Here is a 55074-nt window from a genome sequence, read left to right as displayed (position 1 = left end):
CACCCCCGAACACACCGCGCGGGCCCGCGAGCTGATCGGCCCGTCGGCGTTCCTGGCGCCCGAACACAAGGCCGTGCTGACCACCGACGTAGAGAAGGCCCGTACGGTGGGCCGCAGGGCGCTCGACATCTACTTCCAGCTCGCCAATTATCGCAACAACTGGAAGCGGCTCGGATTCACCGACGAGGAAGTCACCAAGCCGGGCAGCGACCGCCTGATCGACTCGTTGGTCGCTTACGGCACGCCGGAGGCGATCGCGGCCCGGTTGAAGGAGCACCTCGACGCGGGCGCCGACCACGTGCCCGTGCAGGTCCTGACCAAGGATGAAAACCTGGTGCCGGCATTGGCGGAGTTGGCGGGGCCGCTCGGACTGAACTAGCAGACCCGGGAGGGGACGTACATGACCGAGGCAGTAGCACTTAAACCCGACCTGGGCCGGTTCGGCGTCTGGCTGCCGAACCGATCCATCACGCCAGAACTGGCGGCTCGAATCGAGTCGCTCGGCTACGGCGCGGCCTGGATCGGCGGTTCGCCGGACGCCGAGCTGTCGTGGGTGGAGCCGGCCCTGGCGCAGACCACCTCGCTGCAACTGGCAACGGGGATCATCAACATCTGGACCGCGCCGGCCCCGGCCGTCGCGCAGTCCTTCCAGCGCATCGAAAAGGCTTATCCCGGAAGGTTTTTGCTGGGGGTCGGCGTCGGACATCCCGAGCACACCCAGGAGTACGTCAAGCCGTACGACGCGCTGGCCTCCTACCTCGACGAGCTCGACGCCGCGATGGTGCCCACCAGCCGCCGCGTGCTCGCCGCGCTCGGACCCCGCGTGTTGCGGCTGGCCGCCGAACGCAGCGCCGGCGCGCACCCGTATCTGACCACGCCGGAACACACGGCCAAGGCGCGCGAGCAGCTGGGCGGTTCGGTGTTCCTGGCGCCAGAACACAAGGTGGTGCTCACCACGGACGCGGACCAGGCCCGCACCATCGGGCGCAGGTACGCCGACTTCTACCTGGACCTGAGCAACTACGTGAACAACTGGCTGCGGCTCGGGTTCACCGAAGCCGACGTCCGCAAGCCGGGCAGCGACCGGCTCATCGACGCGGTCGTCGCGTACGGCACCCCGGAGGCCATCGCGCAGCGACTCCGCGAGCACTGCGACGCGGGGGCCGACCACGTGGCCATCCAGGTGCTGGACAGCCAGAACGACGACGCGCTGGTCGCGGCGCTGGGTGAATTGGCCGGGCCGCTGGGGCTGACTCCCGCAAGCTGACCGACTCCCTCGGTTAGGGTTTGACCATGCGGTTACTGGTCACCGGCGGCGCGGGTTTCATCGGCGCGAACTTCGTGCACAGCACCGTCCGCGAACACCCCGAGGACTCAGTGACGGTGCTCGACGCCCTCACCTACGCCGGGCGGCGCGAGTCGCTGGCCGACGTCGAGGACGCCATCCGGCTGGTGGTCGGCGACATCTGCGACACCGAGCTGGTCTCCCGGCTGGTCGCCGAGTCCGACGCGGTCGTGCACTTCGCCGCGGAGAGCCACGTGGACAACGCGCTGGACGACCCGGGCCCGTTCCTGCACACCAACGTGGTCGGCACGTTCACCATCCTGGAAGCCGTCCGGCGCCACGGCGTGCGCCTGCACCACATTTCAACCGACGAGGTCTACGGCGACCTCGAGCTCGACGACCCCAACCGGTTCACCGAGTCGACGCCCTACAACCCGTCCAGCCCGTATTCGGCCACCAAGGCCGGCGCCGACATGCTGGTCCGGGCCTGGGTGCGCTCCTACGGCGTGCGCGCGACGATCTCGAATTGCTCCAACAACTACGGCCCGTATCAGCACGTAGAGAAGTTCATCCCGCGCCAGATCACCAACGTGCTCACCGGCCGGCGGCCCAAGCTGTACGGCAGCGGCGCCAACGTCCGCGACTGGATCCACGTCGACGACCACAACAGCGCGGTGCGGCGAATCCTGGAGAAAGGTGAAATCGGCCGCACTTACCTGATCAGCTCCGAGGGCGAACGCGACAACCTCAGTGTGCTGCGCACGCTGCTGAAGATGATGGGTCGCGAGCCGGACGACTTCGACCACGTGACCGACCGAGTCGGCCACGACCTGCGTTACGCCATCGACCCGTCGATGCTGTATGACGAACTGTGTTGGGCGCCAAAGCATACCGATTTCGAGGAGGGCTTGAGCGCCACCATCGACTGGTATCGTGCCAACGAATCGTGGTGGCGCCCTCTGAAGGACGCCGCGGAAGCCCGTTACGAAGAGCGTGGTCAATAAGATGAAGGTGCGCGAACTCGCCGTCCCCGGCGCGTGGGAGATCACGCCCGCCATTCACGGCGATTCCCGGGGATTGTTCTTCGAATGGCTCACCGACCGCGACTTCACCGAGTTCGTCGGTCACCGCCTGGATGTCCGGCAGGCGAACTGCTCGGTTTCGGCCGCCGGTGTGTTGCGCGGCCTGCACTTCGCCGAGCTGCCGCCCAGCCAGGCCAAATACGTGACTTGCGTGCGCGGCGCGGTCTTCGACGTCGTGGTGGATATCCGGGAGGGTTCGCCGACGTTCGGGCAGTGGGATTCGGTGCTGCTCGACGATAAGGACCGCAGGACCATATACCTTTCCGAAGGTCTGGGCCACGGATTCCTTGCCCTGCAGGACGATTCGACCGTGATGTATCTGTGTTCCGCCGAATACAACCCCAAACGCGAGCACACCATTTGCGCGACCGATCAGACGATCGGCGTCGACTGGCCGCTGGTGAACGGGGTCGCGCCCAGCCTGTCCGAGCGTGATGCCGCCGCACCCAGCTTCGAAGAAGTTCGCGCCGCTGGACTTTTGCCCCGGTGGGAAGAAACGCAGCACTTCATTGACGGACTGCGCAACAAATAAGCGCACCGTCCCGCAATTCAGCCGAGCGCGACGGTCGTTATCCCCCAACGCAGTTGACGACTCATCGTGCGGAAAAATTGTATTCATCACGTGATCAGCTCCATTGAGCTATATCGGCCTGGGCCTTATTTGCCATCTACCGATACCTCAGGTACCGTGAACCAGCTCTTTCTGGTGTTTGGTGGGGATACGATGACGCCGATAGACCCTGTGCGGACTACCGGGGGAGGCGGATGAAACTCGAGCAGGCATTTGATCCGCGAAACAATGCGCTGAACGCTTGGCGGCTAGCACTGGCCGGCGAGGTGATTTTTTGGCACACCTTCCCCATCAGGGGCCATGTGCCCTCGGCCCGCGCCGTTCTCCAGCTCCTTCTTTGCATCGGGGTCGACGGATTCTTCGCTATCTCCGGATTCCTCATCACCGCGAGTTGGCTCAGCAATCCACGTCTGCGTGAGTATCTCGCAGCCCGCGCTCTGCGCATCCTTCCCGGCTTTTATGTCTGTCTCCTGGTGACCGCGTTCGTCATCGCCCCGCTCAGCGTGGCGATACAGGGCGGCTCGCCCGGCAAGCTGATCACCTCGGGCGCGCCGCTCGACTTCGTCTTGAAGAACAGCGCGGTGGCGCTGATGAAATTCGACATCGGCGGCACACCGCACGGGATTCCGAATGCGGGCATCTGGAACGCTTCGCTCTGGTCGCTCATCTGGGAAGTGATGTGCTACATCATCGTCGCCATCATCGGCGTCGTCGGGCTCGCCACCCGCCGGTGGGTTTCCCTGGTGTTCCTCGTGGTCGCGACCGCCGGGGCGATGATGTTGCCACCGCTGAAATTCCCGGACGTGTTCACGCAACACGAGGGCGACGTGCGCACCGCCCTGTTCTTTCTAGCGTGCCGCACCGCCATCATGTTCGCTGCCGGAGCGTTCCTGTACCAATGGCGAGACGTGATTCCAGCCCGCTGGTCGCTGGTCGCGGTGTGCGCCGTCATCGTCCTCGCGGCCGGCTCGCTGCCCGACTACCGGGTGGTCGCCGCCCTTCCCTTGGCCTACGCCGTAGTCGTGTCGGGAGCCCTGATCCGCAACAAGCGCCTGCAACTGCGCACCGACCTGTCCTACGGGATGTACATCTACGCCTACCCGACCCAGCAGCTGTTGCTGGTCTGCGGCCTGGTCACCCTCAACCCGTTGCTGTTCACGGGCGTCACCGCGTTGGCCACGCTGCCGCTGGCCGCGGCGAGCTGGTTCCTGGTCGAGAAACCCGCGCGGTCCCTCAAACGACGCTTCAAGAAAAAGCAAGACGCTCCCCAAGACCAGCCGGTGATGACTCTGCCCGCCAAAGAGGTCCCGGGACCGGCATTGCCGCCAGAACTTCCCGGCACCGCCTAGTCGCCAACCGGCCACGCCGGTCGCTTTCGGCCGATACGATGGCGCGGACGGTGCGGGCGGGGATGACGGTCGGAGTTGCATGAAGCTAGGTCAAGTATTCGATCCGCGCAGTAATGCACTGAACGCGTTGCGATTAGCGCTCGCGGCCGAGGTGATGCTCTTTCACTCGTGGCCCATCACCGGCCGCACGCCGCCCACGGCGATCCTGCAACTGTTCTTCTCGGTGGGCGTCGACGGCTTCTTCGCGATCTCGGGATTCCTCATCACCAGGAGTTGGCTCACCGATCCGCGAGTGCGTGATTACCTCGCCGCCAGGGCCCTGCGCATCCTGCCGGGGTTTTACGTCTGCTTGTTGGTAACGGCGTTCGTCTTGGCGCCCATCAGCCTTCTGATCCAGGGCGGGTCCGCCCTCAAATTGCTGGGTTCCACCGCGCCGATCGAGTACGTGCTGAAGAACAGCGCGGTGGCCTACCTCGAACCGCAAATTGATGGCACTCTACGGCAGGTGCCCGGCGGACCCACCTGGAACGCGTCGCTGTGGTCCCTAGTCTGGGAATTGATGTGCTACCTCGCGGTGGCCCTCATCGGCGTCGTCGGACTGGCCAACCGCAGGTGGGTTTCTCCAGTGCTGCTGGTGGTGGCCGTCTGCGCCGCGTTGGCCTTCCCACCGCTGACCTTCCCCGGTGTGTGGACCATCCCCCAGCTCGCGGCACGTTCGGCCATCATGTTCGCCGCCGGGGCGGTCATGTACCAATGGCGCGACGTGATACCCGCCCGCTGGTCGCTCGTCGCGGTGTGCGCCGTCGTCGTTTTTGCGGCGGGGTGCCTGCCCGACTATCGGGTCGTCGCGGCCCTTCCCCTGGCATACGTCGTGATCGTGTCGGGCGCGCTGCTGAAAAACAAGCGGCTGCGGTTGCGCACCGATGTGTCCTACGGCGTGTACATCTACGCGTACCCCACCCAGCAGGTGCTCGCCGTCTGTGGGCTCGCGACGTTGCATCCCGTGGTGTTTTTCCTGGTGAGTGCGGCGGCCACCCTGCCGATGGCCGCCTTGAGCTGGTTGGTCATCGAGAAACCCTCGATGTCCCTCAAGCGCCGGCTCAAGCAGAAGTGGGACGCACCCGTACCGGACGCAGCCGACGGCGACCGTTCCGGCGACCTAGTCGCCGACCATCCCTCTCCCAAGACCACGGGTAGCGCCTAGTCCTGGTTCCAGGGCCCAAAGAATAGCCAAAAAGCCCAACACGCCCGACGACGTGACGTAATCTACCGCGGACGACTCGGGGGCGATGCGGGCGGAGGCCGATGACCCTCGGGCAAGTGTTCGATCCGCGAAAGAACGCGCTCAACGCGCTGCGTTTGGCCCTGGCGGCCGAGGTGATGCTCTGGCATTGCTGGCCCGCCACCGGCCGCATACCACCCGCTCCAATCCTCCAAGTCTTCTTCTCCGCAGGGGTGGACGGTTTCTTCGCGATCTCGGGATTCCTGATAACCAGGAGTTGGCTTAACGACCCACGACTTCGTGATTACCTTGCCGCCCGGGCCTTGCGGATCCTGCCCGGCTACTACGTCTGCCTCGTGGTGACGGCGTTCGTCTTCGCGCCGGTCAGTGTGCTCATTCAAGGCGGGTCGGCACTCCGACTGCTGGGGTCAACCGGGCCAATCGAGTACGTCCTGAAGAACATCGGCGTGGCCTACGTACATTTCGATGTCGGCGGAACGCCGCGCGGCATCCCGCATCCCGGTGTCTGGAACGCGTCCATGTGGTCCCTCTTCTGGGAAGTGATGTGCTACCTCGCCGTCGCAGGGATCGGCGTGGCGGGGCTCGCCAACCGCCGGTGGGTTCCCGCGGCGATATTGGTGGCGGGGGTGCTGGCAACCACCCAGGTGCCGCCGCTCACCTTCCCCGGCGTGTGGACCGTCCCCCAACTCGCAGTCCGCTCCGCCATCATGTTCGCGGCGGGGGCGCTGATCTATCAGTGGCGAGATGTGATTCCGGCTCGCTGGTCGCTCGTAGCGGTGAGCGTGCTCATCGTCTTCGCGAGCGGCCTGCTGCCCGACTATCGCGTCGTCGCCGCCCTCCCCCTGGCGTATGCCGTCATCGCGTCGGGCGCACTGCTGAAAAACAAGCGGCTGCGGTTGGCAACGGACCTGTCCTACGGCGTGTACATCTACGCGTTCCCCACGCAACAGATGCTGGCCGTCTGCGGGCTTGCGGGCCTGAATCCATTCGTGTTCTTTGTGTTCACCGCCGCAGCCACGCTGCCGTTGGCCGCGGCGAGCTGGTTTACGATCGAGAAGCCGTCGATGGCCCTCAAACGCCGGCTCAAACGAAAATGGGCTTCCCCCTCCGATGACATCAATCGTGCTGCCACCGCCCCGGCCCGGTGAGACATGAATCTCGGGCAAGTTTTCGACACGCGGAAGAACGCGTTGAACGCATGGCGATTGGCGCTGGCGACGTCGGTGATCGCGGGGCACTCCTTCGTCCTAACAGGCCATGACTGCACGGCCGCGCGGTATATCGCCGCGGGCGGGGTCGACGGCTTTTTCGCAGTGTCCGGATTTCTGATCACGGCCAGCTGGCTCCGCCACCCGCACCTCCGGCAGTACTCAACCGCGCGAGCCCTTCGCATTCTCCCCGGTTACTACGTGTGCCTAGTCGTAACCGCGTTCGTCATCGCCCCGCTCGGTGTGGCGATCCAGGGTGGCGCGGCGCTGAAGCTCCTGCTCTCCTCGGCGCCCATCCAATACATCGTCATGAACGGCGCGGTGGTCTCGCTCAAGGCGGACGTCGGCGGGACTCCGCAAGGGGTCCCGTACCCAGGGTCCTGGAATAGCTCGCTGTGGACGCTCATATTCGAGCTGGGCTGCTATGTCGTGGTCGCTGCCCTCGGCATGGCCGGGCTTGCCACCCGCCGGTGGGTCTCTCCCGCGATATTGGCCGTGGCCGTGGTCGGCGAGGCCTTGTCGCCGCCGATGGGGCTAGGTCAGCCGCTGGCCGGCCAGTTCGCGGCCGCGACCTCGCGCTTCGCGGTGATGTTCGCGGCCGGAGCGCTGCTTTACCAGTGGCGCGACAAGATTCCCGCGCGCTGGTGGCTGGTCGGCGTGAGCGCGATCGTCGTCGCTTTGGGCGGGACTGTGCTGCCGCATTACCGGCTACTTGCCGGGATTCCGCTGGCGTACGCCATCATCGCGTCCGGCGCGCTGCTGCAGAGCAAACGGCTGAGACTGCGGACGGATCTGTCCTACGGCGTGTACATCTATGCCTTCCCGATTCAGCAGTTGCTGGTGATTTCGTGGGACGGACTGCCGAATCCGATCGTGCATGCGATCGCGGCGACAATAGTGACGCTGCCGCTAGCCGCGCTGAGCTGGTTCCTGGTCGAAAAACCCGCGATGTCCCTCAAGTCTCGACTCTTGGCCAAGTGGGCGGCCGAAGAGCGAGCCGCTGACCTCATGGGTGATAAGCCGGTTGACGAACTTCCCGACCCCGCCTAGTCGCCAGCTCACCGGCCCACAGCAGCACCGTCAACACCTCCGCGGCCACAGTGATACCCGCGTGCGGCGCGGGCTCCCAACCGCGCTCCGAAAAGCCCAGAACGCCAACGGTCCTCGATAGGGCGAACGCGACCAGCGAGCCGCCCGCCACGGCGGCCGCCGCCCAGCGCAGCCATTCGGGACCCCCGAGCAGGATCAGTAGGGCGATCGCGAACGACACGCTGGCCTGGACCAGAAAGGCGGCGCCGATGTCCGGGATGTGGCGATAGCCATGGACATACAGGTAGGCGTGGCTGGCGGCGCTGACGGCAAGTGACACGGCCAGGCCGACGCGAATCAGAAGTGTCATTGCAGGGCCTGCTCTTTCAACGCCAGGACGGTCTCGCCCTTGGTGTAGCTCACCTCGCGGATGCCGAGCGCGTCGCGGAGCTTGCCGGCCGGCAGGGTGACCGGTTTGGGCGCGGGGCCGTCGCCGGGCTTCGGCAGCGGGTATGCGGTGGTCGTGCCGCTGTAGAACGTCACCTTGCCCTCCGTCTTGGAAAACAATTGGTGCACATGCCCGTTCAGACACGTGATGGACGAGAACCGGCGCAGGTAGGACAGCGCCTGGGTCGCGTCGTCGGTGCCCCAGCCCCAGTTCGGGTACATCGCGAACAACGGGATGTGGCTGAACACGATGATCGGGGTGTCGCTCGACAGTGGCGCGACGTCCTTCTCGACGAACTCCAGCTGGTCGGCGCCCAGGTGCCCGAGTTTGTGCAGGTTCAACGTGTTGACCAGGGCGATCACGTGAACGCCCGCGGTGTCGAAGCTGTACCAGCCGTCGCCCCGGGATCCGGCGCCGAATGCGCTGCGGTACTTCTGGCCTGCGTCGTCGACCGAGTCGTGTTCCCCGGGCACGGTGAATACGTGCGGTGTCTTCAAGCCGGTCATCATCTGCTTAACCTGGTCGAACTGGTCGGGGCTGGACAGGTGCGTCAGGTCGCCGGTGTGCACCACGAAATCCGGTGTGTAGCCGAGGTTGTTGACGTGGTCGATCGCGCGACCGAACGTGGCGGTGACATCCGGGTTGGGCGCGCCGGTGAAGCCGATGTGGCTATCGCTGATCTGCGCGAACCGCAGCGCGGGCCGGGCGTGGCTGTGCTCGGCCGACGCGCCGGCGACGTGCGAGATGACCTCGCCGCCAACCACGGAGAAACCGACCGCCGCGCCGAACCACGCCGTGTGCCGCATCAGCTGGCGGCGACTCATGTTCGGGTTCATCGCGTCACCACCACAGACCCGTGCATCATCGGGTGGATCGAGCACACGTAGTCGAAAGTGCCGGCGTCGGTGAAGGTGTGGGTGAAGGTGGCGCCGGTCCCCATCCCGGGCGAGTGGAACGAACCGTCGCTCGCGGCGACGGTGTGCGGCTCTTCGTCGCGGTTGGTCCACGTGACCGTCGTGCCCGCCGTGACGGTCAACGTGGCGGGTGCGAACGCGAAGCCGTCGATGTTGACCTGGTTGCCGCTCACCGGCGCCGCCGGCGCGCTGGCGGATGCCGAGCCCATGGGCATGCTGGTGCCGGATCCGGCGGCAGGCCGCGAAGCCGAGCAGCCCGCCAGTAGCACAGCGGCGGCCAGCGCGACCGCCGAGAGTTTTGTAAGCATCATGCCCAGGAATAGGGGGGCGCGTTACACCACTCAGGCGGGCTGGTCGGGACGCGGCGGCGCGAACACCTCGATGACGCCGTCGACCTCGCGAACCAGCAACGGCGGCAACGGCTTCGGGGCGATCGGCAACTGGTGGGTGAGCACCTGCCCGGTCGGCGAGAAGGACGTCGAGTGGCAGGGGCAGCGCAACGCGTCGTCGGGCGCGTCGAACCACAACCGGCACCCCTGGTGGGTACACACCCCGGAGATGGCCTGCGGCTTGCCGTCGACACGGCGCACGAATCCACTGACCGAGCCGAGGTCGAACGGGTGCATGACGCCGTCGGGCACCTGTGAGCTGGCCGCCACCCGCTGCCAGGTCCCGGCATTCGGCGTGAGGGGCGCGTTGTCGGCGGCCGGCACGCTCCCGGTTTGGCCGGCGATCACGGCCCGGTCGATGGACACCGCGGTGACCGCAGCGGCCGCGGCGGCGGACGTGCCGACGATGACCTGGCGGCGGGTGCTGCTCTGCCTGGGCGCGGATTCCGCGCGGGAGTCGGACATCTGCTCGGCGATGCGGCGACGCAGATCGTCGAGGAACTCCGGGCGCGGCGCTTCGCCCCTGCGCCCGGCCGCGCGCAATTCGATCGCCGTGCGCAACTGCGCCGCCTCGAAGTCGTCGGGGGCGAACGGTCTGGGTCGCCGGCCCCGCAACAGGTCGTCGACGTATCGGCGCAATCCTCGCGCGTTCACGGTGCGCCCCCCTCGTTCACCTGCGCCGCCAGCCGCAGCGCGCGATGCTGCAGCACCTTGGCGTTGGCGACGCTGACCCCGAGTTCCGCCGCGGAGTCCTTGATCGAATGACCCTGCAGGAAGCGCAGTTCCAGGATGTGCCGGTACCGGTCCGGCAGGTTGTCCAGGACTCGGGCGACACGCTGCGGCGCCGTGCTGATCGCCTCCTCGCTTTCCGGTGGCTGTTCGATGTCGTCGATCGAGGTTATCTCCCGGCCCAGCGTCTCCCGCCAATGCGCGGCCAGCACCGTTCGCGCCGTGACCCGCAGGTACGCGCGAACCTCGCCGACGCTCGCGGTCAGCCGCAGCGGTCGCAGCGCCGCGAGGAACACCTCGGCGGTGAGGTCCTCGGCGTCCGCCCGGTTGCCGACCCGCGCGAACAGCGTGCGGTATACCCAGGACGCGTTGTCCTGGTACACCGCTTCCCAATCGGGATAGCCATCGTCAAGGCCGCTGTCGGGCACCGCCCGCAGCGGCCGTTTGACGGGTTCGCTTCCTGCCGCCACGTGCCTCCTCCACCCGATGAATATCGAGCCGGGTTACGCCGGGTATGACGGTGCGGCGAGCGAGGTTTGTTCACTGAGCAACTCGTCCAGTTTGGCGGCCGTGGCCGAGAACACCGACCTGGCGATGCGCAGTATGCGTTCGCGGACCCGGGGCTTCGCCGATGCCGGCGGCAGCAGGTGGCCGATCAGGTGTCCGAACAGATCCAGGCGGGCCGCGGACATCCAGGCGGTCAGGTCGGGATCGTCGAGCCAGCGCAACTGGTTGGCGTAATCGGCCCGCGCCAGCCGCAGCCAGTCCGTGTCGGAGTCGGGGTGCGGCAACGGGACACACAGCTCATTTTTCACCGGGTCGCCCTGGTACGCGGCTTCGACGTGGGCGATCAGCGCGGCGCTGAAGATCTGCTGGCAGCCGCGCACGGCTTGCAGCGTGATCTGCCCGGCAGCGAAAATCGGTGTCGCGGGGCGTTTTTCGGCGCCGTCGGCGGTGCAGTCGATGTAGAGGGCGTTGCCGTCGCGTGTCACCGTGCCGCCGTCGAGGACCATCCGGTCGGCGTCGACGCGCTGCAGGTGGCCCATCCGGACCACGTCGCCGATGCGCCGGAGCTGCTCGAGCTCCAGCCGCGTGACGGTCGCGCAGCGGTACATGGTCGGGCGCACCGCCGGGTCGACGCGCAGCAGCAGGCCGGCGTCCTCTTGCCGCGCGAACAGGTCCTCGATCGACGTGGCGTCCCGGATGGCCCGCAGCTGCGCGGTGAAGCTGTTCTTGATGACGTCGGCGAACAACGACCCCGGCTGCATGGTCGCCCGATCCAGTAACCATGAGTCGCGGGGCATGATCCAGGTCAACCGGTCCGGCGCGATGCCCTGGCCGAGCAGCCACAGGCACGTGTCGATGCCGGTCTTGCCCGCGCCGACGATCACGTAACGTTCGTGCGCGCCGCGTCTCGGCAGCTCGCCGGGGGGCACGCAGCTGACGCCGGGCGCGACCGCATAGGGCGGCGGGCGCATGGCCGGCACCGTCACGCGCATGTAGGTGGCGTCGACGACGCGGCGCGCCACGCGGACGGTGTAATCGTCGCCGGCGAGCGTGGTGAAGCGGGCTTGACCGTCTTGGTGGCCGCGGTACTCGCTCATCGGAAAGTAGGTGACCCGCCCGCTCCCCAACAGCTGCCGGCGCATCACGTGGTCGTAGTAGGCGCACACCTCCCCGGCGGTGGCCAACTCGTAAAGGCCTTGATTCCAACCGATTCGGTCAATCGAGTCGCTGCCCAGCGGCAGCGAGTTGACACCGTAGAAGGCCGAGGGCTGATGGAGGCGGACGAACGGGTACGCCATGGTCCAGTGCCCACCCGGCTGATGGTTGCGATCGACCAGCACCACGCGGGCGTCCGTCTCGGATACCAGCGTGTCGAGGAACGCCATGCCCATGGCGCCCGCGCCGACCACCAGGTAGTCGGCCTCGATGGTGTGCATACGCCTGAAGGCTAGCGCGCTCAGCCGATGTCGGCGGCCGCGGCGCGGAGGTCATCGAGGGCCTTGACGGCCAATTCACCGAGGTCCTGGTCGTCGTCCCCGGCGAGCCATTCGGCGTAGGCCTCCTTGAACGCGAGCACGCCCAGCTCGGCGGCCAGCGCCGCGGCCCTGTTCGGCACGCCCCGCGCGCGCAACGCGTCGGCCGTGGCCGCGGCCAGGCCGACCTGTTTGAGCGCGTCGCGCTCCTGCAGCTCGGTGCTGCTGGCGATGACGGCCTGCAGCCGGGGACCCAGCTGGCGATTGAACGGCGCCAACGGCCCGGTCGCCCGCCGCAGTCCGGCGGCGACCGCGGCGAGCGGGCTTGCGTCCGGGGGCGCCGAGGCGATGCCCTCGGTCAGCAGTCGCGCGAGGGTCTCCTGGCCGGCCGCCAGGACCTCCCGCTTGTCGGGGAAGTACCGGAAGAAGGTGCTCTTCGTCAGGCCGGCCCGATCGGCGATCTCGGCGACGGTGGTCCGGTCGTAACCCTGGTCAGAGAACAGCTGCAGGGCGGCGGCGACCAACCGCGCGCGCGCATCCGGTTCCCAACGGGGCATCCGGTCATCGTAGCGATGCGACATTTGTCCCATCACTCTGCTAGCGTGATGAGACATAAGTCCCATCACTCGAGGAGATGCTCATGCGCGTGTTCGTCACCGGCGCCACCGGCGGGATCGGTTCGGCCGTCGTGCCCGAGCTCATCGGCGCGGGCCACGAGGTCCTGGCGTTGGCGCGCTCCGACGCGTCGGCGCGGGCCGCCCGAGCCCTGGGGGCCGACGTGCTACCCGGCGACCTCGACGACCCGGAGAGCCTGCGCACGGGCGCCAAGGAGTCCGACGGGGTCGTTCACCTCGCCTTCCTGCACTTCGACGACTTCGACAAGGCGGTCGCCCAGGAAGCCGGCGCGGTCGAGGCGTTCGGCGCCGCGCTCGACGGGACCGGCAAGCCGTTCGTGATGGCGTCGGGCACGCCTCCCATCCCCGGTCGCGCCTCCACCGAGCGGGATGCGCCGCCGACGGAGGGCCCGATCGGCGGGCGCGCCCGAAACGCGCACGCCGCCTTGGAACTGGCGGCCCGAGGAGTCCGTTCGGCGGTGGTCCGCCTCCCCCGCTCCGTCCATCGGGCCGGCGGCCCCTGCGGTTTCGCCTCCCTGCTCGTCGAGGCCGCCCGACGAACCGGGGTGTCCGGATACGTCGGCGACGGCACCCAGCGCTGGCCCGCCGTGCACGTCCTCGACGCCGCCCGCCTGTTCCGCCTGGTCCTCGAGGACGCCACGCCGGGGACGGTGGCGCACGCCGTCGGCGACGAGGGCGACCCGATGCGCGCTCTCGCCGAGGCGATCGGTCGCCAGCTCGATCTCCCCACGGCGTCGGTCCCCGCGGAGCATTTCGGGTTCCTGGGCGCGATCTTCGCCCAGGACCAGCCGGCCTCGAGCGAGCTGACGCGCGACAGATTCGACTGGCACCCCGTGCATCCGAGCCTGCTGGCCGACCTGGAGGCCGGGAACTACCCCACGTGAGGCTACGGTCGCGCCATGATCAGCTGGAGAGAGTTCACGCATGTCGCCCCGCGAATCGCGGCCGTTTTCGCTCGCCGCCACGCGGCGACTGGCAACCTGTGCATGCTGGCCACGCTTCGCTCGGACGGATTTCCCCGGATCAGCCCGATCGAGCCGAGGATCTTCGAGGATCAGCTGTGGATCGTCGGCATGCCGGGTACGACCAAATTCCATGACCTGTCTCGCGATCCGCGCTTCTGCCTGCACACCGCCACGGTCGACACCGAGGTCAAAGACGGCGACGCGAAGTTGTTTGGCGTCGTCGAAAACGTCGCCGACGGGGCCTTGCGTCAACGGTTCGCCGGAGCACTCTACGAAGAGACCGGCTTGGACATTCGAGGGCAGGAGTTCGACCACTTCTACCGGGCCGACGTGACCGGTGGGTCTGCGGTCGAGGTGACCGATGGCCACCTGGACATCACCATCTGGAAGCGCGGCGAAGCCGAGCGCGTCGTACGCAAACACTGAACGCCTTGCCACGCCCGAGCCAAGTTACTAGGATATGCAAGTATTCGCTGGGTAACGACGACTCGAGGGCACCATGAGCACACAAATCCCCCACTTCATCGACGGGCAGCGCACCGCCGGCCAGTCCAGCCGCACCGCCGACGTCTTCAACCCGAGCACCGGCGAGGTGCAGGCGCAGGTGCCGATGGCCGGCAAGGCCGACGTCGACGCCGCGGTGGCGTCGGCCGTCGAGGCTCAAAAGGGTTGGACGGCATGGAATCCGCAGCGCCGCGCACGTGTGATGATGCGTTTCATCGAGCTGGTCAACGAGCACAACGACGAACTGGCCGAGCTGCTGTCCCTCGAGCACGGCAAGACGCTGGCCGACGCCCGCGGTGACATCCAGCGCGGCATCGAGGTCATCGAGTTCGCCATCGGCATCCCCCATCTGCTCAAGGGCGAGTACAGCGAGGGCGCCGGCCCCGGCATCGACGTGTACTCGCTGCGCCAGCCGCTGGGCGTGGTCGCGGGCATCACCCCGTTCAACTTCCCGGCCATGATCCCGCTGTGGAAGGCCGGACCGGCCCTGGCATGCGGCAACGCGTTCATCCTCAAGCCCAGCGAGCGCGATCCCTCGGTCCCGGTGCGGCTGGCCGAGCTGTTCCTCGAGGCGGGCCTGCCGCCCGGCGTCTTCCAGGTGGTGCACGGCGACAAGGAGGCCGTGGACGCGATCCTGCACCACCCCGACATCCAGGCGGTGGGCTTCGTCGGCAGCTCCGACATCGCGCAGTACATCTACGCGACGGCCGCGGCCACCGGCAAGCGGGCGCAGTGCTTCGGCGGTGCCAAGAACCACATGATCGTGATGCCCGACGCGGACCTCGACCAGGCCGTCGACGCGCTGATCGGCGCCGGATACGGCAGCGCGGGCGAACGGTGCATGGCGATCAGCGTCGCCGTGCCGGTCGGCGAGCAGACCGCGAACCGGCTGCGCGCCAGGCTCATTGACCGGATCAACAACCTGCGCGTGGGCCACAGCCTGGACCCCAAGGCCGACTACGGCCCGCTCGTCACCGAGGCCGCGCTGGCCCGCGTGCGCGATTACATCGAGCAGGGTGTGGCCGCGGGCGCGGAGATCGTGATCGACGGGCGCGAACGCGGCAGCGACGACCTGACCTTCGACGACGCGAGCCTCGAGGGCGGATTCTTCATCGGCCCAACGCTGTTCGACCACGTCACCCCGGACATGTCGATCTACACCGACGAGATCTTCGGACCCGTGCTGTGCATCGTAAGGGCCACGACCTACGAAGAAGCGCTGGCGCTTCCTTCTCAGCACGAGTACGGCAACGGCGTCGCGGTCTTCACCCGTGACGGCGACGCCGCGCGTGACTTCGTGTCCCGGGTGCAGGTGGGCATGGTCGGCGTCAACGTGCCGATCCCGGTTCCGGTGGCCTACCACACCTTCGGCGGTTGGAAGCGCTCCGGATTCGGCGACCTCAACCAGCACGGCCCGGCCTCGATCCAGTTCTACACCAAGGTCAAGACCGTCACGTCGCGGTGGCCGTCCGGCATCAAGGACGGTGCCGAATTCGTGATTCCCACAATGGATTAAGGCATCATGTTCACCCTGAACGACGACGAGCGGGTCATCACCGATACGGCGGCCGCGTTCGCCGCCAAACGCATGGCCCCGCACACCCTGGAATGGGATGCCGCCAAACACTTTCCGACCGACGTGTTGCGGGAGTCCGCCGAGCTCGGCATGGCGGCGATCTACTGCCGCGAGGACGTCGGCGGCAGCGGCCTGCGCCGGCTCGACGGGGTCCGCATCTTCGAGCAGTTGGCCATCGCGTGCCCGACCATCGCGGCGTTCCTGTCCATCCACAACATGTGCGCGTGGATGATCGACAAGTTCGGCACCCCCGAGCAGCGCAAGGAATGGGTGCCGCGGCTGGCCGCGATGGACGTCATCGCCAGCTACTGCCTCACCGAGCCGGGCGCGGGCTCGGACGCCAGCGCCCTGAGCACCCGAGCCGTCCGGCAGGGTGGCGACTACGTGCTCGACGGTGTCAAGCAGTTCATCTCCGGCGCGGGCGCCTCGGACGTGTATGTGGTGATGGCCAGGACCGGCGGTGACGGGCCGCGCGGCATCTCGGCCTTCGTCGTCGAAAAGGGTTCCCCGGGCCTCAGTTTCGGGGCGCCGGAAGAGAAGATGGGCTGGCACGCGCAGCCGACCGCGCAGGTGATCCTCGAGGGTGTTCGGGTGCCCGCCGAGGCCATGCTGGGCGGCGCCGACGGCGAGGGCGCCGGTTTCGGCATCGCGATGAACGGCCTGAACGGCGGCCGGCTCAACATCGCGGCGTGCTCGCTGGGTGGTGCCCAGTCCGCCTTCGACAAGGCGGGCGCCTACGTTCGGGAACGGGCGGCGTTCGGCAAGGCCCTGCTCGACGAGCCCACCATCCGGTTCACCCTGGCCGACATGGCCACCGGGCTGGAAACATCGCGAATGATGTTGTGGCGGGCGGCGGATGCGTTGGACAACGACGACCCCGACAAGGTCGAGCTGTGCGCGATGGCCAAGCGCTACGTCACCGACACCTGCTTCGAGGTGGCCGACAAGGCGCTGCAGCTGCACGGTGGCTACGGCTACCTGCGGGAGTACGGGCTGGAAAAGATCGTTCGCGACCTGCGCGTGCACCGCATCCTGGAGGGCACCAACGAGATCATGCGGGTGGTCGTCGGCCGGGCCGAGGCCGCGCGAGTGCGGGCGAGCGCGTAGAAAGGCGACCATGACGAGCATCGCTTTCCTCGGCCTGGGCAACATGGGCGGGCCGATGTCGGCGAACCTGGTGGCCGCGGGCCACACGGTGCGCGGCTTCGACCCGGTGCCCGCGGCCGTCGCCGCCGCGGCCGGCAACGGTGTCACGACGTTCGACAGCGCCGCCGACGCCGTGGCCGGCGCCGACGTGGTGATCACCATGCTGCCCAACGGCGACCTGGTGAAGCGCTGCTACGCCGACATTCTGCCGGCCGCCACAGCGGGCGCGTTGTTCATCGACAGCTCGACCATTTCAGTGGACGACGCCCGCGAGGTGCACGCGCTCGCGGAGTCGCACGGGGTGTCGCAGCTGGACGCGCCGGTCTCCGGCGGCGTGAAGGGCGCCGTCGCCGGGACGCTGGCGTTCATGGTGGGCGGCGACGACGACGCCTTGGAACGCGCTCGTCCGGTGCTGGAACCCATGGCGGGCAAGGTGATTCACTGCGGCACCGCGGGCGCCGGGCAGGCCGCCAAGGTGTGCAACAACATGGTGCTGGCGGTCCAGCAGATCGCCATCGGCGAGGCGTTCGTCCTCGCCGAGAAGCTCGGGTTGTCGGCGCAGTCCCTCTTCGACGTCATCACCGGCGCGACCGGCAACTGCTGGGCCGTGCACACCAACTGCCCGGTGCCGGGGCCGGTGCCGACATCGCCCGCCAACAACGACTTCAAGCCGGGTTTCGCGACCGCGCTGATGAACAAGGACCTGGGCCTGGCCATGGACGCGGTGAAGTCGACCGGGTCGGCGGCGCCGCTGGGCAGACACGCCGCCGAGATCTACGCCGAGTTCGCGGCCGATCACGCCGACAAGGACTTCAGCGCCGTCATCCAGATGCTGCGTAACGGCTAACGGCCCGAGCGGCGTTCGGCGAGGGCTCCGCGGACGAACGTGGCGAGGGCGCGGGCCGGCAGGTTGGCTTTCAGGGATCCGTTCGCAGCCCGCTGCAGGGCCAGCCCGTGCGAGAGCGCGATCTGCGCGACACCGAATTCGTATGGCGTGAGTGCTGATTCGATGCCGAGACGGTCGAAGTGGATGGCGATGAGCTCGCCGAGCCGGCGTCGGTAGGACTCGTAGATCGTCGCGAACTCGTCGGCCTTGGCGCCCCCGCGCATGGCGTAAAGCTGGAACTCGGTGGTCAGCAAGCACCACCCGCTGTCTTCGCCGAGGACCTGGTAGCGGCGCTCGATCGCCGGGGCGAGGTCGGAAGCGGACTTGACGCGATCGAGCGAGCGGCCAAGGGTCTCGATCTCCGCGTCGAGGTGATGGCGGATGAGCTCGAGGAACAACTCGTCCTTGGACGCGAAGTTCGAGTAGAAGGCGCCGCGCGAGAAGCCGGCTTCCTCGGCGATGACGTCGATGGGCGCCGCTTCGAATCCGACCCGGCTGAACACTTTTCCGGCCGACTCGACGAGCCGTTGCCGCGTTTGTTCCCGTTGCTCACTGCGGGTCAAGCGAGCCACCGCGGCCTCCTCATCCGTGCGCTTGACATGAGCCTGACATATCTGCATTCTAATACACAACTGTATTTGGATGTCGTAGTGCATTCAGAAACCCTGCCGAACACCGAGGTGGCATTGTGATCGACCGACCTGAAGCGCCCCGGGCGGCCGCGTGGATTCAGGAAAACGAAACGCTGATAAGCCGGCGGGGTCATCACATCGCGTTCCGGCGGCGTGGCGCGGGCCCGCCGGTGTTACTGCTGCACGGCTTCCCCACCTGGTCCTATGACTACGCAGCGGTGGCGGCCGACCTGGCTTCCGACCACCACGTCATCACGCTGGACTTCCTCGGCTACGGGGCCTCGGACAAGCCCAACCCTTACGACTACTCCGTGGCCGAATCAGCCGACACCGTAGAGGATCTCGTGACACACCTGGGCGTCGGTTCGCTGCGCTTGGTGGTTCACGACTACGGCGGGATCGTCGGCCAGGAACTCGTCGACCGGGCCAACCGGGGGCGACTCGGCTTCGGCATCGACGGGCTGGTCCTGATGAACTCCGGCATCGTTTACAGCGCCTACCGCCCGACACGTCTGCAGAGACTGCTGGTGTTGCCGGTCGTCGGCAAGCTGTTGGCCGCGCGTATCGGCGCCGCGAGGGTCCGCTCCGGGCTGGATGCGGTGCGCGGATCGCGGCTCACGGACGCTGAATTCGACGACCTATGGCTCGGGATGTCGCGAGAAAACGGTCACAGGCTCGCGCACCGGCTGATCAAGTACAACGCCGAGCGCGCGGTCCATCACCGTCGTTGGGAGACGGCTCTGGCCAATTGGAACGGCCCACTGCATCTGGTTTGGGGGCTCGATGACCCGGTATCGGGTCGTCACGTCCTCGAACAGGCCAGCAAGGCGCTGCCGCAGGCCAGGATCACCGAGCTTCCCGGTGTCGGCCACTACCCGCAATCCGAAGCCCCACAAAGCGTCGCCGCGGCGGTCCGGAGCGGCTGAACTCAGAAATCGCCCGCGTCGCGGCGCAGGGACTCGATCGACGAAACCAGCGCTCGCGCTTCGCTTTCCGACATCCCGACGTCGGCGAACACCTGCTCGTTGAGCGTGACCGTGGCGTCCTCCACCGTCGAGCGACCCAGGTCGGTGATCTGCACCAGCGTGGTGCGCCCGTCGGTCGGGTGCGGCACCCGCTGCACGAGTCCGTCGGCCTCCAGCCGGCGGATGGCGTGGGTCACGCTGGTGACGTGGACCTGCAGCCGGTCGGATGCCTTGGTGATCGGCAGCGCGCCGGTGCGACTGAACGCCAACAGCCGCAGCAACTCATAACGGGAGAAGCTCAGGTCGTAGGGACGCAACGCCGTCTCGACGCGGGCCAGCAAGATCTGGTGCGCCCGCATCACCGACGTCACCGCCACCATCCCCTGCGCGACGTCGGCCCACCCGGAGCGCTCCCAGTTGTCGCGCGCCGCGGCGATCGGGTCACGCTTCGGCGGTCGTGAGGCAGCCACGCCCATTCATACCGCACTTGGCGCGCGAACGCGGCCTTTCCCCAGCGCGGACAGCACCGCCAGCGTCGACGCGCGGTTGCCCACGGTGATCCGCGCGCCACCGTCCGGGTAACAACGCACTCGCGGCCCGCCGCCGGCGAAAACCTCATGCCACGGCCCACCGCCGGGGGGCAGGTACATGAAGTTCGCGTGCGCGTCGGTGGTATAGATCCCCAACGCGCTCAACCGCATCCGGAGGTAAGCGCGTTCGGAGTTGATCATCCGGACCCGTTCCAGCAGTTGCTCTTCCGCGCCGTACGACGCGGCGACCGCGAGCAAGCTGGTGATCGCCGCGCCGAACGGCAGCTGGTGGGACCACAGGGTACGGGCCAGCTCCCGCGACGCCACCCCGTAGCCGATCCGCAGCCCGGCCAGGCCGTACGCCTTGGAGAAGGTCCGCACCACCACCACGTTGGGGAAGCGGGCGACCAACGCCGCCAGGTCGAAGCGGTGCCCGGGCGCGGTGAACTCGATGTACGCCTCGTCGAGCAGGACGACCGTGTCACGCGGCACGTGGCGCAGGAACGCCGACACCGCCGCGACGGGCTCCAGCGTTCCGGTGGGGTTGTGCGGCCGGCACAGCACCACGACCCGGGCATCGGCGGCCGCGCGGGCCAGGCCGGCGAGGTCGTTGTGACCGCGCCCGTCCAGGGGAACCGTCCGCGCCGTGAGCCGCGCCATGCGCGCGAGAATCGGGTAACCGTCGAAGGTGGGAGCCGACATCGCGATCGCGTCGCCCGGTGCGGTCAGCGCCTGCAGGGCCTGCAGCACGACGCCCGTCGCCCCGGCGCCGGGCACCACCCGCTCGGCGGGCACCCCGATGTGATCGGCGATCACGGCGCGCAGCTTTTCGGGCAGGAACTCCGGATAGCGGTTCGTGGCCTGCACGGAGCGGATCAACGCCGAGCGCACCGCCGGCAGCGGCGGGAACGGATTCTCGTTGAGCGACAACGCAAGCGGGTCGAGCGCGTTGGGCAACGCGTCGCCGGCGTCGCCGGCGAGGGGGCTCGGAGCGGCCCGCATCAGCCCCGCCCGCCCCAGCGCACCGCCGCCGCACCGGCGAAGTCGCCGGCGTGGGCGAAGGCGGCCATCATGACGACGTCGCCGGCCCCGACCTGACCGTCGGAGATCGCGCGATCCAGGTTGATCGGGATCCCGGCGCCGAACAGGTTGCCGCACTCGTCAAAGGTGTCGCGATGCCGCTCGGGCGGCAACTCGAGCGCCTCGCGCCAGTTGCGCAGGAACACCCGGTTCGGCTGGTTGGTGACCAGCAGGTCGATCTCCTTGGCGGCCAGGCCTATTCGGTCGCACACCGCCAGTGCCACCTCGGGAACCTGGCGGTTGCCGCGGGCCAGCACTTTGGTGATCTTGCTCTCGGTGAAGCCGATGCTGCCCTCGCCCGAGCCGGCCTGCCACCACTTGCGGGGCGGGTCGTAGGACAGGGTCATCTCACCGGCGTACTCGCCGTAGGTCCGGCACTCGACGTCGAGGATGGGTGATCGGTCGCCGAGCGTGACCAGGCCCACCGCCGCGCCGTCGCCGGGCACCGCCGACTGCGCCTTGCGGCGGATGGTCGGCTGATCGAAGAACTGCCCCGCCGCGCTCTGCGCGATGGCGATCAGCGCGGCCTGCCCCGCGCCGGACGTCAGGAGTTTGCGAGCCACGTTGAGCGCCAGGACGAACGCCGCGCAGCCGCCGTTGTTCAAGTCGAGCACCCAGGACGGCCGCATGCCCAGCCGGTGCGCGATGCCGCCGCCCTGGCCGTAGAAGGCCATGTCCGGCACCTGGGTGTGGGTGATGAGCACGTCGGCACCCTCGACCACGTCGTGGCCGTGCCGCTCGATCAGGCCCTGCGCCGCTCGTTCGATCATGTCGATGGAACTCTCGTCCGGCCCGACGTGATGACGAAACTTGGGAGCGCGGAACATGACGTTCTCACGCAGGTCGTCGGATTCGGCGAATTGCGCGTAGTAGTCGGCGCCGATCGGCTCGCCGGGCAGATAGGTGGACACATCGATCAGGCTGACGCTCATGGTGTTACCTCATCCATTTCGGCGTCACCGGCAGGCCGTTGCGGTGGCGGTATTCGGCGATCGCCTTGAGGTTCTGCAGCTCCAGCGCATGCCCGGCGCCGAACATGTCCCAGAAGTCGCCCACCCACACCGGGCGCTGCGCCGGTGCGGTTTCCGGATATGGGTTGTGGTCGTAGAAGGGGTGGTGGCAATTGGTCCACAGCACAACCGATCCCGGCTTGTCCAGGACCACCTGCGCATCGACCACGCGCATCAGATACACCATCCACAGGTGCTTGCCCTGATCCCACGCGCAGTGGTAGTCGACGGTCCGCGCCTCCGCGTTGGCGACGGTCCGCGTGTAGATCTCTGTCTCCGAACCCAGCCGGTCGTAGGCCAGCCACAGGCCGGGCTCGTCCGTGGTCGTGAAGCCGCGCAGGCTGTAGGTCCACTCCTCGAGGCTGCGGGTGTCCGACATGTACTCGTAGAGCTCGTCGGGCGGGCACGCGACGTAATCGTTGACCGTGCAGTACTGTCCGAAGACCTGGTCGTGCGGGTACACCGACCGCATCATCTCCATGATGATCGGGGTCGCCTGCTCCCGTGGGCTGGTCTCGATGCGGACCACCCCGTCGATGGGGGTGGGGATATCCTCAAGCGCTGGCAGCGACATCGGCCCGGTTCTCCTTTGCGGTCGAAACCCGTTCTGCGACAGCCGCGTTGCTTGACAACGCGGTGAGAAATGGTGCGAAGGGCGGGATTTCGTCGGCGGCGCACTCAACGCTGACCACCGCCGGACCCGCGACATCCAGCGCCGCCCGAAGCGCCGCGGCGAATTGGGCGGGTTCGCTGACATCGACCGATGTCAGCCCCGGGAACATGGCCGCCAGGCCGGTTCCCAGCGTGCTGGGCCGGAAACGGTTGTAGCTGTAGCGGTCGTCGTAGAACAGCTGCTCGCGGGTCACGCACATGGCGTGGGCGTTGTTGTTGAACAGGACGAACGTGACGGGAAGCTGGTATTGCACCGCCGTGTGCACCTCCAGGCCGTGCATGAAAAATGCGCCGTCACCCGCGATCACGACGGTGCGGCCGCCGGCCCGACCGCCGTTCGCACGCCCGAACGCCATCCCGATCCCGGCCCCGAAGCTGTAGCCCATGCCGCCCATGCCGAGCGCGGCCACGAACCTGCCGCCGCGCCGCGCCGGCAGGTAGTGGATGGCGGCGGCGCCGGTGTTGCCGGCGTCGACCACGATGTCGGCCGCGTCGGGCAGGGTCCGGTCCAGCACCGCCATGGCGTCGCGGTAACGCACGCCCGGGCCGGGGCAGGGCGGCGGCGGCGTCAGCTCCGTGCGCCGCACCACGTCCGGCACGCGCAGGCCGTTCGGCCGGCCGTCACCGTGCAGCGCCTGGGTCAGCAGGCGTAGCGAGCCACGCAGGTCGTCGGTGTGCACGTGGGTGCAGCGCAGATAGGGCCGCGCCGACCCGATCGACAGGGTTCGCACCCCGGCCAGGGCGTCGTCCAGGCCGCCGCGCGCGGTGACGGTCAGCCGGGTGCCGACGATCAGGCACACGGAACTGGCGGCCACCGCTTCGGCCACGCTCGGGTGGCCCATCACCCCGGTCACCCCGAGCGCCGACGACGACCCGAACCCGGGTGTGCCCGCCGCGTCCTTGGCGTCGGGCACCGTGGCCACCCGGGCCCGCAGCAGCGCGCGCAGGTGCTCGAGCTCGGCCCTCGCGTCGTCGCGGGCCACCTGCTCGCCGGCGATGATCGTGACCTGACCGGTGGCCCGGCGCAGTTCGGCCGCGATGACCTGCGGGTTGCCGATCGGCGCGACGAGGTCAGCCGGACGCTCGGCGGCGTTTTCGACGGCGACGTGGGCCTGCTGAATGTCCTTGGGCAGCAACAACACCGCTGGACCGCCGGTGCGCGCCGCGGAAACCGCCCGGGGCAGCGCCGACACGATGTCGGCCGGCGCGAGCACCCGCTCGCACGACACCGACACCGCCGAGAACAGCGCCTCGGCATTCAGCGAGCCGTTGCGCCCGCTGGTGTCCTGGAAGCTGCCCCGCCCGTCCATCGTCATCGCGGGCTGGCCGACCAGGGCCAGCACCGGAACCCGGCTGGCGAACGACTCGCCCAGCCCGGCGACGAGGTTCAGCGCTCCCCCACCCGACGTCGACGCCACCACGCCCAGCCCGGCGCCGCTGCGGCTGTACCCGTCGGCCATGGTGGCCGCCGAGAACTCGTGCTTGGCCAGCACGGCGGTCAACTCGGGCCGGAAGTGCGCCGCGTCGTAGAGGTCCTCGATGTTGGCGCCGTCGACACCGAAAATGTGGTCCACCCCGAGCGCCGCCAGTTGGCCGACGACGTGATCGACCACCCGGTAGTTGCCGAACATGTCTTCAGACACGAGGCGGGCTCTTGATCGGTTCACCCCGGCGGGTGAACCGTTTGCGGGCAGCGATCGTGGTGTCTAGATGACCATCGAACTGCGCGACGTGGTGCGCGAGTACCGGGTCGGCGGTCAACCGGTGCGGGCGCTCGACGGGATCAGCCTGCGCCTCGCGGACGGGCAGTTCGTGTCGGTGGTCGGGCCCTCCGGCGCGGGCAAGAGCACGTTGCTGCACCTGCTCGGCGCCTTGGATTCCCCGGATTCCGGCTCGATCACCTTCGACGGCGAGGAGATCGGCCGCCTGGGCGACGAACAGCAGTCACGGTTCCGCCATCACCGCGTGGGCTTCATCTTTCAGTTCTTCAACCTGCTGCCGACGCTGTCGGCCTGGGAGAACGTCGCGGTGCCCATGTTGCTCGACGGTGTCCGGCTCGGCAGGGCCAAACCGCAAGCGATCCGGTTGCTGGACCGCGTCGGGCTGGGCAACCGGACCGAACATCGGCCGGCGGAACTGTCCGGCGGCCAGATGCAGCGCGTGGCGGTGGCGCGGGCGTTGATGATGGACCCGCCGCTCATCCTCGCCGACGAGCCCACCGGCAATCTCGACTCCGCGACGGGCGCCGCGATCCTGGAGCTGCTCGCGGCGGTGGCGCACGAGGACGGCCGCGGCCGGCTGGTGGTGATGGTGACCCACAATGCCGACGCCGCCGCGGCGACCGACCGGGTGATCACGCTGCAGGACGGGCGGGTCGGTTCCGACCTTCCGGCGGTTCCCGCGTGAGGATCACGGCGGCCGCGAGCCGGTTGCGCGTGTTCAGCCTCCGTGAACTCGCCGTGCACCGCCGCCGGACGTTCGCGTCGATCGCCGTAATGGCCGTATCCGCAATGTATTTGGTCGCGATATTCGGCATCTTCGGATCGATCACCGGCTCGGTCAACCGGTTGGCCGACGGGATCGCCGGCGTGGCCGCGCTCGAGGTGTCGGGCAGCACCGACGCCGGGTTTCCCGACGCGATACTGGCCGACGTCGCCGCGGTGCCCGGGGTCGCCACCGCGGCGCCGATGATCCGGACCTCCACCTCCACGCCGAACGGCCCCGTGCTGCTGCTCGGCGCGGACGCGCGCACCGCCGCGCTGGGCGGCGCCCTGAAGGACGCGGTCGCCCGACCGGTGCAGTCGCTGACCTCGACGCCCGACGGGGTTCAGGTCGGCCCGCGGGTCGGCTACGCGAAAGGCCAGACGCTGCAACTGGGTTCGGGTTCGGTGACGGTCAGCGAGGTGCTCGCGGGCAAGCAGTTCGCCGACCTCAACGGCGGGCACTACGTCCTGGCGCCGCTCGCGCTGGCGCAAAGCGTCACCGGCCGGCCCGGTCAGCTCGACTCGATACTGATCACCACCAAACCGGGCGCCGACCTGGCCGCCGTCCGCGCCGCGGTCACCGCCGCGGTGAACGGCCGCGCCCTGGTCGCCGCCCCGAGCGTCCGGGCCGCCCGCGCCGGCGACGGCGTCAAGCTGATGAACTACATGGCCCTGCTGGGGGCGGCGGTCGCGCTGGTGGTCGGCGCATTCCTGATCTACACCACGATGACCATGGCGATCACCCAGCGCAGGCCGGTGATCTCCATGCTGCGTGCCATCGGCGGCCGGCGCGTCACGATCGTCGGCGACATGGTCGGGGAGGCGGCGATCCTGGGCCTCATCGGCGGGGCCGTCGGCTCGGCGCTGGGAATCCTGGCCGGCCACATCGCGATTCGCCGATTGCCCCCGGCGATGACCCAGGGACTCGAGGCCCGGGTCGAGTACTGGCTGCCCGGTTACGCCATCCCGCTGGCCCTCGCGGCGACGGCGCTCACCAGCGTGGTTGCCTCCGCGATGGCCGCGCGTCAGGTGTACAAGGTCGCGCCGATCGAGGCGCTGGCCCCCGTCGGCGCGTCGGCCGCGGACGTCGTGCCGAGATGGCTGCGCGTGGCCGCCGGGGCCGGCGCCGTCGCCGTGTTCGCGGCGTCGATCGGCATCGTCATCGGTCAGCGCGGCACCCTCGCGTTCGCCGCGATGGCCGCGCTGCTGAGCGCCGAGATCGCGCTCGGCTTCGCGCTCAGCGCCGCCATCGTCACGGCCACGGCCGCGACGGCCCGCGTGTTCGGATCGCCCGGGGCGCTCGCGGCGGCCACCATCGAAGGCGCGCCGCGGCGGGTGTGGGCGACGGTGATGACCGTGCTCATCGGGGTGGTCACCACCGTGGTGATCACCGGCACCAATGCCGACATGATCCGCTCGGCCCGCGGCATGTTCTCCCCCGCCGCCGACGTCGACGTGTGGGTGAGCGCGGATCCCCCCGACAGCTACCCCACCGACTTTCTGCCGCAAGGGCTTTCGGAGCGGGTGGCCGCGCTGCCCGGGGTCGCACAGGTGATCGAGGGCGCGTTCGGATTCGCCGTCGTCGGGGGCACCCGCGTCCTGCTCGACGGCTTCTCCGGCGGAACCCACGATGCTCTCTTCCGCGCGCTCGACGAACCGCTGCGCGCCGACGTGCTCGCCGGCCGGGGCGTGGTGCTCACCCAGAATCTCGGCGCGACCCTGCACGTCCGCGCCGGTGACCGGCTGCAGCTGCAGACGCCGCACGGCCCGCGGCAGGCGACCGTGCTGGCCCTGGTGCCCTTCTTCTCGACCGTCATCGGCACCGTGGGGCTCGATCTCGATCATCTGCGGGCCTGGTTCGACCGCCCGGCCGCGACAACGCTGCAGATCACCGCCGCCCCCGGGACGGATCCGAAGCGGCTGGTGTCCGAGGTCCGCCGGGCGGTGCCGGCACCGAACCACGTGTACGACGGCCGCGCGGCGCTGGCCGGTCTCGAGGCCCCGCTGCACCAGAGCATGTTCATCGCCAACGCCGTGTGGATCATCGTCGTCGCCGTGGCCGCCGTCGCGCTGCTCAACACGCTGACCCTCTCGGTGATCGAACGCCGACGCGAGATCGGCGTGCTGCGGGCGATGGGATCCAGCCGCCGGTTCACCCTGCGGACGGTCCTGGCCGAGGCGGCCGGAATCGGTTGGGTGGGTGGGCTTTTGGGGCTGCTGTTCGGCCTGACCGACCAGTGGCTGTTCAGCCTGATCAGCGGGGACATCATGAACTTCCCGGTCGGCTTCCGCCTGAGCCCGATGGCCCTGGCCTTCACCGCGGGGGCGTTGACGATCTGCCTGCTCGGCTCGCTGCCACCCGCGCGGCGGGCGGCCCGGCTCAACATCATCGAGGCCGTCAGCGTGGACTGAGCGTGGCGAACCCCTGCAGATGGGGCTTGCAGGGGAACGGGACCGGCGTGCGCGGGATGGTGCGCAGCGCCGTGGTGTCGAACCCGGCCGCGGCGATGGACTCCAGGGTCCGCCGATTCGGCTCGCAGCCCGCGGCCAGCCAGGACCACGGCTTGGCGACCAGGTCCTGGTACCGGCCGGTCGTGCCGTCGCCGCGCACGTGTTCGAGGACCACCAGCCTGCCGCCGGGTGCGAGCACGCGGCGGATCTCGCCCAGCGTGGCGGCCACGTCGTCGACCGAGCACAACACCAGGCCGATGTGCACCGAGTCGAAGCTGTTGTCGGGGAACGGAATCGACTCACCGGTTCCCTCGGCGATGTCGACGGCGATGCCGTGCCGGCCGGCGAGCCGCGACGCCATCCGCCGGAACGGCGCCTCCGGCTCCACGGCGGCGACCGAGGTCACCGCGGTGGGCAGGAACCTCAGGTCGGTGCCCGGACCCAGGCCGAGCATCAACAGCCGGCCGGTCGCGTTGCTGAGCGCCGCGCGGCGATACCGGTGGTAGAACAGCCGGTCGAAGACCGGCTGACCGAACCGATAGATGTACGGGAACAACGGATTACGGTGCCTCACCGGTGGCCCATGTCCATTCGGAACGGCGGGTATTCGTCGCGCATCAGCGACACGTACACGGCCACCCGATAGCGGTACCGCACGATGCCGAGCAACAGATCGGACATGCCGCCCGGGATGGTCCCGGTGCACAACAGCGTCACCGCGGTGATCACGCACAGCAGCTGCAGCAGCGGCTCCATCGACCAGCAGAGCAGGATCTGCGGGATGGCCAGCAGCCACTTCACCAACACGGCCCAGTTCTTCAGCCGCTCCGGATAGTCGACCTGCAGATCGCCCGGATAGTCCGGCCGCGACGCGAGCGCGAACGGCGGATAGGAGTCCGTGCTGTTCATCGGGAACCGGTAATTCATCACCCGCCACGACCAGCGCAGCACCCCGACGTTGAAGTCGAAGATCGGCCGCGGGTACCGCCCGGTGAACAGGATCGCGACGCCCGCGACGACCGTCGACACCGGGTAGATCAGGTACAGCCCGATCAGGATCGGATAGTGCGGCACCGCCAGCACGCACCACTTCACCAGCCAAAGCCAGCGTGACGGGGCGTCGAAATCGCCTCGCACCCTGACGGATTCGTCGTTCATGGGCTGGATCGGCTGGTCGTCGCTGCCCCCATCTCGCGGTCGATCTCCGCGGACATCCGGCGGTGGCTCGTCCACAACAGAAACATCGTAAGGGCGCGGGCCTGCCATCGATCCGGGATCAGCGCGGCCGGTCGCAGCACGACCTCGCCGTGCGACACCGGCAGCGACGCCACCCGCGACACGGCCATCACCCTGCGCCTGCGCGTCTTCTCATACCTGCGCAGTGCGTTCGACACTGCATCGTCGCTCGCCCGGTCCGCGAGGGCCTTGCACAGCACCATCGTGTCGAGCAGCGCCTGGTTGGTTCCCTGCGCCAGCGTGGGCGGCATGGTGTGCGCCGCATCGCCGAGCAAGGTGACCGGGCCCCGGCCCGCGGGCGGCATCGGATGCCGGAAGTGCGGGTACGGCGAATGCGCCAGGTCGTCGTCGGTCAGCGCCGCCAAGACGCGATCGACGGCGTCGGACCATCCGGCGAAATGGGAGCGGATCGTCTCGATCGGGCGGAGCGGCCGCACGAAGTCCCGCGACCACGGCAGGTCGAACCACCACTGCACGTCGGAACCCCCGGCCGGCCACAGGCCCAGGTTCCCCCGCTCGCCGATGACCATCAGCGCGGTGTCCCTGTCCGGGATCTCCGCCAGGCTGATCAGCCCCTGCCAACTGCACCAGCCGGTGGGCTTGGCCGCCCGGCCGCCGACGGCCTCGCGGACCATCGAGTGCAGGCCGTCGGCGCCGATCACCAGGTCACCCTCGACCAACCTGCCGTCGCCGAACTCGACCCGCACGCCGGCGTCGGTGCCCCCCAGCGCGACGGCCCGGCAACCACATCGGATGCGGTCGGCCGGGAAGCCGTCCAGTAACCGCTCCAGCAGCAACCGGCGCGGAACCATCCGCACGGGCGCGCCCAGCCGCGCGGCCAACGCGGACACATCGAGCGTGCCCAGCGGACGGCCGGTGGAGGTCACCGCCCGCACGGTGGACAGCTGCTGACCGGCCCCGCCCATGTCGACGCCCAGCTGCCGCAGCACCGTCTCGCCGTTGGACCAGATCGTCACCGCACCGCCGGGCGCCCGCACCTCGGGTCGCCGCTCGAAGACGGTGACGTCGTGCCCGTCGCGCAACAGCCCCCGGGCGACCGAGATGCCGCCCACCCCGGCGCCCACCACCAGCACCCGAAGGGAGCGCCCGTGGCCAGACACGTCAGGGCCTTACATCGAGCGCTGCAGCAGAACTTGGCCGCTGTCGGCGGCGACCACTTGCACGGCGGCGATCTGGTCGACCGGCGTCGAGATGCTGCCCGCGGGCGTCGCGGTGTGGCCGGGCACGGCCACCCACGTCGCCAGCCGGGTCTGGCTACCATCGCGACCCACCACCACCATCGCCAGCGTGTCGTGGTGCGCGTTCAACGGCGCCAGGCACACGCACCGCAGGTTGATCGACGTACCCCAGTGCTGGCTGGACAACTCCACCGAGGAGGTCAGCAGCGTCGTGCCCACCTGCGCCATCGGCTCCGCGGACGCGGCCACCTGCTGCGACGAGGACGACGAATACCCCTGCACCCCGACGAACACACCGAACGCCAGCACCACGGCCGCGGCCGACGAGGCCACCCACGTCACGATGCGCGTGCGGCGCCGGCGCCAGCTCACCTTGGCCAGCAACGACGTCAACAGCTCCGGCGACATCTCCGGTGTCGCCGCCAACGACTGCGCGGCCGGGTCGTTCATCGCGGCGACCTCGTCGCGGCTCAGCTGCGAGAGCAGGGCCGGCACACCGCTCAGGTCGGCGACGGCCTCCCGGCAGGCCGGGCAGTGCGCCAGGTGCGACTCGAATTCGCGCCGCTCGGCGGCCGACAACGAGCCCAACACGTATGCGGCATCCCACATCACGTACGGGTCGTCGGGCGGCCCGATGCCCCGTAGCGGCGCCTTCATGTCATCCATTTCCTCTTCACCCTTCAAGCTTTTCGGAGCCCCTCAACGGGTGACTCCAAGTTCCTGCAGAGTGAGCCGCAACGCCCGCACGGCGTAGTGTAATCGCGACTTCACCGTCCCCTCGGCGATGCCGAGGTCCGCAGCAATCTGTGCGGTGGTCCATCCGCGGTAGTAGGACCGCTCGATCACGGCCCGGTGCTCCGCCGACAGTTGCGCCATTGCGTCGGCGATCAGCAGCTTGTCCAGCGCCGCGTTCACCTCGTCCGGCGTCGACCGCTCGGGCGCGCCCGCCTCGTCCGTCGAGGCGACGACGTTGCGGAATCGGGCGCTGCGCCGGTCGTCGATGATCATGTTGCGCGCGACCGTGAACAGCCAGGCGCGCGCCGAGCGCTCGGTGTCCCCGACGACCTCCGGGTGCTGCCAGGCTCGCAACAACGTCTCCTGAACCACGTCCTCGGACTGGCTCGCGTCGCCCGTCAAGCGAAGGGCGTAGCGCCACAAAACCGCTGCGTGCTCGTCGTAGAGCGCCTTCATCAGGGCGGCCTCGGCAGCTTCCGACGCCCCACGAGTGCCTGCCACACGAGCCACTCCATCACCTCCGACTACTGAAACGAGTCGAATGGCCGCTCGGTTCAATCGCCGCGACCCGCCACGCCCGGCTTCGCCGCGCTCGCGATCGCGGCCGGTTCAATCGCCGCGACCCGCCACGGCTGGTCGCTGGCTGGTCGCTAGGCCAGCGTCAGGATGCGCGGGCCAGCGTCGGTGACCGCCACGGTGTGTTCCCAGTGTGCCGCACGGGACCCGTCGGAGGTGGTGACGGTCCACTCGTCGTCGAGCACCACGGTCTTGCCCGTGCCCAGGGTCAGCATCGGTTCGATCGCCAGCACCGACCCGGGAGCCAGCAGCGGGCCGCGCCCGGGCGAGCCCTCGTTGGGCAGGAACGGGTCCATGTGCATGTGCCGGCCGATGCCATGACCGCCGTAGCCCTCCACGATGCCGAACGCGAGCCCGTGCCGGCCCTCGGCCGCGCGCGTGCCCGTTTCGATGGCGTGCGAGACATCGGTCAGCCGGTTGCCGGGGACCATCGCCGCGATCCCGGCCTCCAGCGATTCCCTGGTGGCATCGCAGAGCGCCTGGTCGGCCGCGTCGAGAGTCCCGACGCCGAACGTGATCGCGGCATCGCCGTGCCAGCCGTCGAGCACCGCGCCGCAGTCGATCGACACCAGGTCACCCGGCGCCAAAATCTCGCCGGCCGACGGGATCCCGTGCACCACCCGCTCGTTGACCGAGGCGCAGATCGAGGCGGGGTAACCGTGATAGCCGAGGAACGACGGGATCGCGCCGGCCTCCCGGATCACCGACTCGGCGATCTGGTCGAGGCCCAGGGTGGAAACGCCGGGGACCGCGGCCGCCCGCACCGCCTGCAGCGCCGCCGCGACGACCGCCCCCGCCGCCGCCATCGCGTCGAGTTCGTCGGGGGTGCGTTGCGGCACGACTTTGCGACTCCGCAGCCGGGCCAGCGGGCGCACGATTACTTGCCCAGCGCTTGCAGAGCGCGGGCGAACACCTCGTCCATGGAGCCGACGGCGTCGACCGTCTTGAGTTCGTCGCGGTAGTACTCCAGCAGCGGCGCGGTCTCGTCGCGGTAGACCTTCATCCGGTTCAGGATGACGTCGTCGGTGTCGTCGGCGCGGCCACGGGCCTTGAGCCGTTGCAGCAGCTCGTCCTCCGACACGCGGAACTCGAGCACGGCGTCGATGTCGGTGCCGCGGCGTTCGAGCATCCGGTGCAGCGCCTTGGCCTGCTCGGTCGACCGGGGATATCCGTCGAGGACGAAGCCTCCGGCGGCGTCGGAATCACTGAGGCGGTCATCGACGAGCTGATTGGTCAGTTCGGAGGGCACCAGGTCGCCGGCGTCCAGATAGCGCTTGGCCTCGAGGCCGAGCTTGGTCCCGTTCTCGATATTGCTGCGGAAGAGCTCACCGGTGGAGATGTGCGGGATCCCGAGCTTCTCGGAGAGCTTCTGGGCCTGCGTTCCCTTGCCCGCCCCCGGCGGCCCGAGCAAAACGACTCTCACTTCAGGAACCCTTCATAGTTGCGCTGCATCAGCTGGCTCTCGATCTGCTTGACCGTATCCAAGCCGACACCAATCATGATCAAAACCGCGGTACCGCCGAACGGCAAATTCTGAACCGCTCCACCATTGCCGATCTGCAGGAACAAGTTGGGCAGCACCGAGATCGCGCCGAGGTAGATCGAGCCCGGCAGCGTGATCCGGCTCAGCACATAACGCAGGTAGTCGGCGGTCGGCTTGCCCGGCCGGATACCGGGAATGAACCCGCCGAACTTCTTCATCTCGTCGGCACGTTCGTCGGGGTTGAACGTGATCGACACGTAGAAGTACGTGAAGAAGATGATCAGCCCGAAGTAAATGCTGATGTAGATCGGGTCGCTCGGGTCGGACAAATAGCTGCCGACGAACTTGTCCCACCAGCTGTTGCCCACGCCGCCGCTGCCGCTGCGGATCAGCTGCGTGATCAGGTGCGGGATGTAGATCAGCGACGAGGCGAAGATGACCGGGATGACGCCGGCCTGGTTGACCTTCAGCGGCAGGTAGGTCGACGTTCCGCCGTACATGCGCCGGCCCACCATGCGCTTGGCGTATTGCACCGGGATCCGGCGCTGGCCCTGCTCGACGAACACCACGCCGACGATGATGACCAGGGCGGCGACGCAGACGGCGGCGAAGATCGCCCCGCCGCGGCTGTCCAGGATGGTCTTGCCCTCGGACGGGATGCGCGCCGCGATGCCCACGAAGATCAGCAGCGACATGCCGTTGCCGATGCCACGCTCGGTGATCAGCTCACCCATCCACATCACCAGCGCCGCGCCGGCCGTCATCACCATGACGATCACGACCAGGGTGAAGATGCTCTGGTCGGCGATGATGTCCAGCGAGCAGCCCTGCAGCAGGCCCCCGTTGGCCGCCAGCGCCACGATGCTGGTCGCCTGCAGGATGGCCAGCGCGATCGCCAGGTAACGCGTGTACTGCGTCATCTTGGCCTGGCCGGACTGCCCCTCCTTGCGCAGTTCCTCGAACCGCGGGATGACCACCGTGAGCAGCTGCACGATGATGCTGGCGGTGATGTAGGGCATCACCCCCACCGCGAACACCGTCAGTTTCAGCAGCGCGCCGCCGGAGAACAGGTTGATCAAGGAATAGATCTGGCCGGCCGCGCCGCCGCTGGCCTCCTTGATGCACTGCTGGACGTTGGGAAAATTGACGCCAGGGGACGGCAAGGCGGCGCCCAGCCGATAGAGAACGACGATGCCCAGCGTGAAGAGGATCTTCCGTCTCAGGTCGACTGTCCGCAGCGATGAGATGAAAGCCGAAAGCACTCTTCCTCCTGCGCGGCCGGGGGGTCTCCTGCATTCGCGCCCAACACCCGCAGGCCAGGACGTACGGCCGCTTTATCTAAAGCGCGTCAAAACCGTGTACGAGACTAACAGCTGGAATGGGTGACTCCGTCCACGGCCGTCGGCGACCGCCCTGGAAAGCACAGGAAGCCGTAAGCCGCGGAAGGTAGAGTGCAGTTGGCTCGTTGCATTTGCTAAATAAATAGGAGCACCATGACACGCACTGACCAAGACAGCTGGGACTTGGCTTCCAGCGTGGGTGCCACGGCCACGATGGTCGCCGCGGCCCGCGCGCTGGCCAGCGAGGGCACCGAACGGATCATCGACGACCCGTTCGCGGCGCCCCTGGTGCGAGCGGTCGGGCTGGACTTCTTTCGCCGCCTGGTCGACGGCGAGTTGACGTCCCCAGACGCGCCGGACGGCGAACGGGACCTGCAGCTGGAAACCGATTCCATCGCGGTGCGCACCCGCTTCTTCGACGACTTCTTCATGAACGGCGCCCGGGACGGAATCCGCCAGTCGGTGATCCTGGCCGCGGGCCTCGACGCCCGCGCGTACCGGCTGAGCTGGCCGCCCGGAAGCGTCGTCTACGAAGTCGACCAGCCCAAGGTCGTCGAATTCAAGACCGCCGCCATGGCCGAGCTGGGCGCCACCCCCACCGCCGAACGCCGGACCGTCAGCGTCGACCTGCGCGACGACTGGCCGGAAGCGTTGCGGCGCAGCGGGTTTGACCCGACACAGCCCACGTCGTGGAGCGCCGAGGGCCTATTGATGTACCTGCCGCCCGAAGCCCAGGACAAGCTGTTCGACAACATCACAGCGCTCAGCGCGCCCGGCAGCAAGCTGGCCACCGAATTCCACGGCGACTCGGGCCGGACGATGACCGAACGCGCCAAGCAGTTCAACCAGCGGTGGGCCAATCTAGGCTGCGACATCGACCTGTCGGGGCTGTTCTTCGAAGGCGAGCGCAGCAACGTGGTGGACTATCTGACCGGCCGGGGCTGGCGCGTCACCACCCGGGAGCGGCGGGAGTACTTCGCCGACTACGGTCTGGTCTTCCCCGACGACGAGACGTCGCAGCTGCGCAACATCGTCACCGTCAGCGCGACGCTGAGTTAGCTCGATGGCGGCGACCCGCCGCGCGCGGCTCCGCCGCGCTTGCGATCGCCGCTAGCTCAGCCGGGCTTGGCGGCCGGGGCACGCACCACCATCGGCACGGCCGGGAAGCACCACGCCATCTCGGTGCGCGACTTGCGCAGCGCGGCGGTGCCGTACCCCTTCTTGCGGTGCTCGGGGTGGATCCAGATCCGCACGTTCACCTCGCCGCCGAGCAGCTCGCCGAACACCATTCCGACCTTCTCGCCGGAATCGACGGCCACGAACCAGGCGGCCTCCTCGTCGTCGAGGCGCCCGAGCGCCGCGCTGATCTCGTCGTCGAGGTTGCCGGCCGGCCCACCGGAGCCGTCGCCGGCGGCGCCCATGTCCTCGGTGCGGGCGGCGAAGATGTCGCGGTCCTTGTCGGCGGAGAAGGGCCGCAGTTCCAGGGTCTCCCCCGAGCTGGCCGGCCGCTCGCCGAGGGTGAAGCTCAGCTGCTTGTTCAGGTCCTCGAGTTCGGCCAGGATCTTGCGGCGCGAGTCGATGGTGAGCTGATCGAACGACATCCCCATCACCGCTTCGGCAGCCACGTGGGAGGTGTCGAGCAGCCGGACGATCGCCTCGACCGCGGCCGCCTTGTTCTCGGATTCCACCACCACGTCGGCGATTTCATGGCGCCGCTCAAGGGCTTTCAGCAGGGCATCGGCGATCTCGCGGCGGGCGGCTTTGCGGTCGTGGTCGGTCATTGCACCAGCCTAGAACGCCGGTGCGGGTAGCGCGCTACATCGCCGGTTTCCCAACTCCAGGAACCGTTGGTAGCGGTCCTCGACCGGGGCCGCCCAGGCCGGGTCCGGTTCGACGACGCGCTCGGTGCGGGCCCAGCGCGCGGCGTCGGCGATCGAGGTCTCCAGGCCCGCCGCGACCCGCGCGAGGAAGGCCGCGCCCAGCGCCGCCCCCTCGGGGACGGCGGACACCTCAACCGGCCGCCCGGTGGCGTCGGCGATGGCCTGCATCCACGGCCCGACCCGGGTGCCCCCGCCGGTAGCGACGATGCGCGCCACCGGCGCCCCGCTCAGCTCGATCAGCTGGCGGACCACGAAGCCCGACGCCTCGTGGGCGGCCCGGCGCAGCGCGGCCGCGTCGTGGGTGAGGTCGAGGGCCTCGAGCACGGCCCGCCGATCCGGGTCGTGAAACGGGGTGCGCTCCCCGCGGATGTAGGGCGACCAGACCGGCACCCGCCCGGGCCGCGCCGCGGTCGGGTCGGCGGGTGCGACGACGCGGTCCACCCAGCCGAGGAACAGCCCGCCCGCGTTGCTGGCGCCCCCGATCTGGCTCTTGCCGGCGGCGGTATGGGGGATGGTCCACAATCCGGGCACCTGCCGGGGCTCGGGGATGGTGGTCCACACGATCAGGGTGGTGCCGCACAGCACCAGCACGTCGCCGTCGCGGTCGGCGCCCGCCACGATCTGTTCGCACAACGCGTCGATCGCCCCGATCCCCAGCGCGGCGTCGCTGCCCCGGACCCGCCCGACGGCGGCACCCATGCTCTCCACCCTGGGCATCTGGTCGGGCCGTGCGCCGCGTTCGGCGCACGCCTCGGGGTTCCAGCCGGTCCCGTCGAACAGCGGGTAGGCGGTGGCGGCGGTGGCGAAGTCGATCACCGCCTCGCCCGCCAAGGCGTGATTGGCCAACGCGGGCGCCGGCCAGTACCCGGCCGCCTCGGGCGCCTGGGCGGCGGTCCAGCGCAGGAACTCGGCGGCCTCGCCCAGCGCCGGCAGCGGCGGCGCGTCCTGCTCCGGCACCCGGCCGCGTTCGTCGCCGTACAGCAGCCCCGGGGTCATCGGCACACCCTCGGCGTCGACGGCCGTCAGCGACGGCACCATCGCCGACACGGCCACCGCGCGAACGTTCGGCCCGGGGGTCAGCCGGTCGAGCGCCGCCATCGGCCCGCGGCGCCACGCCTCCCCGGCCTCGTGCTCGAGCCGCCCGGGCGTCGGCACCCGCAATTGGTGCGGGATTCGCGCCCTCTCCGTCACCCGGCCGTCGGCGTCCGCGGCGACCGCCTTGACCGCGGTGCTGCCGACGTCGATGCCGATTGTGACGTCTTTGCGTGACACGGGCGTCACCGTACGCCAGCATTGGGGTTCGTGACGTCAAGACCGCGCGCCTTGGTGACCGCCCCGCTGCGCGGCCCGGGATTCGCCAAGCTTCGCGAACTGGCCGACGTGGTCTACGACCCCTGGATCGAGCAGACGCCGCTGCGGATCTACGGCCCGGAACAACTGGCCGAGCGCATCACCGCCGAAGCCGCCGATGTCGTTGTGGTGGAAAGCGACTCGGTGGGCGGCCCGGTCTTCGAATTGGGCCTGCGGGCGATCGCCTCCACCCGCGGGGATCCGAACAACGTCGACGTCGCGGGGGCCACCGCGGCCGGGATCCCGGTGCTCAACACGCCAGGCCGCAACGCCGACGCGGTCGCCGAGATGACGGTGGCGCTGCTGCTGGCAGTCACCCGCCAGCTGCTGCCCGCGGACTCGGATGTGCGCAGCGGCAACATCTTTCGCGACGGCAGCATCCCCTACCAGCGGTTCCGCGGCTGGGAGGTCGCCGGGCGCACCGCCGGGCTGGTGGGCCTCGGCGCCGTCGGCCGCGCCACCGCCTGGCGGCTGACCGGGCTGGGCCTGCGGGTCATCGCCCACGACCCGTACAACGACGACGCCCGGCACGGCCTGGACGAGCTGCTCGCCGAGGCCGACGTCGTCTCCCTGCACGCGCCCGTCACCGACGACACCGTCGGCATGATCGGGGCGCCGCAGTTCGCCGCCATGCGCGACGGCGTGGTCTTCCTCAACACCGCCCGCGCCCAGCTGCACGACACCGACGCGCTCGTCGACGCGCTGCGCGGCGGCAAGGTGGCCGGCGCCGGCCTGGACCATTTCGTCGGCGAATGGCTGCCCACCGACCACCCGCTGGTGGGCATGCCCAACGTCGTGCTGACGCCCCACATCGGCGGCGCCACATGGGACACTGAGGCTCGGCAGGCGCAGATGGTGGCCGACGACGTGGAAGCGCTGCTGGCCGGCGCGACGCCCGCCCACATCGTCAACCCGGAGGTGCTCGGCCGATGAAATCCGTAGACAACCCCGAGGCGGCGGTGCTGGACGCGGCCAAGGACATGCTGCGCCGCGGCCTGGTCGAGGGAACCGCGGGCAACATCTCCGCGCGGCGGTCCGACGGCAACATCGTCATCACGCCGTCGTCGGTCGACTACCGCGACATGCAGCTCGACGACCTCGTGCTGATCGACCCGGACGGCGCCGTGCTGCAGGCCGCGGACGGCCGCTCGCCCTCGTCGGAGCTGCAGCTGCACCTGGCCTGCTACCACGCCTTCGACGACATCGGCAGCGTCATCCACAGCCACCCGGTATGGGCGACGATGTTCGCCATTGCGCGCCAAGCGATTCCGGCGTGCATCGACGAGTTCGCCGTGTACTGCGGCGGCGACGTCCGCTGCGCCGAGTACGCCGCGTCGGGCACTCCCGACGTCGGCGCCAACGCCGTCAAGGCGCTCGAGGGGCGGGGTGCGGCGTTGATCGCCAACCACGGCCTGGTCGCCGTGGGGCCCCGGCCGGACAAGGTGCTGCACATCACCGCGCTGGTGGAGCGCACCGCCCAAATCGTCTGGGGCGCAAAGGCACTCGGTGGCCCGGTGCCCATCCCCGAAGACGTGAACCGCAACTTCGCCGCCGTCTACGGCTACCTGCGCGCGAACGCCTGATGCGCCCGGTCCGGTTCGGCCGCGCGAGCGTGACGCGGGTCCTCGAACTCCAATTCGACCTGCCGACACGGCTTTTCGCGCAGACACCGCCGTCCGGTTGGCGGGACAACGCCGACCTGCTGGTGCCGAACTTCTTCGACCCAAACACCGACCAGTGGCACATCGCCATCCAGAGTTGGGTGATCGAGGTCGACGGGCTGACCGTGGTGGTGGACACCGGGGTCGGCAACGATCGCCCACGGCCGCACATGCCACCCCTGGACCACCTGAACACCGGATTCCTGGGCGCCCTGCGGTCCGCGGGCGTCGACCGGGCCGCCGTGGACGTGGTGGTCAACACCCACGTCCACTCCGACCATGTCGGGTGGAACACGATGCTCGAGGACGGCGCGTGGGTGCCCACCTTCCCCAACGCCCGCTACGTCGTCCCGGCCGCCGACTACCGCCACTTCGCACCCGACGGCCCGGCGGCCACCCGAACGCCGCGCAGCGAGGAGGAAGCGGCCCAGCAGCGCGGCGACCAGCTCGTGTTCGCGGACAGCGTCGCACCGATCGCGGCGGCGGGCCAGCTCGTCGCATGGGCGGACGACTACGCGATCAGCCCGTCGCTGCGGCTGCGGCCCGCCCCGGGGCACACGCCGGGCTCCTCGGTGCTGTGGCTGGACGCGGGCCAGCCGGCCGTGTTCGTCGGCGACCTGACCCACAGCCCGCTGCAGTTGCGCCGGCCGGCCGACGCCTGCGCCTTCGACATCGACGCGCGGGCCGCCGCGGCGACCCGGCGCCGGATCTTCACCGAGGCGGTCGGCGCGAAGGCTGCGGTCATCCCCGCGCATTACCCCGGCCGCGGGGGCGCCACGATCCGCGCCGTCGCCGACGAATTCGACGTCGATCACTGGCTCGACATCGATACGGTGTGAGGCATGGCGCCGTACCGAGTGGTCCAGTGGTCGACCGGCAACATCGGCAAGCGAGCGCTCGGCGCCCTGCTGGACCGCGACGACTTCGACGTGGTCGGCGTCCACGCCTTCGGTCCGGACAAGGTGGGCCGCGATGCGGGCGAGCTGGCCGAGCAGGGCGCGGTCGGTGTCCCCGCCACCGACGATGCCGACGCGTTGATCGGGCTCCGACCCGATTGCGTGTGCTACATGCCGCGGGTCATCGACTACGACGTGGTGCTCAAGATGCTGCGCGCCGGCATCAACGTCGTCACCACCGGCGACTTCCTGACCGGCACCCATCACCCGGTGGAACTTCCGGCGCTCGAGGAGGCGGCAGCCCGGGGCGGCGCGACCTTCCTCGGGACGGGATTCGAGCCGGGCTTCATCAACGTCGTCGCCGGTTTCCTCACCGGCGCATGCCGGCGGGTCGACAAAGTCACGCTCGTCGAAACGCTGGACTGCACAACGTATCCCGTGTGGGACGTGTGGAAAGTGCTGGGATTCGGTAAGACACCCCGGGAGCCGGTGACGCACATCGACCCGGCGACGCAGCGATACGGCCTCGGCTACTTCGAGACGCTGGACATGATCGCCGCCATGCTCGGTGTCGAACTCGACTCCAAGGAGGCGTTCGTCGAGCCCGCGGTGCTGACCCGGGATCTGGACCTGGGCTGGGTGGCCTTCGGCGAGGGCACGATCGGGGGTCAGCGCCGCACCTACCGCGGCCTGCTCGGCGGCCGGCCGGTGGTCGAGCTGGCCATCTGCTGGACCATGAGCAACGACGCGCTCGACCCGCAGTGGAGCGAGCCCGAGGGTTTCAGCGTCGTGATCGAGGGCCGACCGCGCGTCGACGCGACGATCCGGTTCGGCGAGCCCGGGCAGGACGCGATGACCGTGTTGATGGACAGCACCGCGGTGGCCGCCGTCAACGCCATTCCGTTTCTGTGCGACGCGCGGCCCGGCGTCATCACCCCGATCGACCTGCCGATCACCGGATCCGTTGGGGCGCTACGGGTCTGAGCCGCGCCGGTCAGGCCGCCCGGCCGCGCCACTGGCGTGGCGAGACCCCGTGGGTCCGGACGAAGAGCCTGCTGAAGTAGCCCGCGTCGGCGATCCCGACCCGCCCGGCGACCTCGGCGATCGGCAGGTCGGTTTCGGCGAGCAACGTGCGCGCCTCGGCCATGCGGCGTTCGGTGATCCACTCCCCGACCGTGCGCCCGGTGCGGCGCCGCACCACGGTGGTCAGGTGTCCCGGGGTGATGCCCAGTTCGGCCGCCACGTCGCGCAGCGACAACTGCTCGGCGTGCCGACGGTCGATCACGTCGAACACCTCCGCCAGCAGCGGTTCGCCGCTGCGCCGGAGCTCGGTGGCCACCGGTCCCGCCAGGCGCGCGAGGTCGATCAGCAACAGGGTCAGGTGTGCCAGCGCCGCCTGCCGGTAACCGTCCTGCCGCGCGTCGAGTTCCGTTTCGATCGAACGGATCGCGGCGTCCCACGCCGACCGGCGGGCCGCGGGCACGTCCAGGCGCAGGATCCCGCCAACCTGCCCGTGTAGGAACGGGAACAGCAGCGGGTGCGCCCGCCACGCCGGCCACGGTGATCGCGCGTCCTCACCGAGCGCGGCGGGGTCGAAGAACACCGCCACACCGGCGTCGCGAAGGTCCAGGCACCCGGGGTCGAGGACCCGGCCCGCGGCCGCCACGTAGACCAGCCCGGCGGCGGGCAGGTACCACAGCGCCGGAAAGTCGTGAATGTGGCGGCCCCGGTCGACGAAATCCTCGGGACCCGACCGCACCACCGACACCGGCGGGATGTCGGGCCCGATGCGGTATTCGTAGATCGGCACGCCCGCGCGCCACCGAACCATCCGAGCCGGCTGCGTCATGCCGCCAAAGATAGTCCTATTTTCACCGACGATCACCCAATACTTCTCGCATTGACCGATTCACCATGGAGCATGTGACGAAACATCATCCACATGACTACTTGCCCGCCGCCGGACACGACGCGCTGCTGCCCTGCTACGACCTGATCTCACGGCTACTGGGCATCAAACGCGTCCACCAGGCGCTCATCGCCCAGGCCGGGCTGGCCGACGGCCAGCGCGTCCTGGAAATCGGCTGCGGCACCGGCAATCTCATCGTTCGAGCCAAACGCGACCATCCCCACCTGGAGGCGGTCGGATGCGACCCCGACCCGCGGGCGCTCGACCGGGCGCGGCGCAAGGCGAACGACGTCCGGTTCGATCAGGGCTACGCCGAGCGGCTGCCCTACGCCGACGGCGAATTCGACCGGGTGCTGTCGTCGATGATGCTGCACCACGTCCAGGACGCCGCGAAACCCGCTGCGGCGGCGGAGATCTTCCGCGTCTTGCGTCCCGGCGGCAGCCTGTATCTGGTCGACATCGGCGGCGAGCCGACCGCCGATCACGGCGTGCTGGCGCGGCTCATCAGACGCAATCCGCACGCGGGCGGAAATCTCGGCGACGCGATTCCCCGGCTGCTGACGACGGCCGGATTCGACTGCACCGAGGTTGCCTCGACGCGGCACCGCGTTCTCGGGCGGTTGAACTACTACCGGGCGACGCGCCCCGCCTAGCGCTGGTCGAACGCGACCTTGACGGCGCCGCTCTCGCCCTGGTTGGCGATCGCGAGGAAGGCGTCGCGCCACCGTTCCAGCGGGAAGGTGTGCGTGAGCATCGGGCGCAGGTCGACCCGGCCGTCGGTGGCCAGGTCCAGGTAGTGGGCGATGGCGTGCTTGCGCTGACCGCCCACCTCCTCGACGCCGAAGGCGTTGGAGCCCACGAGGGCAATCTCCTTGAAATACAAGGGACTCCACTCCCACCGGCCCGGGGCGTGCACGCCGGCCTTGACCAGCGTCCCGCGGGAGCGCAGCACCCGCACGCCCACCTCGAACGTCTCCGGCTTGCCGATGGTGTCGTACACGACGTCCACCGCCCCGGGGTGCGCCATCGGCAGCCCCAGCAGCGGCTGCCGCAGCCGGCCGCCGCCCCACCCGACCACCTCCTCGATGACCGCCTGGCGCGGTTCGTGATCCACCACCAGGGCGGCCCCGAACCGGCGGGCCAGTTCCTTCTGCGCCGCGAACCGCGCCACCACCGCGACGGCCACGTCCGGGTACAGCGCCCGCAGGATGGCGACCGCGCACAATCCCAGCGAGCCGGCCCCGTACACCAGGACGCGGCCCGAGCGCGGCGGCGGGTGGCGGGTGATCGCGTGCAGGGACACCGAGAACGGGTCGGCGAACACCGCCACCTCATCCGGGACGGAATCCGGCACACCGAACAGCATGCTGTCGTGGGCGGGCATCGATTCGGCATAACCGCCCGTCACATCGGCGGACACCCCGGTGTGGATGCCGGGCTTGATGTCCCCGTCGGCGAAGCTCCAGCACAGGCTGTAGTCGCCGGCCTCGCACGCGGGACAGGGCGGCTCGATGCCGCGGGGCCCGCAGGACAGCCACGGGTTGAGCACCACCCGCTGCCCGACGTCGAGCCCGCGGGCCTTCGGGCCCAGCGCCACCACGTCGGCCACCACCTCGTGGCCCATGACCTGTGGGAAGGAACAGAAGGACGACATGGCGTTGTCAGCGTCGCCCTCGCCGAAATCCATCAGGATCTGCTTGGAATCCGAGCCGCAGATGCCGGTCAGCCGCGGCCGGGTGAGCACCCAATCGTCATGCGGCAGTAGTGGTTCGGGCACCTCACGCAGCGCGGTCGGCGTGCGGGACAAATTGGCCGTGAGCCTGTTGGCCCCGTCGGGAACCTCGAAGGGTTCCGGCGGCACGCCGTACACCAGCGCCCTCACGGGGGAGCCATCCCCGCCGCACCCGCGATGAACACCCGATCGGCCATCAGTCAAGGTTGCCGCGAATCGCGGGAAGCGTACAGTGGTTGAAGCTTGTTAAATCGACTAAATATTAGCTTAACTACTTCTGAACAGGGGCACACATGACTTCCACCAGGTACGAGGGCGACACCTGGGACCTGGCGTCCAGCGTCGGGGTGACCGCGACGATGGTCGCCGCCGCCCGCGCCGTGGCGACCCGCGCCGACCGTCCGCTGATCAACGACCAGTTCGCCGAGCCGCTGGTCCGGGCCGTCGGCGTGGACCTGCTCACCCGGCTGGCGACCGGCGAACTGAACCCGGACGAGCTGAACGACGCGCACGACGGCGCGACCGGCTCGGCCGGCGCGATGTCCCGCATGGCGGACAACATGGCGGTGCGCACCAAATTCTTCGACGAGTTCTTCCTCGACGCGACGCGGGCGGGCATCAAGCAGGCCGTGATCCTCGCCTCTGGGCTGGATGCCCGCGCCTACCGGCTGCAGTGGCCGGCCGGAACCGTCGTCTACGAGGTCGACCAGCCCCAGGTGATCGACTTCAAGTCGCGCACCCTGGCCGGGCTGGGCGCCGCGCCCACGGCCGAGCGCCGCGAGGTGGCCGTCGACCTGCGCGACGACTGGCCCGCCGCGCTGCGGGCCGCGGGATTCGACCCGGCCCAGCCGACCGCGTGGAGCGCCGAGGGCCTGCTCGGTTACCTGCCGCCCGAGGCGCAGGACCGCCTGCTGGACACCATCACCGACCTCAGCGCGCCGGGCAGCCGGCTGGCCGTAGAAAGCGCGCCCAACCCCGAGCCCGGGGAGGAGGACAGGATGAAGGAACGCATGCAGCACATCTCGGAACGCTGGCGTGCGCACGGTTTCGACTTGGACATGGCGGGCCTCGTCTACTTCGGGGACCGCAACGAGGCGGCGCCCTACCTCGCCGACCACGGGTGGCGGCTCGACAAGGTCAGCATCCGGGAGTTGTTCGCGGCCAACGGCCTTCCACCGCTCGAGGACGACGACATCCGGATGGGCGAGATGCTCTACGTGAGCGGAACGCGATGAGCGAGGGGCGTAGCGAAGGCGACAGCTGGGGACCCGCGTCCAGCGTGGGCGCCACGGCGACCATGGTGGCGGCGTCGCGCGCGGTGGCGTCGCAGGGGCCCAACGCACTGCTCGACGATCCGCTGGCCGAGCCACTGGTCCGCGCCGTCGGCCTGGAGCCCTTCATCCGGATCGTCGACGGGCAGGTCGACTTCGAGGACGACCCGCTGTTCAACCGCAAGGCGCGGGCCGAGCAGATCACGGTTCGCACCCGGTTCTTCGACGACTTCTTCACCGGCGCCACCGAAGACGGTGTGCGCCAAGCGGTCATCCTCGCGTCCGGCCTGGACACCCGCGCCTACCGGTTGCGGTGGCCGGCGGGAACCGTCGTCTACGAGATCGACCAGCCACAGGTCATCGCGTTCAAGACCGACACGCTCGCCGGCCTCGGCGCCGCCCCGACCGCCGACCGCCGAACGATCGCCATCGACCTGCGCGACGACTGGCCGGCGGCGTTGCGCGACGGCGGATTTGACGTGACCCAACCGACCGCGTGGAGCGCGGAGGGACTGCTGCCCTACCTGCCACCCGAGGCCCAGGACCGGCTGTTCGACAACATCACCGCGCTCAGCGCGCCGGGCAGCCGACTGGCCACCGAGCACGTGCCCGACCCCAACGTGTTCTCCGAAGAGCGGTTGCAGCGCATCAGCGAACGCTGGCAGCGGTTCGGCTTCAACCTCAACGCAGCCGATTTGTTCTACCGGGGCGAGCGCAACGTCGTCGTCGACTACCTCACCACCCACGGCTGGCAGGTTACGACCCACCCCGCGCGAGAGCTGTACGCGCAGAACGGGTTCGACTTCCCCGAGGATGAGATGGCGGCCACCTTCGGCGAGTTGAGCTACGTCGCCGCGACGCTCGCGTAGCGGGTTGGCTAGGGTTGCGCCTATGTCACGCGCTCACGACGACGAGTGGGATCTGGCGTCCAGTGTGGGCGCGACCGCGACCATGGTGGCCGCCGGGCGCGCCATGGCCACGAAGGATCCCCGCGGCCTGATCCACGACCCGTTCGCCGAGCCGCTGGTGCGCGCGGTGGGGGTCGACTTCTTCACCAAGATGATGGACGGCGAGCTCGACTTCGACGCGATCGAGAACGCGTCGCAGGTGCGCATGCAGGCGATGGTCGACGGAATGGCGGTGCGCACCAAGTATTTCGACGACTACTTCATCAACGCGACCGCCGCGGGAGTCCGGCAGGTGGTCATCCTCGCGTCGGGGTTGGACGCGCGCGCCTACCGGCTGCCGTGGCCGGCCGGCACGGTGGTCTACGAGATCGACCAGCCCCGCGTCATCGAATTCAAGACGGCCACCTTGGCCGGCATCGGCGCCGAACCGACCGCGACGCGGCGCACCGTACCGATCGACCTGCGCGCCGACTGGCCCGCCGCACTGAAGGCGTCCGGATTCGACCCGACGGCGCCGACGGCCTGGCTCGCCGAGGGCCTGCTGATCTACCTGCCGCCCGAAGCCCAGGACCGGTTGTTCGACAACATCACCGCGCTCAGCGTGCCCGGGAGCACGATCGCGACCGAATTCGTGCCCGGCATCATCGATTTCGACGCGGACCGGGTGCGGGAGATGTCCGGTTCCTTCCGGGACCACGGCGTCGACATCGACATGGCGTCGCTGGTCTACGCCGGCGAACGCAACCACGTCCTGGACTATCTGCGGTCCAAGCGATGGGACGTCGAGGGCACCACCCGCACCGAACTGTTCCGCCGCCAAAGCATCGAGGTGCCGCCCCCGCAAAACGACGACCCGCTCGGCGAGATCATCTTCATCAGCGGCGAGCTGACCGGTTAGCTCCTAGAACCGCAACGGCCCCGACCACAGCGCGCTGGCGCCGGTCAGCGCCTGTTCGAGGTTGTCCACGATGCCGGTGACCGTCCGGCCCAGCAGGGCGGCCAGCCCGTCGGGCAGCGAGGCGGCGGCCGGCTGCGAGGAGGCCCGCGGTCGCACCATGTCTAGCAGCGACGAGCTCGGATAGCTCAACACTCGGACCTCGGTGTCCGCGTCCAACCCGGCCAGGATCTTGGCCCGCCGCACCGCCGTTCGGAAGCCGCCCAGCTCGTCGACCAGGCCGCGCTCCAACGCGTCGGCGCCGGTCCAGATTCGTCCCTGCGCGACGCGATCGACGGCTTCGGCGGTCAGGTTGCGCGCCTCGGCGACCCGCTGCACGAAGTCCGCGTAGAACAGGTCCGCCTCGGCCTCCCGATGCGCCTGCTGTTCGGGCGTGAACGGTGCGTCGATCGACCACGCGTCGGCATTGGCGTTGGTGCGCACCGTGTCCGACCCGACACCCAACCGGTCCAGCAGGTCGCGGATCACCAGCTTGCCGGTGATGACACCGATCGAACCGGTGACCGTCGCCGGGTTGGCGACGATCGCGTCGGCACCCATCGAGACGTAATAGCCGCCGGACGCGGCGACCGCGCCCATGGACGCCACCACCGGCTTGCCGCGCTTGCGGGCCTGCGTCACCTCGCGCCAGATGCTCTCCGACGCGGTGATGGTGCCGCCGGGACTGTTGACCCGCAGCACGATTGCGGACACGGAGTCGTCGGCGCCGGCCTCCCGCAGGGCCGCCCCGATGGTGTCGCCACCCGCGGTCGCGGTGCCCAACGGCAGGAACTGGGGCCCGCCGCGACCGTCGACGATCATGCCGTCGAGGGTGACGACGGCCAGCGTCGGCTTGGGCCGGCGACCGGGCACCGGTGGCTTGGGCGGGGCCAGCCGGGAACGGGATGCACTCGCGTAGCGCGCCAGGAACAGCCGCGGCGGGGCGGTCTCATCCGAAACGTCCTTGACACCAACCAATTCCGCGATCCGCGCGTAGGCCTCGTCGCGGAAGCCGATCCGGTCGAGCAGACCCGCGGCCACGGCGTCGTCACGCAACAGCGGGGCCCGGTCGGCCAGCGCGTCGAGCGCGCCCCGGTCGAGCTTGCGTGATTCGGCGATCGCCCGCCACGCCTGCTCCTGCAGGCTTTCCAGCATCCGGGTGACGGCCTCGCGGTGCGCCGTCGTGAAGCCGTGCTCGGTGAAACGGTTTGCCGCCGACTTGTATTGGCCGCGCGCCACGAATTGGGGTTCGATGCCCGCCTTGTCGAACGCGTCACGCAGGAAGGTGGCGTTGCTGGCGAAGCCGATCAGCCCGACGCTTCCCGAGGGCTGCATCCACACCTCACCGAACGCCGAGGCCAGGTAGTAGGACAGCGTGCCCGGATAGGTCTCGGCCCAGGCCAGTGATGGCTTGGCGGCGGTGAAGGCGGCGATGGCCTCGCGCAGCTCCTGCACGGCCGCCGGCGGCGACGCGGCCAATTGCACGCGGGCGATCAGCCCGGCGACCCGCGGGTCCTCGGCCGCGCGATGGATGGCGGCGATCGCGTCGCGCAGCGTCATCTGCCTACCGCCGGTGAAGATGGCCAGCGGGTCGAAGCCCGTCGCCTCGGGCGGCGCCGACCTCAGGTCGAGCTCGAGCACGCAGCCGTTGGGCACGCCGTGGTGGCGGGCGGTGTCGACGCGACCGGCCAGCGCGCGGACGTCGTCGACCCCAGGAAGCGAGGGCAGGAAGGCGAACATGTTTGCAGCGTACCGACACCGCCGCCGTACGGTGGTGGGGTGAGGTTCGCGATCGCCATCCCCCAGTTCGACTACGACCGGTTCGACGGCGAGGGGCTACGCGCCTACCTGCGTCGGGCCGAGGAGCTCGGGTTCGAGGGCGGCTGGGTGCTCGAGCAGATCATCGGGGAGGCTCCGCTGCTGGCGCCGCTGGAGCTGCTCGCCTACTGCGCGGCCTGCACCGAGCGCCTGCGCCTGGGAGTGGCCGTCCTGGTGACGTCGCTGCACGATCCGCTGCAGCTGGCGTCATCCATCACGGCGGTCGACCGGCTCAGCCACGGCCGGCTGGACGTCGGTGTCGGGACCGGCGGGGGCTTTCGCAGGTTTGCCGCGTTCGGCGTCGAAAAGGACACGTACATCTCGTATTTCACCGAGGGCCTGAAGCTGATGAAGGCCGCCTGGTCCGACGAACCCCGGGTCACATTCCACGGCCGGTTTCGTGAAGTCGACGACGTGCCGATTCAGCCCAAGCCGGTGCAGCGGCCGCACCCGCCCATCTGGTTCGGCGGCCTGGCGCCCAAGGCCCTGGCCAGGGCGGTGCGCCACGGCGACTCGTTCCTCGGCGCCGGTTCGTCGACCACCGAGGCGTTCGCCGGGGCGGTCGGCGTGGTGCGCCGCGAACTCGGCGAACAGCGAAAGGACCCGGCACATTTCACCATCGGCAAGCGCGTCTACCTGATGGTCGACGACGATGCGACGCGCGCCCGCGAGCGCGTGCTCGCGGGGCTGCGGCGGATCTACGGCAACATGCCGGGCGTCGAGGACGTGCCGGTGTCGGGCACGCCCGACGACGTGGCGCGCGGCCTGCGCGAGGTGATCGACGCGGGCGCCGAGTACCTGTTGCTCAATCCCGTCGGCATCGACGTCGGCGAGAACCGCGAGCAGATGGAACGCCTTGCCGCGGAGGTCATTCCGCGGCTGGGTTGATCAGAGCTCGGTGACCGATCCGCCGGCGGCGGTGATCTTCTCGCGGGCGCTGCCGCTGAACTTGTGTGCCGTCAGGTCCACCTTGACGGTCAGCTTGCCGTCGCCGAGGACCTTGACCAACGCGTTCTTGCGGACCGCGCCCTTGGCCACCAGCTCGTCCACGCCGACCGACCCGCCCTGCGGGAAGAGCCGGTTGATGTCGCCGACGTTGACGATCTCGTATTCGGTGCGGAACCGGTTCCGGAATCCCTTGAGCTTGGGCAGCCGCATGTGAATCGGCATCTGCCCACCCTCGAAGGTGGCCGGCACGTTCTTGCGGGCCTTGGTGCCCTTGGTGCCGCGGCCGGCGGTCTTGCCCTTCGAACCCTCACCGCGACCGACGCGGGTGCGGGCCGTCTTGGACCCGGGCGCCGGCTTCAGGTCGTGCAGCTTGATGGTCACTTGGCCTCCTCCACCTCAACGAGGTGATTGACCACCGCGATGAGGCCGCGGGTCTGTGGGTTGTCCTCACGGATCACCGAGTGGCGGATCCGGCGCAGGCCCAGCGTGCGCAGGCTTTCCCGCTGCTTCCAGCGGGCCCCGATGGTGCTGCGCACCTGGGTGATCTTCAACTGGCTCATTGCGGTGCCGTTCCCTCGCGCGCGGCACTGGCGGCCAGCGCTTCACTTTCACGTCGCGCCCTCAGCATTCCGGCCGGGGCGACATCCTCGATGGGCAGTCCGCGCCGGGCGGCCACCTCCTCGGGACGCTGCAGCAGCTTGAGCGCGGTGACGGTGGCGTGCACCACGTTGATCGCGTTGTCGCTGCCCAATGACTTGGCCAGGATGTCGCGCACCCCAGCGCATTCCAGCACCGCGCGGGCCGCGCCGCCGGCGATCACACCGGTACCGGGGCTGGCCGGGCGCAGCAGCACCACACCGGCGGCCGCCTCGCCCTGCACCGGGTGCGTGATGGTGCCGCCGATCAGCGGCACGCGGAAGAAGCCCTTGCGCGCCTCTTCCACGCCCTTGGCGATGGCGGCCGGGACTTCCTTGGCCTTGCCGTAGCCGACGCCGACCATGCCGTTGCCGTCGCCCACGATGACCAATGCGGTGAAGCTGAAGCGCCTACCACCCTTGACCACTTTGGAGACACGGTTGATGGCGACGACCCGCTCCAGGTAGTTGCTCTTGTCGCCGTCGCGGTCGCGGCCACCACGGCCGCCCCCGTCGCGCCGACCGCGGCTGTCGCGATTGTCGCCGCGCGAGTCGCGGTTGTCGCCGCGGGCCTCGGGGCCGCCGGCTGACTGTTCCGCCATTATGCGGTCCTTCCGGTCTTGTTCAGGCTCTTGATCATCTAGAAACTCAATCCGTTCTCGCGCGCGGCATCGGCCAGCGCCGCGATTCGTCCGCCGTAGGTGTACCCGCCGCGGTCGAAGACCACGGAGTCGACGCCGGCGGCCTTGGCGCGCTCGGCGATCAATTGCCCCACCCGCACGCTGCGGGCCTTCTTGTCACCCTGCAGTCCGCGCACGTCGTCCTCGATCGACGACGCGGCGGCCACCGTGGTGCCGTTCTCGTCGTTGACCAGTTGCACGTGGATGTGCCGCGCGGACCGGTTGATGACGAGCCGCGGACGCTCCGGGGTGCCCGCGATCTTCTTGCGCAGCCGGGCGTGCCGACGCAGCCGAGAGACCCGGCGAGTTGCGGACACGCTCTGCCCCACCGGCTTCCGCGCGGCGGTGTCAGCTTGTTTTTGCGCCATGACTACTTACCTGTCTTTCCGACCTTGCGGCGGATCTGCTCACCCTCGTAGCGCACGCCCTTGCCCTTGTACGGGTCGGGACGGCGCAGGCGGCGGATGTTCGCCGAGATCTGGCCGACCTTCTGCTTGTCGATCCCGGAGACCGAGAACTTCGTCGGTGACTGGACCGCGAACGTGATGCCCTCGGGCGCCTCGATCACCACGGGATGGCTGTAGCCCAGCGCGAACTCGAGGTGGGCGCCCTTGAGCTGCACGCGGTAACCGACGCCGAAGATCTCCATCTTGGTGGTGTAGCCCTCGGTCACGCCGGTCACCAGGTTGGACACCAGCGTGCGCGACAGGCCGTGCAGCGAGCGGTTGCGCCGCTCGTCGTTGGGGCGGGCGACCACGATCGCGCCGTCCTCGTTGCGCTCCACCGTAATCGGTTCGGCCACCGTCAGATTCAGGCTGCCCTTGGGCCCCTTCACCGAGACGTTCTGACCGTCGATCGTTACGTCGACTCCGGACGGAACCGGAACCGGCTGCTTACCAATGCGCGACATGTTTACTCCCTCACCACACGTACGCGAGGACTTCGCCGCCCACGCCCTGTCTGGCTGCCTGACGATCCGTCAGCAGGCCCGAGGAGGTCGAGATGATCGCCACGCCCAGGCCGCCGAGCACGCGCGGCAGGTTGGTGGATTTCGCGTACACCCGCAGACCGGGCTTGGACACTCGCCGCAGTCCGGCGATGCTCCGCTCCCGGCTCGGCCCGTACTTGAGCTGGACGATCAGCGACTTGCCCACCCGAGCATCTTCGGTCCGGTAATCGCTGATGTAGCCCTCGCTCTTGAGGATCTGGGCGATGTTGGCCTTGATCTTGGAGTGCGGCAACGTCACCTCGTCGTGATACGCCGAATTGGCGTTACGCAGACGTGTCAAGAAGTCTGCGATCGGATCCGTCATAGTCATCGAGCGCTGCTCCTCTTCATCGCTACGCTCTGCATCGTCGTCATCGCGGTCATGACAGCGTTGGTACCTTCCTCGCGGTGGTTCCCGGTTCGGGCCTGTCGCGCACCTGTTCTGGGTTGGTCTTGGGGTCCTGGCTCTTACCAGCTGCTCTTCTGCACGCCGGGCAGCTCGCCCGCGTGCGCCATTTCGCGCAGGCAGATCCTGCACAGGCCGAACTTGCGGAACACCGCGCGCGGCCGGCCGCACTTGTTGCAGCGCGTGTAGCCGCGCACCGCGAACTTCGGTTTGCGGTTGGCCTTATTGACCAGTGCCTTCTTCGCCATCTACTCAGTTCTCCTTGAAGGGAAAGCCGAGGGCCCGCAACAGCGCTCGTCCTTCGTCGTCGGTCGTCGCCGAGGTGACGACGTTGATGTCCATGCCGCGGACCCGGTCGATCTTGTCCACGTCGATCTCGTGGAACACCGACTGCTCGGCCAGGCCGAACGTGTAGTTGCCGACACCGTCGAACTGCTTGGGCGACAGGCCGCGGAAGTCGCGGATACGCGGCAGCGCGATCGAGGTGAGGCGGTCCAGGAATTCCCACATCCGGTCGCCGCGCAGGGTGACCCGGGCGCCGATCGGCATGCCCTCGCGCAGCTTGAACTGCGCGATGGACTTGCGCGCCCTGCGGATTTCGGGGCGCTGGCCGGTGATCAGGCTCAGGTCATTGACCGCGCCGTTGATCAGCTTCGCGTCCCGCGCCGCGTCGCCGACGCCCATGTTGACGACGACCTTCGTGACGGTCGGGATCTGCATGACGTTGGCGTAACCAAACTGCTGCTGCAGCGAATCACGAATCTCGTTGCGGTAGCGCTCTTTCAGGCGCGGCTGCACCTTCTCAGTTGTCGTCATGCTAGATGTCCTTGCCGTTGCGCTTGGAGATGCGGACCCGCTTGCCGGTCTCCTCGTCGACCCGGTAGCCGACGCGGGCGGGCTTGCCGTCCGAGTCGACGACCATCACGTTCGAAACGTGGATCGGGGCTTCCTGGGTGACGATTCCGCCCGACTGGGCTCCGCGCTGGTTGCTCGAGATCGCGGTGTGCTTCTTGATCCGGTTGACGCCCTCGACCAGCACCCGGTTGCGTTCCGGGTAGGCCTGCAGCACCTTGCCCTTGGCACCCTTGTCCTTGCCGGCGATGACCAGGACGGTGTCGCCTTTGCGGACCTTCATTTACAACACCTCCGGGGCGAGCGAGATGATCTTCATGAACCGCTTCTCACGCAGCTCGCGGCCGACGGGCCCGAAAATGCGCGTGCCACGCGGGTCGTTGTCGGGCTTGATGATCACCGCGGCGTTCTCGTCGAACTTGATGTAGCTGCCGTCCGGGCGGCGGCGCTCCTTGACCGTGCGTACCACGACGGCCTTGACGACATCCCCACGCTTGACGTTGCCGCCGGGGATGGCGTCCTTGACGGTGGCGACGATGACATCACCGATGCCGGCGTAGCGTCGCGACGAACCACCGAGCACCCGGATGCACAAGATCTCCTTGGCGCCGGTGTTGTCGGCGACCTTCAGCCGCGATTCCTGCTGAATCACTCGATCTCCTGACCTGGTTTCGTGTGCACGGCAGGACGCAGGCCAAAGCCCACCAAAAAACCTGACATGCGCGGTCTTTGTCACCGAAGGGCACGCGGGGCCGATTCGCACCGGCCGAGGTCTGCCCAAGGCAACCCCTAGAGTCTAGGGGACGACCAGCTCAGAGCCAAATTCGCGGCCAAGGCGGCGTCAATGCCGGTTCTCGGGAGCGCCTGCCCCGATTCTCCGGATATCGCCGAGGTGGTGCACGCCCTCGTGCATCGCCTGGCGCACCAGCCAGCGCGCGGTGCGCGGCTCGCCCGGCAACCGGGTCCCGGTGCGGTCCCAGTCGTGTTCTTTCGCACGCGCGACTTCGTCCAGGAAGCCCGCCGCGGCGGCCGCCAGCTCGTCGAGCGTGGCGTCGATGTCGCAGTCGTTGTACCTGAAGCGGCGGGCCCGCAGGTCGTTGAGCATCGGCTCCCAGGCGGGCTGGTCCTCGGTGCGGACGCGGTGCAGCCGGATCGTGAAGCTGACGTAGACGTCGCGCAGGTGGCACAGGTATTCGGCGACCGACCACACATCTGGGCCGGGCCGTACCCGTCGCGCCTCGGGCGCGATCGCGGCTATGGCCTCGCGGGCGGCTTCCGGCAGGCCGGCGATCACGCCGATCGCCTTGTCGAGCCGAGTCTCCGAATAACTGATCCCACAGGCGGCGCAAACATGGTCCTCGCCGGCCAATGGCGGTAGCGACGCGGGCATGGCGCAATCTTCCACCTAGAACGGTGGTGGTTCTTCGTCGGCTTCGGGCGGCGCGGGGCCGCTGTAGCTCACCGACTCGGCTCGTCGGGCGCTGCGGGCATCGCGGTTGTGGCGGCGTTCGACGGCGATGCGGGTGGCGCGGTCTTGGGTGCGGGTGCGGCGCCGGCGGGGCATCATCGCGGTGCGGTCGGCGCAGTAATCGGGCGCCGGGTCGGCCTCGGCGGCCGGTATGGCACCGGTGGCGTGGCACAGGCTCGGGAACAGCAGCGCACTGCCCGGGGTGGTGACGTAGGTGCGCCCGGCCGGAGACGTCAAGATCAGCGTCCCATCGGGCAGCTGCTGTTCGCGCCAGCCCCAGAAGGTCTTGACCAAATGATGTGTGCGGCAATAACACTTGAGGTTGCTCGCATGGGTGAGTCCCCCTTGGCTGTGGGGGATGGTGTGGTCGATGTCGCAGGCCACCGCCGGGTGATCACAGCCGGGCCA

64 protein-coding genes (1 of these 64 only partly in view) are annotated in these 55074 nt (G+C 69.0%); 26 read left to right on the top strand and 38 right to left on the bottom strand.

Annotated features, from left to right (window positions below):
• From A5681_RS10335 to A5681_RS10300, 8 genes are all read left to right on the top strand, one after another.
• A protein-coding gene (locus tag A5681_RS10335; RefSeq protein WP_067273249.1) for an LLM class F420-dependent oxidoreductase crosses the window boundary here: on the top strand, positions 1 to 379 show its 3' end. Its footprint begins 464 nt before the window's first position; the window shows 379 of its 843 coding nt (coding positions 465-843); its start codon lies beyond the left edge, outside the window; its stop codon occupies positions 377 to 379.
• A 21-nt stretch (positions 380 to 400) separates the two neighbouring features.
• Positions 401 to 1267, top strand: coding sequence for an LLM class F420-dependent oxidoreductase (locus tag A5681_RS10330; RefSeq protein WP_067273244.1), 867 nt, complete (start codon positions 401 to 403; stop codon positions 1265 to 1267).
• A 26-nt stretch (positions 1268 to 1293) separates the two neighbouring features.
• Positions 1294 to 2289: a dTDP-glucose 4,6-dehydratase gene (rfbB, locus tag A5681_RS10325; protein WP_067273239.1), complete on the top strand. Its 996-nt coding sequence runs from the start codon at positions 1294 to 1296 to the stop codon at positions 2287 to 2289.
• Between the two features lies 1 nt (position 2290).
• Positions 2291 to 2899, top strand: coding sequence for a dTDP-4-dehydrorhamnose 3,5-epimerase (gene rfbC, locus A5681_RS10320; RefSeq protein ID WP_067273236.1), 609 nt, complete (start codon positions 2291 to 2293; stop codon positions 2897 to 2899).
• A 233-nt stretch (positions 2900 to 3132) separates the two neighbouring features.
• Positions 3133 to 4287, top strand: coding sequence for an acyltransferase family protein (locus A5681_RS10315; RefSeq protein ID WP_067273233.1), 1155 nt, complete (start codon positions 3133 to 3135; stop codon positions 4285 to 4287).
• Between the two features lie 79 nt (positions 4288 to 4366).
• Positions 4367 to 5491 carry an acyltransferase family protein gene (locus A5681_RS10310; protein WP_067273228.1) on the top strand — a complete coding sequence of 375 codons (1125 nt, stop codon included), beginning with the start codon at positions 4367 to 4369 and terminating at the stop codon, positions 5489 to 5491.
• Between the two features lie 101 nt (positions 5492 to 5592).
• Positions 5593 to 6678, top strand: coding sequence for an acyltransferase family protein (locus tag A5681_RS10305; RefSeq protein ID WP_067273223.1), 1086 nt, complete (start codon positions 5593 to 5595; stop codon positions 6676 to 6678).
• Between the two features lie 3 nt (positions 6679 to 6681).
• Positions 6682 to 7788, top strand: a complete 1107-nt coding sequence (locus tag A5681_RS10300) for an acyltransferase family protein (protein ID WP_067273220.1) — start codon at positions 6682 to 6684, stop codon at positions 7786 to 7788.
• Here the strand turns inward: A5681_RS10300 and A5681_RS10295 are convergent.
• The 7 genes from A5681_RS10295 to A5681_RS10265 are packed head-to-tail and all read right to left on the bottom strand — an operon-like array spanning position 7745 to position 12783.
• The gene (locus tag A5681_RS10295; RefSeq protein WP_067273216.1) at positions 7745 to 8137 is read right to left on the bottom strand and encodes a hypothetical protein; all 393 of its coding nucleotides are present in this window, start codon (positions 8135 to 8137) and stop codon (positions 7745 to 7747) included. The genes A5681_RS10300 and A5681_RS10295 overlap by 44 nt on opposite strands.
• A complete protein-coding gene (locus A5681_RS10290) occupies positions 8134 to 9051 on the bottom strand; it encodes a metallophosphoesterase family protein (protein WP_067273213.1) in 918 nt (305 codons plus the stop codon). Before A5681_RS10290 ends, A5681_RS10295 begins: the two co-directional genes overlap by 4 nt.
• Positions 9048 to 9440 carry a cupredoxin domain-containing protein gene (locus tag A5681_RS10285; RefSeq protein WP_156737930.1) on the bottom strand — a complete coding sequence of 131 codons (393 nt, stop codon included), beginning with the start codon at positions 9438 to 9440 and terminating at the stop codon, positions 9048 to 9050. The genes A5681_RS10290 and A5681_RS10285 overlap by 4 nt, the downstream gene beginning before the upstream one ends.
• A gap of 30 nt (positions 9441 to 9470) precedes the next feature.
• Positions 9471 to 10172 carry a Rieske (2Fe-2S) protein gene (locus A5681_RS10280; RefSeq protein WP_067273208.1) on the bottom strand — a complete coding sequence of 234 codons (702 nt, stop codon included), beginning with the start codon at positions 10170 to 10172 and terminating at the stop codon, positions 9471 to 9473.
• Entirely contained in the window at positions 10169 to 10717 is a 549-nt protein-coding gene (locus tag A5681_RS10275; RefSeq protein ID WP_067273203.1) for an RNA polymerase sigma factor, read from the bottom strand. The genes A5681_RS10280 and A5681_RS10275 overlap by 4 nt, the downstream gene beginning before the upstream one ends.
• A 33-nt stretch (positions 10718 to 10750) precedes the next feature.
• Positions 10751 to 12190, bottom strand: coding sequence for an NAD(P)-binding protein (locus A5681_RS10270; protein WP_067273199.1), 1440 nt, complete (start codon positions 12188 to 12190; stop codon positions 10751 to 10753).
• 20 nt (positions 12191 to 12210) lie between these two features.
• Entirely contained in the window at positions 12211 to 12783 is a 573-nt protein-coding gene (locus A5681_RS10265) for a TetR/AcrR family transcriptional regulator (RefSeq protein WP_067273275.1), read from the bottom strand.
• An 83-nt stretch (positions 12784 to 12866) separates the two neighbouring features.
• On the opposite strand from A5681_RS10265, the gene A5681_RS10260 reads away from it, so the two are divergent.
• The 5 genes from A5681_RS10260 (at position 12867) to mmsB (ending at position 17899) form a co-directional block, all read left to right on the top strand.
• Complete coding sequence (locus A5681_RS10260) at positions 12867 to 13745, top strand: SDR family oxidoreductase (protein ID WP_067273277.1); 879 nt, start codon at positions 12867 to 12869, stop codon at positions 13743 to 13745.
• Between the two features lie 15 nt (positions 13746 to 13760).
• A complete protein-coding gene (locus tag A5681_RS10255) occupies positions 13761 to 14252 on the top strand; it encodes a pyridoxamine 5'-phosphate oxidase family protein (RefSeq protein WP_067273195.1) in 492 nt (163 codons plus the stop codon).
• 73 nt (positions 14253 to 14325) lie between these two features.
• Complete coding sequence (locus tag A5681_RS10250) at positions 14326 to 15846, top strand: CoA-acylating methylmalonate-semialdehyde dehydrogenase (protein WP_067273192.1); 1521 nt, start codon at positions 14326 to 14328, stop codon at positions 15844 to 15846.
• Between the two features lie 6 nt (positions 15847 to 15852).
• A complete protein-coding gene (locus A5681_RS10245; protein WP_067273190.1) occupies positions 15853 to 17013 on the top strand; it encodes an isobutyryl-CoA dehydrogenase in 1161 nt (386 codons plus the stop codon).
• A 10-nt stretch (positions 17014 to 17023) separates the two neighbouring features.
• Entirely contained in the window at positions 17024 to 17899 is an 876-nt protein-coding gene (gene mmsB, locus A5681_RS10240) for a 3-hydroxyisobutyrate dehydrogenase (protein WP_067273187.1), read from the top strand.
• On the opposite strand, the gene A5681_RS10235 is transcribed toward mmsB, so the two are convergent.
• Positions 17896 to 18510 carry a TetR/AcrR family transcriptional regulator gene (locus A5681_RS10235; RefSeq protein WP_197498567.1) on the bottom strand — a complete coding sequence of 205 codons (615 nt, stop codon included), beginning with the start codon at positions 18508 to 18510 and terminating at the stop codon, positions 17896 to 17898. The two genes, mmsB and A5681_RS10235, sit on opposite strands and share 4 nt — an antisense overlap.
• 116 nt (positions 18511 to 18626) lie before the next feature.
• Between A5681_RS10235 and A5681_RS10230 the strand changes: the two genes are divergently transcribed.
• On the top strand, positions 18627 to 19496 hold the full coding sequence (locus A5681_RS10230; protein WP_197498566.1) for an alpha/beta fold hydrolase: 870 nt from the start codon (positions 18627 to 18629) through the stop codon (positions 19494 to 19496).
• A gap of 2 nt (positions 19497 to 19498) precedes the next feature.
• On the opposite strand, the gene A5681_RS10225 is transcribed toward A5681_RS10230, so the two are convergent.
• Genes A5681_RS10225 through A5681_RS10205 form a run of 5 tightly spaced genes read right to left on the bottom strand, consistent with a single transcriptional unit; the run spans position 19499 to position 24458 of the window.
• Complete coding sequence (locus A5681_RS10225; RefSeq protein ID WP_067273178.1) at positions 19499 to 20011, bottom strand: MarR family transcriptional regulator; 513 nt, start codon at positions 20009 to 20011, stop codon at positions 19499 to 19501.
• On the bottom strand, positions 20012 to 21067 hold the full coding sequence (locus A5681_RS10220) for a pyridoxal phosphate-dependent aminotransferase (RefSeq protein WP_067273174.1): 1056 nt from the start codon (positions 21065 to 21067) through the stop codon (positions 20012 to 20014).
• Positions 21067 to 22077 (bottom strand): 3-oxoacyl-ACP synthase III family protein, encoded by a 1011-nt coding sequence (locus tag A5681_RS10215; RefSeq protein ID WP_067273170.1) that lies wholly within the window; start codon positions 22075 to 22077, stop codon positions 21067 to 21069. Before A5681_RS10215 ends, A5681_RS10220 begins: the two co-directional genes overlap by 1 nt.
• Before the next feature lie 4 nt (positions 22078 to 22081).
• A complete protein-coding gene (locus A5681_RS10210) occupies positions 22082 to 22729 on the bottom strand; it encodes a hypothetical protein (RefSeq protein WP_067273167.1) in 648 nt (215 codons plus the stop codon).
• Positions 22710 to 24458, bottom strand: a complete 1749-nt coding sequence (locus A5681_RS10205; RefSeq protein WP_067273164.1) for a thiamine pyrophosphate-binding protein — start codon at positions 24456 to 24458, stop codon at positions 22710 to 22712. The genes A5681_RS10210 and A5681_RS10205 overlap by 20 nt, the downstream gene beginning before the upstream one ends.
• A 79-nt stretch (positions 24459 to 24537) precedes the next feature.
• On the opposite strand from A5681_RS10205, the gene A5681_RS10200 reads away from it, so the two are divergent.
• Both A5681_RS10200 and A5681_RS10195 read left to right on the top strand, forming a co-directional pair.
• Positions 24538 to 25233 carry an ABC transporter ATP-binding protein gene (locus tag A5681_RS10200; protein ID WP_067273161.1) on the top strand — a complete coding sequence of 232 codons (696 nt, stop codon included), beginning with the start codon at positions 24538 to 24540 and terminating at the stop codon, positions 25231 to 25233.
• A gap of 89 nt (positions 25234 to 25322) precedes the next feature.
• Complete coding sequence (locus A5681_RS10195) at positions 25323 to 27722, top strand: ABC transporter permease (RefSeq protein ID WP_231996275.1); 2400 nt, start codon at positions 25323 to 25325, stop codon at positions 27720 to 27722.
• On the opposite strand, the gene A5681_RS10190 is transcribed toward A5681_RS10195, so the two are convergent.
• The 8 genes from A5681_RS10190 to secY all read right to left on the bottom strand — a co-directional run bounded on the left by A5681_RS10190 (position 27709) and on the right by secY (position 34252).
• Positions 27709 to 28335 (bottom strand): class I SAM-dependent methyltransferase, encoded by a 627-nt coding sequence (locus tag A5681_RS10190; protein WP_067273156.1) that lies wholly within the window; start codon positions 28333 to 28335, stop codon positions 27709 to 27711. The two genes, A5681_RS10195 and A5681_RS10190, sit on opposite strands and share 14 nt — an antisense overlap.
• Positions 28332 to 28898 carry a DUF4389 domain-containing protein gene (locus A5681_RS10185; protein WP_067273271.1) on the bottom strand — a complete coding sequence of 189 codons (567 nt, stop codon included), beginning with the start codon at positions 28896 to 28898 and terminating at the stop codon, positions 28332 to 28334. The genes A5681_RS10190 and A5681_RS10185 overlap by 4 nt, the downstream gene beginning before the upstream one ends.
• Before the next feature lie 17 nt (positions 28899 to 28915).
• A complete protein-coding gene (locus A5681_RS10180; RefSeq protein ID WP_067273153.1) occupies positions 28916 to 30118 on the bottom strand; it encodes an FAD-dependent oxidoreductase in 1203 nt (400 codons plus the stop codon).
• A gap of 9 nt (positions 30119 to 30127) precedes the next feature.
• Positions 30128 to 30862: an anti-sigma factor family protein gene (locus A5681_RS10175; RefSeq protein WP_067273149.1), complete on the bottom strand. Its 735-nt coding sequence runs from the start codon at positions 30860 to 30862 to the stop codon at positions 30128 to 30130.
• Positions 30863 to 30895: 33 nt separating this feature from the next.
• Positions 30896 to 31441, bottom strand: a complete 546-nt coding sequence (locus A5681_RS10170; RefSeq protein WP_082968293.1) for a sigma-70 family RNA polymerase sigma factor — start codon at positions 31439 to 31441, stop codon at positions 30896 to 30898.
• 140 nt (positions 31442 to 31581) lie between these two features.
• Positions 31582 to 32382: a type I methionyl aminopeptidase gene (gene map / locus A5681_RS10165; RefSeq protein ID WP_067273140.1), complete on the bottom strand. Its 801-nt coding sequence runs from the start codon at positions 32380 to 32382 to the stop codon at positions 31582 to 31584.
• Positions 32383 to 32384: 2 nt separating this feature from the next.
• Positions 32385 to 32930, bottom strand: coding sequence for an adenylate kinase (locus tag A5681_RS10160; RefSeq protein ID WP_067273136.1), 546 nt, complete (start codon positions 32928 to 32930; stop codon positions 32385 to 32387).
• Positions 32927 to 34252, bottom strand: coding sequence for a preprotein translocase subunit SecY (gene secY, locus A5681_RS10155; protein WP_055405236.1), 1326 nt, complete (start codon positions 34250 to 34252; stop codon positions 32927 to 32929). The genes A5681_RS10160 and secY overlap by 4 nt, the downstream gene beginning before the upstream one ends.
• Positions 34253 to 34483: 231 nt before the next feature.
• On the opposite strand from secY, the gene A5681_RS10150 reads away from it, so the two are divergent.
• Complete coding sequence (locus A5681_RS10150) at positions 34484 to 35389, top strand: class I SAM-dependent methyltransferase (RefSeq protein WP_067273132.1); 906 nt, start codon at positions 34484 to 34486, stop codon at positions 35387 to 35389.
• Positions 35390 to 35445: 56 nt separating this feature from the next.
• Here A5681_RS10150 and A5681_RS10145 read toward each other — a convergent pair whose 3' ends face one another.
• Together A5681_RS10145 and A5681_RS10140 are read right to left on the bottom strand one after the other, a co-directional pair.
• Entirely contained in the window at positions 35446 to 36111 is a 666-nt protein-coding gene (locus A5681_RS10145) for a GNAT family N-acetyltransferase (protein WP_067273129.1), read from the bottom strand.
• Between the two features lie 9 nt (positions 36112 to 36120).
• Positions 36121 to 37482 (bottom strand): xylulokinase, encoded by a 1362-nt coding sequence (locus A5681_RS10140; protein ID WP_067273269.1) that lies wholly within the window; start codon positions 37480 to 37482, stop codon positions 36121 to 36123.
• A 30-nt stretch (positions 37483 to 37512) separates the two neighbouring features.
• On the opposite strand from A5681_RS10140, the gene A5681_RS10135 reads away from it, so the two are divergent.
• The 4 genes from A5681_RS10135 to A5681_RS10120 are packed head-to-tail and all read left to right on the top strand — an operon-like array spanning position 37513 to position 41101.
• Positions 37513 to 38493, top strand: a complete 981-nt coding sequence (locus tag A5681_RS10135) for an NAD(P)-dependent oxidoreductase (RefSeq protein ID WP_067273267.1) — start codon at positions 37513 to 37515, stop codon at positions 38491 to 38493.
• Complete coding sequence (locus A5681_RS10130) at positions 38490 to 39143, top strand: L-fuculose-phosphate aldolase (RefSeq protein ID WP_067273125.1); 654 nt, start codon at positions 38490 to 38492, stop codon at positions 39141 to 39143. The genes A5681_RS10135 and A5681_RS10130 overlap by 4 nt, the downstream gene beginning before the upstream one ends.
• Complete coding sequence (locus A5681_RS10125) at positions 39143 to 40060, top strand: MBL fold metallo-hydrolase (protein WP_067273121.1); 918 nt, start codon at positions 39143 to 39145, stop codon at positions 40058 to 40060. The genes A5681_RS10130 and A5681_RS10125 overlap by 1 nt, the downstream gene beginning before the upstream one ends.
• Before the next feature lie 3 nt (positions 40061 to 40063).
• Complete coding sequence (locus A5681_RS10120; protein ID WP_067273117.1) at positions 40064 to 41101, top strand: dihydrodipicolinate reductase; 1038 nt, start codon at positions 40064 to 40066, stop codon at positions 41099 to 41101.
• Positions 41102 to 41111: 10 nt separating this feature from the next.
• Here A5681_RS10120 and A5681_RS10115 read toward each other — a convergent pair whose 3' ends face one another.
• Entirely contained in the window at positions 41112 to 41966 is an 855-nt protein-coding gene (locus A5681_RS10115; RefSeq protein ID WP_067273114.1) for a helix-turn-helix transcriptional regulator, read from the bottom strand.
• Between the two features lie 74 nt (positions 41967 to 42040).
• On the opposite strand from A5681_RS10115, the gene A5681_RS10110 reads away from it, so the two are divergent.
• On the top strand, positions 42041 to 42679 hold the full coding sequence (locus tag A5681_RS10110) for a class I SAM-dependent methyltransferase (RefSeq protein ID WP_419866308.1): 639 nt from the start codon (positions 42041 to 42043) through the stop codon (positions 42677 to 42679).
• Here the strand turns inward: A5681_RS10110 and A5681_RS10105 are convergent.
• Positions 42676 to 43908: a zinc-dependent alcohol dehydrogenase gene (locus tag A5681_RS10105; protein ID WP_067273108.1), complete on the bottom strand. Its 1233-nt coding sequence runs from the start codon at positions 43906 to 43908 to the stop codon at positions 42676 to 42678. The genes A5681_RS10110 and A5681_RS10105 overlap by 4 nt on opposite strands.
• Before the next feature lie 143 nt (positions 43909 to 44051).
• On the opposite strand from A5681_RS10105, the gene A5681_RS10100 reads away from it, so the two are divergent.
• The 3 genes from A5681_RS10100 to A5681_RS10090 are packed head-to-tail and all read left to right on the top strand — an operon-like array spanning position 44052 to position 46835.
• Positions 44052 to 44993, top strand: a complete 942-nt coding sequence (locus A5681_RS10100; RefSeq protein WP_067273105.1) for a class I SAM-dependent methyltransferase — start codon at positions 44052 to 44054, stop codon at positions 44991 to 44993.
• Positions 44990 to 45898, top strand: a complete 909-nt coding sequence (locus A5681_RS10095) for a class I SAM-dependent methyltransferase (protein WP_067273102.1) — start codon at positions 44990 to 44992, stop codon at positions 45896 to 45898. The genes A5681_RS10100 and A5681_RS10095 overlap by 4 nt, the downstream gene beginning before the upstream one ends.
• A gap of 22 nt (positions 45899 to 45920) precedes the next feature.
• Positions 45921 to 46835 (top strand): class I SAM-dependent methyltransferase, encoded by a 915-nt coding sequence (locus A5681_RS10090; RefSeq protein WP_067273098.1) that lies wholly within the window; start codon positions 45921 to 45923, stop codon positions 46833 to 46835.
• 3 nt (positions 46836 to 46838) lie between these two features.
• On the opposite strand, the gene sppA is transcribed toward A5681_RS10090, so the two are convergent.
• Complete coding sequence (gene sppA, locus A5681_RS10085) at positions 46839 to 48611, bottom strand: signal peptide peptidase SppA (RefSeq protein WP_067273095.1); 1773 nt, start codon at positions 48609 to 48611, stop codon at positions 46839 to 46841.
• A gap of 39 nt (positions 48612 to 48650) precedes the next feature.
• Between sppA and A5681_RS10080 the strand changes: the two genes are divergently transcribed.
• Positions 48651 to 49577, top strand: a complete 927-nt coding sequence (locus A5681_RS10080) for an LLM class flavin-dependent oxidoreductase (RefSeq protein WP_067273093.1) — start codon at positions 48651 to 48653, stop codon at positions 49575 to 49577.
• On the opposite strand, the gene rplO is transcribed toward A5681_RS10080, so the two are convergent.
• The 12 genes from rplO to A5681_RS10020 all read right to left on the bottom strand — a co-directional run.
• Positions 49578 to 50018, bottom strand: coding sequence for a 50S ribosomal protein L15 (gene rplO / locus A5681_RS10075; protein ID WP_067273090.1), 441 nt, complete (start codon positions 50016 to 50018; stop codon positions 49578 to 49580).
• Positions 50015 to 50197, bottom strand: coding sequence for a 50S ribosomal protein L30 (rpmD, locus tag A5681_RS10070; protein WP_055401836.1), 183 nt, complete (start codon positions 50195 to 50197; stop codon positions 50015 to 50017). The genes rplO and rpmD overlap by 4 nt, the downstream gene beginning before the upstream one ends.
• The gene (gene rpsE, locus A5681_RS10065) at positions 50194 to 50874 is read right to left on the bottom strand and encodes a 30S ribosomal protein S5 (protein WP_067273089.1); all 681 of its coding nucleotides are present in this window, start codon (positions 50872 to 50874) and stop codon (positions 50194 to 50196) included. The genes rpmD and rpsE overlap by 4 nt, the downstream gene beginning before the upstream one ends.
• Positions 50875 to 50912: 38 nt before the next feature.
• Positions 50913 to 51281, bottom strand: coding sequence for a 50S ribosomal protein L18 (rplR, locus tag A5681_RS10060; protein WP_073879405.1), 369 nt, complete (start codon positions 51279 to 51281; stop codon positions 50913 to 50915).
• Positions 51282 to 51322: 41 nt separating this feature from the next.
• A complete protein-coding gene (rplF, locus tag A5681_RS10055) occupies positions 51323 to 51862 on the bottom strand; it encodes a 50S ribosomal protein L6 (RefSeq protein ID WP_067273085.1) in 540 nt (179 codons plus the stop codon).
• Between the two features lie 10 nt (positions 51863 to 51872).
• Positions 51873 to 52271 (bottom strand): 30S ribosomal protein S8, encoded by a 399-nt coding sequence (rpsH, locus tag A5681_RS10050; protein WP_007167852.1) that lies wholly within the window; start codon positions 52269 to 52271, stop codon positions 51873 to 51875.
• Between the two features lie 137 nt (positions 52272 to 52408).
• Positions 52409 to 52594 carry a type Z 30S ribosomal protein S14 gene (locus tag A5681_RS10045; protein WP_067273083.1) on the bottom strand — a complete coding sequence of 62 codons (186 nt, stop codon included), beginning with the start codon at positions 52592 to 52594 and terminating at the stop codon, positions 52409 to 52411.
• Between the two features lie 4 nt (positions 52595 to 52598).
• The gene (gene rplE, locus A5681_RS10040; RefSeq protein ID WP_067273081.1) at positions 52599 to 53162 is read right to left on the bottom strand and encodes a 50S ribosomal protein L5; all 564 of its coding nucleotides are present in this window, start codon (positions 53160 to 53162) and stop codon (positions 52599 to 52601) included.
• Position 53163: 1 nt separating this feature from the next.
• Positions 53164 to 53481 carry a 50S ribosomal protein L24 gene (rplX, locus tag A5681_RS10035; protein ID WP_067273078.1) on the bottom strand — a complete coding sequence of 106 codons (318 nt, stop codon included), beginning with the start codon at positions 53479 to 53481 and terminating at the stop codon, positions 53164 to 53166.
• Complete coding sequence (gene rplN, locus A5681_RS10030; RefSeq protein ID WP_003403649.1) at positions 53482 to 53850, bottom strand: 50S ribosomal protein L14; 369 nt, start codon at positions 53848 to 53850, stop codon at positions 53482 to 53484.
• A 189-nt stretch (positions 53851 to 54039) separates the two neighbouring features.
• Positions 54040 to 54588, bottom strand: a complete 549-nt coding sequence (locus A5681_RS10025) for a DinB family protein (protein WP_067273265.1) — start codon at positions 54586 to 54588, stop codon at positions 54040 to 54042.
• Between the two features lie 15 nt (positions 54589 to 54603).
• The coding region (locus A5681_RS10020; protein WP_197498565.1) for an HNH endonuclease signature motif containing protein at positions 54604 to 55074 on the bottom strand (471 nt) is incomplete at its 5' end.

It is taken from the genome of Mycobacterium scrofulaceum (assembly GCF_001667885.1).
GTDB lineage: Bacteria > Actinomycetota > Actinomycetes > Mycobacteriales > Mycobacteriaceae > Mycobacterium > Mycobacterium scrofulaceum_C.
Note: the sequence above shows the minus strand (reverse complement) of the source record. Positions and strands in the feature narration are given on the sequence as shown.

Excerpts from the sequence above, each read along its gene's own strand:
- A5681_RS10330 (WP_067273244.1), top strand. The coding sequence starts at position 401 with ATGACCGAGGCAGTAGCACTTAAACCCGACCTGGGCCGGTTCGGCGTC.
- rfbB (WP_067273239.1), top strand. The coding sequence starts at position 1,294 with ATGCGGTTACTGGTCACCGGCGGCGCGGGTTTCATCGGCGCGAACTTC.
- rfbC (WP_067273236.1), top strand. The coding sequence starts at position 2,291 with ATGAAGGTGCGCGAACTCGCCGTCCCCGGCGCGTGGGAGATCACGCCC.
- A5681_RS10315 (WP_067273233.1), top strand. The coding sequence starts at position 3,133 with ATGAAACTCGAGCAGGCATTTGATCCGCGAAACAATGCGCTGAACGCT.
- A5681_RS10310 (WP_067273228.1), top strand. The coding sequence starts at position 4,367 with ATGAAGCTAGGTCAAGTATTCGATCCGCGCAGTAATGCACTGAACGCG.
- A5681_RS10305 (WP_067273223.1), top strand. The coding sequence starts at position 5,593 with ATGACCCTCGGGCAAGTGTTCGATCCGCGAAAGAACGCGCTCAACGCG.
- A5681_RS10300 (WP_067273220.1), top strand. The coding sequence starts at position 6,682 with ATGAATCTCGGGCAAGTTTTCGACACGCGGAAGAACGCGTTGAACGCA.
- A5681_RS10295 (WP_067273216.1), bottom strand. The coding sequence starts at position 8,137 with ATGACACTTCTGATTCGCGTCGGCCTGGCCGTGTCACTTGCCGTCAGC.
- A5681_RS10290 (WP_067273213.1), bottom strand. The coding sequence starts at position 9,051 with ATGAACCCGAACATGAGTCGCCGCCAGCTGATGCGGCACACGGCGTGG.
- A5681_RS10285 (WP_156737930.1), bottom strand. The coding sequence starts at position 9,440 with ATGATGCTTACAAAACTCTCGGCGGTCGCGCTGGCCGCCGCTGTGCTA.
- A5681_RS10270 (WP_067273199.1), bottom strand. The coding sequence starts at position 12,190 with ATGCACACCATCGAGGCCGACTACCTGGTGGTCGGCGCGGGCGCCATG.
- A5681_RS10265 (WP_067273275.1), bottom strand. The coding sequence starts at position 12,783 with ATGCCCCGTTGGGAACCGGATGCGCGCGCGCGGTTGGTCGCCGCCGCC.
- A5681_RS10260 (WP_067273277.1), top strand. The coding sequence starts at position 12,867 with ATGCGCGTGTTCGTCACCGGCGCCACCGGCGGGATCGGTTCGGCCGTC.
- A5681_RS10255 (WP_067273195.1), top strand. The coding sequence starts at position 13,761 with ATGATCAGCTGGAGAGAGTTCACGCATGTCGCCCCGCGAATCGCGGCC.
- A5681_RS10250 (WP_067273192.1), top strand. The coding sequence starts at position 14,326 with ATGAGCACACAAATCCCCCACTTCATCGACGGGCAGCGCACCGCCGGC.
- A5681_RS10245 (WP_067273190.1), top strand. The coding sequence starts at position 15,853 with ATGTTCACCCTGAACGACGACGAGCGGGTCATCACCGATACGGCGGCC.
- mmsB (WP_067273187.1), top strand. The coding sequence starts at position 17,024 with ATGACGAGCATCGCTTTCCTCGGCCTGGGCAACATGGGCGGGCCGATG.
- A5681_RS10225 (WP_067273178.1), bottom strand. The coding sequence starts at position 20,011 with ATGGGCGTGGCTGCCTCACGACCGCCGAAGCGTGACCCGATCGCCGCG.
- A5681_RS10220 (WP_067273174.1), bottom strand. The coding sequence starts at position 21,067 with ATGCGGGCCGCTCCGAGCCCCCTCGCCGGCGACGCCGGCGACGCGTTG.
- A5681_RS10215 (WP_067273170.1), bottom strand. The coding sequence starts at position 22,077 with ATGAGCGTCAGCCTGATCGATGTGTCCACCTATCTGCCCGGCGAGCCG.
- A5681_RS10210 (WP_067273167.1), bottom strand. The coding sequence starts at position 22,729 with ATGTCGCTGCCAGCGCTTGAGGATATCCCCACCCCCATCGACGGGGTG.
- A5681_RS10205 (WP_067273164.1), bottom strand. The coding sequence starts at position 24,458 with ATGTTCGGCAACTACCGGGTGGTCGATCACGTCGTCGGCCAACTGGCG.
- A5681_RS10200 (WP_067273161.1), top strand. The coding sequence starts at position 24,538 with ATGACCATCGAACTGCGCGACGTGGTGCGCGAGTACCGGGTCGGCGGT.
- A5681_RS10195 (WP_231996275.1), top strand. The coding sequence starts at position 25,323 with ATGGCCGTATCCGCAATGTATTTGGTCGCGATATTCGGCATCTTCGGA.
- A5681_RS10175 (WP_067273149.1), bottom strand. The coding sequence starts at position 30,862 with ATGGATGACATGAAGGCGCCGCTACGGGGCATCGGGCCGCCCGACGAC.
- A5681_RS10150 (WP_067273132.1), top strand. The coding sequence starts at position 34,484 with ATGACACGCACTGACCAAGACAGCTGGGACTTGGCTTCCAGCGTGGGT.
- A5681_RS10145 (WP_067273129.1), bottom strand. The coding sequence starts at position 36,111 with ATGACCGACCACGACCGCAAAGCCGCCCGCCGCGAGATCGCCGATGCC.
- A5681_RS10130 (WP_067273125.1), top strand. The coding sequence starts at position 38,490 with ATGAAATCCGTAGACAACCCCGAGGCGGCGGTGCTGGACGCGGCCAAG.
- A5681_RS10125 (WP_067273121.1), top strand. The coding sequence starts at position 39,143 with ATGCGCCCGGTCCGGTTCGGCCGCGCGAGCGTGACGCGGGTCCTCGAA.
- A5681_RS10120 (WP_067273117.1), top strand. The coding sequence starts at position 40,064 with ATGGCGCCGTACCGAGTGGTCCAGTGGTCGACCGGCAACATCGGCAAG.
- A5681_RS10115 (WP_067273114.1), bottom strand. The coding sequence starts at position 41,966 with ATGACGCAGCCGGCTCGGATGGTTCGGTGGCGCGCGGGCGTGCCGATC.
- A5681_RS10100 (WP_067273105.1), top strand. The coding sequence starts at position 44,052 with ATGACTTCCACCAGGTACGAGGGCGACACCTGGGACCTGGCGTCCAGC.
- A5681_RS10095 (WP_067273102.1), top strand. The coding sequence starts at position 44,990 with ATGAGCGAGGGGCGTAGCGAAGGCGACAGCTGGGGACCCGCGTCCAGC.
- A5681_RS10090 (WP_067273098.1), top strand. The coding sequence starts at position 45,921 with ATGTCACGCGCTCACGACGACGAGTGGGATCTGGCGTCCAGTGTGGGC.
- sppA (WP_067273095.1), bottom strand. The coding sequence starts at position 48,611 with ATGTTCGCCTTCCTGCCCTCGCTTCCTGGGGTCGACGACGTCCGCGCG.
- rpmD (WP_055401836.1), bottom strand. The coding sequence starts at position 50,197 with ATGAGCCAGTTGAAGATCACCCAGGTGCGCAGCACCATCGGGGCCCGC.
- rpsE (WP_067273089.1), bottom strand. The coding sequence starts at position 50,874 with ATGGCGGAACAGTCAGCCGGCGGCCCCGAGGCCCGCGGCGACAACCGC.
- rplF (WP_067273085.1), bottom strand. The coding sequence starts at position 51,862 with ATGTCGCGCATTGGTAAGCAGCCGGTTCCGGTTCCGTCCGGAGTCGAC.
- rpsH (WP_007167852.1), bottom strand. The coding sequence starts at position 52,271 with ATGACTATGACGGATCCGATCGCAGACTTCTTGACACGTCTGCGTAAC.
- A5681_RS10045 (WP_067273083.1), bottom strand. The coding sequence starts at position 52,594 with ATGGCGAAGAAGGCACTGGTCAATAAGGCCAACCGCAAACCGAAGTTC.
- rplE (WP_067273081.1), bottom strand. The coding sequence starts at position 53,162 with ATGACGACAACTGAGAAGGTGCAGCCGCGCCTGAAAGAGCGCTACCGC.
- rplX (WP_067273078.1), bottom strand. The coding sequence starts at position 53,481 with ATGAAGGTCCGCAAAGGCGACACCGTCCTGGTCATCGCCGGCAAGGAC.
- A5681_RS10025 (WP_067273265.1), bottom strand. The coding sequence starts at position 54,588 with ATGCCCGCGTCGCTACCGCCATTGGCCGGCGAGGACCATGTTTGCGCC.